Below are 54275 nucleotides of genomic sequence, written 5' to 3' on the forward strand. Positions count from 1 at the left end.
CGCTCGGCGTGAAGGAGGGCAACATGGTGCTCGAGCTGATCCGCCGGGTGCGCGACAAGGGCCTGCCGGTGGTGCTGATCAGCCACAACATGCCCCACGTCTTCGAGATCGCCGACCGCATCCACGTCGCCCGCCTGGGCAAGCGCGGCGCCGTGCTGAACCCCAAGAAGATCAGCATGAGCGACACCGTCGCGGTCATGACCGGCGCGCTGCCGCCCGAGCAACTGCCCGCCGAATGCCTGGCATGAGCGCCGCGCCGGGCCGACCCAGGCAAGCTCGCACCGCCGTGCGCAGCACGGAGGTATCCCGATGGCCGGGGTGCTGCATGCGATGAGCCCGGCGCCCGAAGCGGCCGGCAGCGGCCCGCACGATGCGAATCACCGCCTGCGTCCGCGCGGCTCGAGCCAGGGCGGCCTGCGCCAGTACAACGAGCGGGTCGTGCTGCAGGCGATCCGCAACCACGGCCCGATGCCGGGCGCCGAACTGGCGCGGCTCACCAAGCTGACGCCGCAGACCATCTCGCTGATCACCAAGCGGCTGCTCGACGACGGCCTGCTGCTGCGCGGCGCCCTGCTGCGCGGCAAGGTGGGCCAGCCCTCGGTGCCGCTGGCGCTGAACCCGGACGGCGCTTTCTCGATCGGCATCAAGCTCGGGCGCCGCAGCCTCGACATGCTGCTGGTCGACTTCACCGGCGCCGTGCGCGTGCGGCGCAGCCTGAACTACGACTTCCCCACACCCGAGGCGGTGTTCGGCGAGATTGCACGGCGGCTGGCCGAATTCCATGCGCTGCTCGGCGCGGCCGAGCAGGAGCGGCTGCAGGGCATCGGCATCGCGGCGCCGCTGTCGCTGGGCGGCTGGCAGGCGCTTCTGGGCTTCGAGGCCGACCACGCGGCGGCCTGGAACCGCACCGACGTGCGGGCCCGGGTGGCGGCGCTGTCGACGCTGCCGGTCAGCTTCGTGAAGGACACTGCGGCCGCCTGCGTGGCCGAACTGGTGGCCGGGCGCGGGCGCAGCGTGCGCAGCTTCGTCTACATCTTCGTCGACACCTTCATCGGCGGCGGGCTGGTGATCGACAGCCATCTGCGCGGCGGACTCAACGGCAACGCCGGCGCGATCGGCTCGCTGGCGCTGCAGCGCGCGCAGCCGGGCGACGCCGGGCCGCCGCCGCAGCTGCTCAGCGTGGCGTCGCTGATCACGCTCGAGCGGCGCTACGAGGAAGCCGGGCTGGACCCGGCCGCGGTGGCCGACGCGCGCGCATTGCAGGCGCCCTGGCGGCCGATCACGCAAGGCTGGCTGGACGAGGCGGCGCCGGCGATCATGCTGGCGATCCACGACGCCGCCTGCCTGCTCGACCTCGAGGGCGTGATCATCGACGGCTCCTTCGACCGCGCGCTGCTCGACGCGCTGCTGGCGGCGGTGTCGGCGGCACGCGGCCGCTACAACTGGGAAGGCGTCGAATGCCCGCAGCTGCTGCCGGGCACCACCGGCTCGGATGCCCGCGCGCTCGGCGGCGCGCTGCTGCCGCTGCATGCCAACTTCGCACCCGACCGGGATCTGTTCCTGAAGCTGGACAAGGCGTCGGCCTGAGGCCCCGGCGCGGACTCAACCGGCCAGCGACTCGACCCGCAGTGTGGTGATCGCACCGGCCACCGCGGGGCTGGCCTGCAGCGCCTGCACGGCCAGGTCCAGCGCGCCCTGTGGCACCGCGTCGGTCAGCACCAGGCCATGCGGGCCCTGCCCCGCCCGCTCGGCCGCCAGCAGAAGCCGGTGCACCGGCAGCTGCCGCGCCGCGAGCGATGCCGCCACCGCCTCGATTTGCGGCGCGGCATGCAGCGGCACACGCAGGTAGTGCGCGCTGCACACGGCCGCGCGCGGCAGCACCGGCAAGGCATTCATCGCATGCGCATGGAAGCCCAGGTGCGGCACGCGCTGGCCCGCGTGGGTGCCGGCCATGCGCGCGACGTCGACCAGGTCGGCGATCACGGCCGAGGCGGTCTGCTCGGACCCCGCGCCAGCGCCGTAGTACATCGTGACGCCCGCCGCGTCGGCCTTGACCATGATGCCGTTCATCGCGCCATGGACCTGCGCCATGAGGTGCGCGGCGGGCACCAGCGCGGGCTGCACGCGCAGCTCCACGCCGTTCGCTTGCCGCCGGGCGATGCCCAGCAGCTTGACGCGAAAGCCCAGCTGTTCCGCACAGTCCACATCCAGCGCCTGCAGGGCCGCGATGCCTTCCACCTGCGCGTCCTCGAAGCGCATCGGCATGCCGAAGGCATTGGCGGCCAGCAGCGTGAGCTTGTGCGCGGCATCGATGCCCTCGACGTCGAAGGATGGATCGGCCTCGGCATAGCCCAGCGCCTGCGCCTGCGCGAGTGCGGCGGCGAAATCCAGCCCCTCGTCGCGCATCTTGGAGAGGATGAAGTTGGTGGTGCCGTTGATGATGCCCGCCACCCATTCGATGCGGTTGGCCGTCAGGCCCTCGCGCAGCGCCTTGATGATCGGGATGCTCACGGCCACCGCCGCCTCGTAGGCCACGGCCACGCCGTGCAGCCGGGCGGCGGCGAAGATTTCGCTGCCATGCACCGCCAGCAGCGCCTTGTTGGCCGTGACCACGTGCTTGCCGTGCGCGATGGCCGCCAGCACCCAGTCGCGCGCCGCGCCGGTGCCGCCCGCCACCTCCACCACCACGTCGACCTCGGGATGGGTGGCGACGCGAAAGGGATCGCTGGTCAGTTCGGCCTGGCCATCGAGGATGGCCGCCGCGCGGTCCAGGTTGCGCGCCGCCACGATCACCAGTTCGATCCCGCGCCCTGCCCGGCCCGCGATCTCGGCCTGGTTGCGAGCCAGCACGCGGAAGGTGCCCGACCCGACGGTGCCGATGCCGATCATGCCGACGCGCAGGGGGCGGGTGGCCGCAGGGAGGCGGCTCAGGGGCTCGAGGGACTGGACTGGATCGCGGTACATGAAGATCTCCGAACGAACGAACAAACAAGAAACCCAGCTGCCAGAGCTGGGTTGGATTCGTTCGAGGGAGAAGCGAGAAACACCAGGTGGCTGCCGGAACGGCCACCTGCGCGTGCTCAGGGGGCCGCGGTGCTAATGGTGCTAATCATTCGTGCGTCCAGCCTCGCGCGGCCCGGGAGGGCAGCGCCGAATGCAGCGAGGAAGGGATGGCACGACATGAACGCAGAGTGTACAGGAGCAGCGAACGACGCCGCGCTACGAATGGCAGATGCAAGCCTCCCCGTGCGCCGCCGACACCAGTTCGCTGAGGATCCCGCATTCCTTGGCCGCATGCGGCTGCGAACAGCGCCCGCGCAGCCCGGTCAGCTGCTTCTCCAGCGCCTCCAGGCTCTTCAGGCGGGCGCGCACCCGGTCGATCTGCTCGTCCACGAGTTGATTGATGTCGGCGCAGTCCTGTTGCGGGGCGGTGGTGAAATCCAGCAGCCGCTTGATATCGCTCAAGGGGATGTCCAGCGCCCGGCAATGGCGCACGAAGGACAGGCCTTCCAGGTGCGCCTGCCCGTAGGCGCGATAGCCGTTGGGCTGCCGTTCGGGCGCCGCCAGCAGGCCGGCCCGCTCGTAGTAGCGGATCGTGCCGACATCGACACCCGTGGCGCGGCTCAGATCGCCGATCTTCATCATGATGATGGCTGTTTCTTGCTGGTGGAAAAGCAGAATCGTAGCCGCTTGACCCTATAGCAGGTACAGGGTGTGAAATAGCCCCTGAAAGCGATCCCCATGGCCAGACACCTTCACGATCACACGCCCGCCGAATCCACCGGGTCCGAAGCATGCTGCGGGCCCAGTGCCTGCTGCGGCCCCGCGACGCTCGCGGTTGCCGAAGCCGCCGCGGCGCCGAACACCTTCCGCATCGCCACCATGGACTGCAGCGTGGAAGAGTCCGAGATCCGCCGGCTGGCGGAGCCGATCGCCGGGATTCGCGGCCTGCATTTCCGGCTGCCCCAGCGGACGCTGCGCATCGACGGAAGCGACGACGCGGTCCGGCAGGCGCTGGCCGCCATCCGCAAGGCCGGCTTCGCGCCCGAGCCGCTGGCGGCGGCGCCTGCGGCAGCTGCCGGCGCCAACCACGGGCACGCCGAAACCACCGGCACCCTGCGGCTGGCGGCGGCGCTGGGCTTTGCGGCGCTGGCCGAGGCGATTTCCTTCTTCGCCCCCGACAGCACGGCCTGGACCGTCGCCGGGATGGCGGTTGCGGCGGTCGCGATCTGGCTGGCCGGGCTCGAAACCTACGCCAAGGGCCTCGGCGCCCTGCGCCACGGCAAGCTCAACATCAACGCCCTGATGTCGGTCGCCGTCACCGGCGCCTTCGTCATCGGCCAGTGGCCCGAGGCGGCCATGGTGATGGCCCTCTATGCCATCGCGGAATTGATCGAGGCGCGCGCGGTCGACCGCGCCCGCAACGCGATCAAGGGCCTGGTCGACCTGGCGCCCGACGCCGCCGAGGTGGCGCAGCCGGACGGCAGCTGGCGCCGGGTCAAGGCCATCGATATCCCGCTGGACGCGATCGCGCGCGTGAAACCCGGCGAGCGCGTGGTGCTCGACGGCGTGGTCACGCGGGGCCACAGCAGCATCGACCAGTCGCCCGTCACCGGCGAGAGCATCCCGGCCGACAAGGAGCCCGGCAGCCCGGTCTTCGCCGGCACCATCAACCAGAACGGCGAGCTGGAATTCCGCGTGACGGCGGGCGCCAACGACTCGACCCTGGCCCGCATCATCCACGCCGTCGAGGAAGCCCAGGGCACGCGCGCCCCGACCCAGCGCTTCGTCGACCGCTTCGCCGCGGTCTACACGCCCACCGTGTTCGCACTCGCTCTGGCGGTGGCCGTGCTGCCGCCGCTGCTGCTGGGCTGGCCCTGGCTCGCCGCCATCTACAAGGCGCTGGTGCTGCTGGTGATCGCCTGCCCCTGCGCGCTGGTCATTTCCACGCCGGTCACGGTGGTCAGCGGCCTGGCGGCCGCCGCCCGCCGCGGCATCCTGATCAAGGGCGGCTCGCACCTCGAGCATGCCCGCCTGCTGAAGGCCGTGGCCTTCGACAAGACCGGGACCCTGACCGAAGGCAAGCCGAAGCTGGTGGCCTTCAAGGCCTGGCACGGCGCCGACGAGGCCCAGGTCCGGCGCTGGGCCAGGAGCCTCGCGCTGCGCTCCGACCACCCGGTATCGGCCTCGATCGCCCAGGGCCTCGAAGGCGACGCGATGGCGATCGACGGGTTCAGGGCCTTGCCGGGGCGCGGCATCGAAGGCGTCGTCGACGGCCGCCCGATGGTGCTGGGCAACCACCGCCTGATCTCCGAGCGCGAGCAGGCCGACCCGCCGCTCGAAGCCGAGCTGGCGGCCCATGAGGCGCGAGGGCGCACCGTCACCCTGCTGGCGGACGCGGACGGCGTGCTGGCACTGTTCGCGGTGGCCGACACGATCAGGCCGAGTTCCGTGCAAGCCATCGTTGCGCTGCGCCAACTGGGCGTCAGCCCCGTCATGCTGACCGGCGACAACCCGGCGACCGCCCGGGCGATCGGGCGCGAGGCCGGCATCGACGATGCGCGCGGCGGGCTGCTGCCGCAAGACAAGCTGTCGGCCATCCAGGACATGCGCCGGCGCTACGGCTCGACCGGCATGACCGGCGACGGCATCAACGACGCGCCGGCGCTGGCCCAGGCCGACATCGGCTTCGCCTTGGGCGGCGCCGGCACCGATACGGCCATGGAAGCGGCCGACGTGGTGATCATGAACGACGATCTCGGGCGCATCGCGGAGACGATCCGGCTGTCGCGGCGCACGCACGCGGTGCTGTGGCAGAACATCACGCTGGCACTGGGCATCAAGGTGGTGTTCTTCGTGCTGGCGGTGTTCGGCAGCGCCACCATGTGGATGGCCGTGTTCGCGGACATGGGCGCGAGCCTGCTGGTCGTCGCCAACGGGCTGCGGCTGTTGCGCGGCGCGCCCGCGCCTTTTCGTTCGCCTTGACATTCGAGGGCGCCGACGTGGTGGTGCCGAACGGCATGCTGCTCGCCGACAAGCTGGTCAACTGGACGCTCAGGAGCACCCGCCGGGGGGTGCGGCAATTTGAGCGCGCACAACGTGCCGGTGTCGACAAATCGCCGGTCCCGGCCCTATCGGGACGCGTCCGGCGCCTGCAGGACCTCGTCGAACAGCCAAAGGAGTTGCCGCGCGAACAGGTCCATGTTCAGCGCCCGGTCGCCTTCGCCGGTCTCGATGGTCTTCGTCCGCGTCTGTGCGCCGGCGACCGCGACGCACACATGACCCGGCGCATCGCCGTAGGGGCTGGCCGAGGGTCCGGCTGCGCCGCTCTCGGCAAGCCCCCAGGTCGCGCGCAATTGCGTGCGGATCCGGGTCGCGACGAGGGCGGCGTAAGGCTCGGTCTCCCCGCGCATCCCGGCGACGTCGGCGGCGGTCAGTCCCAGCAGCGCCTTGCCGGCACGCCGGGTGTAGACGACTGCGCCACCAAGGAAGAAGGCCGATGCGCCCGGAATCGCCAGCAGCGCGGCCGACACCAGGCCGCCGGCCGAGGATTCGGTGACCGCCACCGTCTGGCCGCGTTCGCGCAGGGTGGCGCCGATGCGGGCGGCAAGCGTGGCAAGCGATGGCAGGTCGGACATTCGGCGGCTTGTTGGATAACCTTCGCGCAGCAGCGCTTCGGTCATCATGGCGCGATCGCCCCGGCCGCGCGCACCGTGGCGGTCTTGCGCACGCGCTCGCTCATCGCCGGCTGCGACAGCCCGATGCGCTTGCCCAGCGCCGCCAGGCTCTGCCGTGCATCGGCCTGCAGCGCCTCGAGGATCAATCGATCCTTCTTGTCCAGTTGCATCCTTCGGCTCCATCCATGGGTGCGGTGCCCGACCGATGATCCATCGGTTTCGGGCCTCGATTTCCAATGCCTCGCGCTGGTGCACGGCGGCGGCCCTTCGTATCCTAAGGGCCCTCTTCAACTCCCGGTCCCCCCGATGCAACTTCTCGGAATGCTCGACTCCCCCTATGTGCGGCGTGTCGCGGTCTCGCTGCACCTGCTGGACATCCCCTTCACCCACCGGCCGATCTCGGTCTTCGGCGGCTTCGACGCCTTCAGCGCGCTGAATCCGGTGGTGAAGGCGCCCACGCTGGTCTGCGACGACGCAAGCACCTTGATGGATTCCAGCCTGATCCTGCAATTCGTCGAGCTGCAGGCGGCGCGCAGCCTGCTGCCGTCGGACCCGACCGAGCGCCAGCGCGCCTTTCGAATCATGGGACTGGCCCTGGCCGCCTGCGAGAAGACGGTGCAGATCGTCTACGAGCGCAACCTGCGTCCGCCCGAGAAGCAGCACGGGCCCTGGGTCGAGCGGGTCGCGGGCCAGCTGCACGCCGCCTACGCCTTGCTGGAGCGGGAGCTTGCGGCGGCGCCGCTGCCGGCGCAGGCAGCGACCATCACGCAGGCCGGCGTCAGCACGGCGGTCGCCTGGACCTTCACGCGCATGATCCTGCCGGACATGGTCGATGCGCCGGCGCATCCGGCGCTGACGGAATTCACGGCGGCCGCCGAGCAGCTGGCCGCGTTCAGGGCCGCACCGCCTTGAAGAAGGCCTTTCCCACCGCCGCAGAGCTCGCTAGACTCTGGCGCAAACCACGCTGACACCATGATCTTCGAGCAGATTGCCACCGGCGGATGCCAGTCCTACCTGGTGGGCTGCGACGAGACGCGCGCCGCTGCGCTCATCGATCCCGCGCTGAGCCAGATCGACCACTACCTCGCCCTCGCCGCCCAGAGCGGCGTGCGCATCCGCTACCTGATCGACACCCACACCCACGCCGACCATTTCTCGGCCACCAAGGAACTCGGGCGCCAGCTCGGCGTGCCGGTCGTGATGCAGCAGTCCAGCCCGGCGCCCTTCGTGGACATGCGGATCGGCGACGGCGAAATGATCGTGGTGGGCCACATGCGGCTGCAGGCGCTGCACACGCCGGGGCACACGAAGGACTCGATGTGCATCCTGGTGGAGGATCGGCTGTTCACCGGCGACACCCTGCTCATCGGCGGCACCGGCCGCACCGACCTCCCGACCGGCGACCCCGAGCAGCTCTACGACAGCCTGTTCCATCGCGTGCTGCGCCTGGACCCGTCGCTCAAGGTGTTCCCGGCGCACGACTACAAGGGCCGCAGCCATTCGACGATCGGCGAAGAACTGGCGTCGAACCCGCGTCTGCAGAAAACCGAGCGCGCCACCTTCGTCGAGATGATGCGCAGCCTCAACCTCACGATGCCGACCCACCTCACCGAGGCGCTGCGCACCAACATGAGCGGCGGCAAGACCGTGGCGCGGCTGCTGGAGGAAGCCACGGCGGCCGTGCCCTTCATGTCGCTGGCCGAACTCAGGGTGCGCGTGGAGGCCGCGGAGGACGACCTGATCGTGCTCGACGTGCGGGAGCGCGATGCCTACGAGACGGCCCACATCCCCGGCGCACGGCTGCTGCCGCGCGGCCAGCTCGAGCTGCGCGTCAACCAGGAACTGCCCGACCCGACCCGGCGCATCCTGACCTGCTGCGAGCTGGGCTACATCTCGACGCTGGCCGCCGCGACCCTGCGCGAGTTGGGGTTCACCCATGCGGTCGCGCTTGACGGCGGCATGAAGGCCTGGCGCGAAGCCGGCTATCCGCTCGAAGGCGCGCAGGGCACCGGGCGCCCCGCCTGACCCTCGTCCGGCCGCGGGCTTCGCCGTGCGGGCGCCATCAGCCGGTCAGTGAACCGACGACGGCCGCTGGGTGGCGAGCCATGTCGAGGAGTCGGCCGGCTCGCCCTGCCCCGGAATGCCGCCCCCGGCCAGCACCAGCGCGGCACGTGACACGAGCTCGCCGGCCAGTGCGGCACCCATCGCGCAGCGTCGAAGCGCGTTCTCGTGCGCGTCGGCGTTCGACGCGGCGTCGGCATTCAGCAGCAGGGCCGCGACATCCAGCGCCGCAGCGGCCGCGGCGAGGCACAAATGGGCGCCCGCATTCCCTCGCTGATCCAACTGCACCCGGTGCATCTCCTCGGTCGCCGCCGGCGAATCGGAGGCCCAGCCGACCAGGCGTGCATGTCCCTCGACCAGCGAGCCTGCAAACACCTCCGTGATGACCTCGACGACCGCCTTCTTCGCATCGTCGATCTTGCCGCCGGGCGCGCTGGACATGTGTTCTCTCCGTCGTGGAATGTCGTGGAATGGGGTGGCGGAAGGTCTGGACCTTCCGGCGAGCAAGCCGCTCGGCGTTGAATCTATCGCCCGATCGAGGAGAAATCCGGTCGGCCCCCGGGTGCGCATGGCCTCCCAGATCGCGTTCTAGCGGTCGATGCAGGGCCAGGCCCGGCCGCGCTTCGCGCCGCCGGCCTACCTGCGGCGCGCGGCCTTGAGCACATCCGCAACCAGGAAGGCCAGCTCCAGGCTCTGCGACCCATTCAGCCGAGGGTCGCAGGCGCTGCGATAGCGCGCCGAGAGTCCCTCGTCCGTCAGTGCCTGCGCGCCTCCGCGGCATTCGGTGACGTCCTGACCCGTCATCTCGAAATGCAGGCCGCCGGGATAGGTGCCTTCCTGCCCGTGCGCAGCAAAGAAGCCCTGCAGCTCCTGGAGGATGCGTTCGAAGTCGCGCGTCTTGTAGCCGCTGGAAGAGGTCACCGTATTGCCGTGCATGGGATCGCAGCACCAGACCGGCTTGCGTCCCGCGCGGCGCACGGCGCGCAGCAGGAGCGGCAGCCGGTCCGCGATCTTGTCGCTTCCCATGCGCGTGATGAGCACCAGCCGGCCAGGCTCGCTCTCCGGGTCGAGCACGTCCATCAGGCGAAGCACATCGTCCGGGCTGGCCGAGGGCCCCAGCTTGACGCCGATCGGGTTGCCGATGCCGCGCATGTACTCGACGTGTGCGCCAGCCAGCTGGCGGGTGCGCTCGCCCAGCCAGAGCATGTGGGCCGAGCCCCCGTACCAACGGCCGGTGCGCTCGCTGAAGCGGGTCAGCGCCTCCTCGTAGTGCAAGTGCAGGGCCTCGTGCGAGGTGTAGAACTCCACCGCGTGCAGCTGTGGGGCCCGGGTGGCGTCGAAGCCGCAAGCCTCCATGAACGCAAGCGACTGGGTGATGCGGTCCGCGAGTTCTTCGAAGCGCTCGCCCTGCGGGCTCGCGCGAACGAAGTCGGCTGTCCACCGATGCACCTCGTGCAGGTCGGCAAAGCCGCCCTGGGCGAGCGCGCGCAGCAGGTTCAGCGTGGTCGCGGAATGCGAGTAGGCGGTGAGCAGGCGCGAGGGGTCCGGCTGCCGCGCTTGCGCCGTGAACGCACTCCCGTTGATGATGTCGCCCCGGTAGGAGGGCAGCTCCGCGCCTTCCTGCCTCTCGACGTCGGAAGACCGCGGCTTTGCGAACTGGCCAGCGATCCGCCCCACCTTCACCACCGGGCAGGCGGCGGCGTAAGTCAGCACGACGGCCATCTGAAGGATCACGCGGAAGGTCGACTCCACCGGCTCCTGGCCGAATTCGTCGAAGCTTTCGGCGCAATCACCGCCCTGCAACAAGAAGGCCTCGCCGCGGGACACGGCCGCCAGGCGTTCGCGCAGTTGCGATACCTCGCCGGGAAAGATGAGGGACGGCAGGCCGCAGAGGTGCCGCTCGGTTTCCTGCAGCGCGTGCAGGTCGGGGTACGACGGCATCTGCAATGCCGCGTGATGTCGCCAGGAGGATGGGCGCCAGTGCAGGTGGGACATCGTTGAATCTCCAAGTCTGGCCCATTGGACCAGAGCTGTAGCCGAACCGTGCAGCAGCGCGGAGGTCGAGTGGCAGCACAAGCGACGGCAGAATCTCTACCTTCGCCGCGGATCCGGCTTCCGCAGGCGTAGCGCTGCCGAGGCCTGCAAGTGCGCCGCCAGCGCCTTCGCCGCCGGCGAAAGGCGCTGCTCGTCGTAGAAGCAGATCGCGAAGCTGCGCCGGGCCCATCGATCGGTCAGCGGCAGCACCTTGAGTCCATAGGTGGCCGCCACGGGCTCGGCGACTTCGCGCGGAACCACTGCGATTCCAAGGTTGGCGCGCACGCAGCGCAACGAAGCATCGAAGGTCGAGACCACGGCACGGTAGCTGATCGGCTTGCCGATGATGGCGGCGGCTCGCGCCAGCATGGTGTGCACCGCCGTCGACGCCGGCAGTCCCACATGGTCGTAGGCCAGCGTTTCCTCGAAAGCGCAGCGCTTCCTGCCCGCGATCGGATGGGAAGGATTCGCGACGATGGCCAGGTGGTCGTTGCGATAGGGCCTGGTCTGCAGACCCTCGAGGTCCGCGGCGTCCCAGCAGACCGCCAGCGGCGCCAGGCCTTCCCGCAGGCCGCTGACGACGTCGCGGCTGAGCGCTTCCTCGATGTCGATCCGGATCTCCCGATGTTCGGGGACGTGCAGGAAGGCAGCGATATCGTCCGGCAGGAACTCGGCGATCGAAGAGACCGTGGCGAGGACCCTCACCTGCCCCTTGATCCCCTTGCCATAGGCGGCCATGTCGCGCGAGACCCGGTCGGCGCCGGCGAGCATGGCGCGTGCATGCTCCAGCAGGATCTCGCCGGCGCCGGTGATCGCGACGCCTCGCCGGTTCCTTTCGACGAGGACATTGCCCAGGCTGCCCTCCAGCTGCGCAATGCGCTTGCTGACGGCCGAGGCGACGATGTGATGCTGTTGCGCGGCGCGCGCAATGTTGCGGGTCTCGCAGACGGCGACGAACAGCCGAAGGCTCGTGAGGTCGAGGTCGTGCATGGAATGAGCGCGATGTGACGTTCCGAAATGGAACGCTGCTCGTTCCAATCTACCGCTTTTCAGAGGAATATGGAATGTCTACAGTCTCCCTCACGACGCCACGACCGTGCGCCGAGAGCCTGGAGACAAGCACATGACACTCAGTTCCGCCCGCCTGCCGCGCAGCGCCGTGATCCGCGAGGTCGGCCTTCGCGATGGCCTGCAGAGCATCGCCACCATCCTGCCGACCGCGCAGAAGATCGAATGGATCCGCGCCGCCCACGGCGCCGGCCAGCGCGAGATCGAGGTCGGCTCCTTCGTGCCGGCACGGCTGCTGCCGCAGCTGGCCGACACCGCGGAACTGGTGGCGTTCGCCAAGACCCTGCCGGACCTGTTCACGTCCGTTCTGGTGCCCAATCTGCGCGGCGCGGAAAGCGCGATCGCGGCCAAGGCCGACCTGATGATCGTGCCGCTCTCGGCCAGCCATGCGCACAGCCTGGCCAACCTGCGCAAGACGCCCGACGAGGTGGTGGCCGAAGTGGCGAAGATCCGCGCGGCGCGCGACGCCGCGGGATCTCGAACCCTGATCGAGGGTGGTGTCGGCACGGCCTTCGGCTGCACGCTGCAGGGCCTGGTCGACAAGCGCGAGGTGCTGCGCCTGATGCAGGCGCTGCTCGACGCCGGCGCCGACCGCGTGAGCCTGGCCGACACGGTCGGCTATGCCGATCCGGGCATGGTGCGCGACCTGTTCGAGGACGCCGTCAAGACCGCCGGCGACCACTTCTGGTGCGGCCACTTCCACGACACCCGCGGGCTCGGCCTGGCCAACGTCTATGCGGCGCTGGAAGTCGGCGTGGCCCGCTTCGATGCCTGCCTGGCCGGCATCGGCGGCTGCCCCCACGCGCCGGGCGCCAGCGGCAACGTCTCGACCGAAGACCTGGCCTACATGCTCGGCAGCATGGGCATCGAGACCGGCATCGACATCGGCAGGCTGCTGGCGCTTCGTGCACAGGTCGCGCAGTGGCTCGCGGGCGAGACGCTTCACGGCGCGCTCTGGCAGGCCGGACTGCCGAAGACCTTCGGCCTCGCCGCCGAAGCCATTTCAGCCTGAACAAGCACAGAACCTTCAACCATGGCCACCGCCTCCGCTCCCCTGCCCCTCGCCGGCGTCCGCGTGCTCGAATTCACCCACATGGTGATGGGCCCGACCTGCGGCATGATCCTCGCCGACCTCGGCGCCGAAGTCATCAAGGTCGAGCCGCCGGGCGGCGACAAGACCCGCAAGCTGCCGGGCCTGGGCATCGGCTTCTTCCGCTCCTTCAACCGCAACAAGAAGAGCGTGGTGATCGACATCGGCACCGACGAGGGCCGGGCCACCGCGGCCGAGCTCGCGGGCCAGTGCGACGTCGTGCTGGAGAACTTCCGCCCGGGCCTGATGGCCAGCTTCGGGCTCGACCACGAGACCCTGTCGAAGAAATACCCGCGCCTGATCTATGTCACGCACAAGGGCTTCCTGCCCGGCCCGTACGAGAACCGGCTGGCGCTCGACGAAGTGGTGCAGATGATGGGCGGGCTGTCGTACATGACGGGCCCGGTCGGCCGGCCGCTGCGCGCCGGGACATCGGTCAACGACATCATGGGTGGCATGTTCGGCGCCATCGGCGTGCTGGCCGCGCTGCGCGAACGCGAGCTGACGGGCAAGGGGCAGGAGGTGCAGAGCGCGCTGTTCGAGAACTGCGTGTTGCTGTCGTCGCAGCACATGCAGCAGTTCGCGATGACCGGTGAGCCGCCGCCGCCGATGCCCTCGCGCGTGTCGGCCTGGAGCGTCTACGACGTCTTCACGCTGGCGGACGGCGAGCAGCTCTTCATCGGCGCGGTCAGCGACAAGCAGTTCCTGACGCTGTGCCGGGTGATCGAGGCCCCCGAGCTGGCGGCCGATCCGGCCCTGGCCAACAACGCGCTGCGCGTGGCGGTGCGCCCGGCGCTGCTGGCCAGGCTCGGCGACATCCTGAAGCACCATCGCGTCGCGGAACTTTCGCCGAAGCTCGAAGCGGCCGGCATTCCGTACGCGCCGATCATGCGGCCCGACCAGCTGGTCAACGACCCGCACCTGAAGGCCAGCGGCGGCCTGGTGCCGATGGAATGCGAGGACGGCGAAACCACCGACGTCGTGCTGCTGCCGCTGCTGATGGGCGGCCGCCGCCCCGGTGTGCGGCATGCGCTGCCGGGCATCGGCCAGCACACCGAGGAGATCCTCGCCGGCCTGCCGAGCCACGTTCCCGCCTGACACCAATCAACCAAGACCCACGGAGACAAACATGACCTTCACCCTTCAACGCCGCGGCATCACCGCATGGATCGCTGCCAGCTTTGCCTTGGGCGCAACGGGCAGTTTTGCCCAAGGCTCCGACAAACCGCTGCGCATGGTGCTGCCGGTCGGCGCCGGATCCGGCGTCGACACCATCATGCGGGCCGCCACGCCATCGCTCACCAAGGCGCTCGGCGGCCAGGCCGTCGTGATCGAGAACCTGCCCGGCGCCGGCGGCATCACGGGCACCAGCGTCGTGGTGCGCGCACCCGCCGACGGCCAGACGCTGGGCGTGGTGTCGAACAACCACGTGGTGAACCCCAGCGTCTTCAAGAAGATGCCTTTCGACGCCATCAACGACATCACGCCGATCTCGGTGATAGGCGCCACGCCCTTCGTGCTGGTGGTCCATCCGAAGCTGCCGGCCAGGAACGCCAAGGAACTGCAGGCGCTGCTGAAAGCCAAGCCGGATGGCTACAACTACGGATCGTCCGGAAACGGGACCATCATTCACCTGGGCGGCGCGATGTTCATGGACGCCGCCGGCGTCGAAGCGCGCCACATCCCCTACAAGGGCGTCGGCCCCATGGTGGCCGACATCATCGGCGGCCAGGTCGAGATGGGCGTGGTGGCGGTGCCGGCGATCCAGGGGCAGCTCAAGAGCGGCGCAGTGCGGGCCATCGGCGTGATGGGCAAGAGCCGGGTGCCTTCGCTGCCGGACGTGCCGACCATGGCCGAGCAGGGCTTCCCGGAGGTCGACATTTCCGGCTGGTTCGCCGTGATCGGCCCGGCCAAGCTGCCACCGGCCGAAGTCAAGCGCCTGCACGCCGCCATCGTGGCCGCGTTCAACACGCCCGAGACCCGGGACGCCATGGCCAAGCAGGAGAACATCATCCATCCGATGACGCCCGAGGCCTCGGCCCAGTTCTTCAAGACCGAGCAGGAGCGCTATGCAAAGCTGGTCAAGAAGGCGAATATCACCGCCGAGTGACCCACTCAGGGGCACGCACTCAAGGAAGCTCGCCATGTCCGATCTGTTCGAAAACCCGATGGGCCTGATGGGCTTCGAGTTCGTCGAGTTCGCCTCGCCGACGCCCAACACGCTCGAGCCCTTCTTCGAGAAGCTGGGCTTCCAGCTGGTGGCCAAGCATCGATCCAAGGATGTCGTGCTGTACCGGCAAGGCGACATCAACTTCATCGTCAACCGCGAACCCAACAGCCCGGCGGCGTACTTCGCCGCGGAGCACGGGCCGTCGGCCTGCGGCATGGCGTTCCGGGTCAAGGATTCGCACAAGGCCTATGCGCGGGCACTGGCGCTCGGCGCACAGCCGATCGAGATCGCCACCGGACCGATGGAACTGCGCCTGCCGGCCATCAAGGGCATCGGCGGCGCACCGCTCTACCTGATCGACCGCTTCGAGGACGGCAAGTCGATCTACGACATCGACTTCGAGTTCATCGAGGGCGTCGATCGGCATCCCGTCGGCCACGGCCTGAAGCTGATCGACCACCTGACCCACAACGTCTACCGTGGCCGCATGGCCTTCTGGGCCGACTTCTACGAGAAGCTGTTCAACTTCCGCGAGATCCGCTATTTCGACATCCAGGGCGAGTACACCGGCCTGAGCTCGAAGGCGCTGACCGCTCCCGACGGCAAGATCCGCATCCCGCTGAACGAAGAGTCTTCGAAAGGCTCGGGCCAGATCGAGGAGTACCTGATGAAGTTCAACGGCGAGGGGATCCAGCACATCGCGCTGCTCAGCGACAACCTGATCGACACCATCGACCAGCTCGGACTGGCCGGCGTGCCGTTGATGACCGCGCCCAACGACATCTACTACGAGATGCTCGAGACGCGATTGCCGGGCCACGGCCAGCCGGTCGCCGAGCTGCAGGCGCGCGGCATCCTGCTCGACGGAAGCACCGAAGGCGAAAACCCGCGGCTGCTGCTGCAGATCTTCTCGGAGACGGCGTTCGGTGGTCCGGTGTTCTTCGAGTTCATCCAGCGCAAGGGCGACGACGGCTTCGGCGAGGGCAACTTCAAGGCCCTGTTCCAGTCGATCGAGCGCGACCAGGTGCGCCGCGGCGTGCTGAAGACGGACTGAGGCGGACGCTCAAGCCATGCGCTTGACGGCTTCGATCCACTTGCCGAAGGCGCGCATCTGGTCGGTGACGAACTTGCGCGTGGTGTCGTCCGTGCATGTTCCGTCGGCATCGAACTTGGCGCCGGCGCCGCCGATGAACACCTCGGGCTTCACCAGTGGCGCAGCATTCACGAACAACAGGATCTTGCGCAGATCGTATTGAACGCGCGCACCGCCCAAGGGCCCCGGCGAGGCCGAGAGGATGGCCACCGGCTTGTGTGCGAAGGGCTGGTCGTCGCCACGGCTGAGCCAGTCGATCGCATTCTTCAGCATGCCCGGGACCGAGAAGTTGTACTCGGGGGTGGCGATCACCAGGCCGTCGGCGCGACGGACGCGGTCGCGCAGCGCCTCGACCACGGGCGGCAAGCCCTGGGCCAGCAGGTCGGCATCGAAGGGGGGAACGCCGCGCCACTCGACGACTTCCATGCCCATGCCCTGCGGCATCACCGACGCGGCCAGGTCCAAAGCCATCCTGTTGATCGACGCGGCACGCAGGCTGCCGCAGAGGCCGACGATATCCAATGTTCTCACCGTGTTCCGTCCTTCAATGAATCGTTCCGCCTGCCATGTGGAGCAGGCTCTCGGTGACGTTGCGCTCCGTTCCGGAAATGTGCTGTCTCAGCAAGCCCAGCGCCTTGTCCACGTCGCGCGCCAGCACCGCCGCCAGCAGGCGTTGATGCTCGGTCGTCTTGTTGCGCTCGACCTTGCGGTGCCGCGCGGAGTAATACCTGTAGCGCTCGGCGCTGTCGAACAGCGCCGACACGAGCTTCAGCATCAGGGGCGAAGTGGCTCCCGCGTAGATGGCCATGTGAAACGCGCGATGCCGCTGCGACCAGTCCTCCTGCAGGACCATCGGACCGGTGCCCAGTCGCTGCTCGATCAGCGCGAGGCTGTGCGCGGCGGCCACCAGCCCGGCCTCCCAGGCGTCCGACCCGTTGGCCATGGAGTCGCGAAGGGCCTCGCATTCCACCAGCAGGCGTACGCGCGTGAGGTCGGCGATGCCTTCCACCGTGAGCGGCGCCACGTGGAAGCCGCGGTTTTCGAAGGCCTGCACCAGGCCTTGCTCGGCCAGCCGGCTCAGTGCTTCGCGCAGGGGGCTGCTGCTGATCTCGTAGTGCCTGCTCAGTTCGTCGACCCGCAGGCGCTGCCCCGGCTCGACCTCGCACCGCACGATGGCCTGGCGCAGCCGCCGGTAGGCGAGTTCGGCCAGCGGGATGTCTGCATCCGCCGGGACATCGAGGGGTTTGACTGAAGTCTTCACGGCGGCGATCTTAACGCATCAGGCAGAGATCACTCAACCACGCATACACGTTTACCCTAGGCATATTTCTATTTTTTATGCATGAAAATACTTTCGTGCATTGAGAGACGCGACGTCTCGACGCGAAACCACACCCACCTTCAAGGAATCCACATGAAACTGATGTCATACCTGCGCGCCGGCCGCGAGACCTGGGGCGTCGTGATCGGCGATGGTGTCGCCGACCTGAGCCAGCGCACCGGCTGCGCCACCCTCGCCGACTTCATTGCGAGCCCGGCCTTCGCGCAGCGCGATGCGCTCATGGAGGGCCTGCAGGCCGACGCGAAACTGTCCGACGTGGTCTTCCTGCCGGTGATTCCGCGCCCCGAGAAGATCGTCTGCGCCGTGCGCAACTACATGGACCATCACCAGGAAGTGCTGGCCGCCGGCATGCAGCGAGAGCTGTCGGAGCAGCCGCCGATCTTCCTGCGCGTGTGGCGCTCGCAGACCGCGCACGGCGCGCCGATCATCCGGCCGAAGGTGTCGGACTCGCTCGACTGGGAAGGCGAGCTGGCGGTGATCATCGGCCAGGGCGGCCGCGACATCGCCGAGGCCGATGCATGGAAGCACGTGGCCGGCTACAGCTGCTACAACGACGCCAGCGTGCGCGAGTGGCAGTTCCACGCCAAGCAGATCGCCTCGGGCAAGAACTTCGAATCCACCGGTGCGTTCGGCCCGTGGATGGTGACGGCCGATGAAATCGCGCCGGGCCGGGAGCTCAAGCTCGAGACCCGGCTGAACGGCCAGGCGGTGCAGTCGAGCCACACCGGCCACATGATCTTCTCGATCCCGCGCCTCATCCAGTACGCCTCGACCATCTTCACGCTGGTGCCCGGCGACGTGATCGCGACCGGTACGCCCGCCGGTGTGGGCTGGAGCAAGAAGCCGCCGCAGTTCATGCAGGCCGGCGACACCGTCGAGGTGGAGATCGAGGGCATCGGCTTGCTGCGCAACCCGGTGGTGGCGCAGGCCTGAAGCCGCCCTCGCCCCAAGGAGACAAGTAACCATGAAAAGAAGACACCTTCTGGCAGCCTGCAGCGCCTGGGCCGCGTGCAGCGCGCTGCCCGCCGCGGCGCAGGGCTACCCCGACCGGGCCATCAAGATCTACCAGGGTTTTGCCCCAGGCGGCAACGCCGACGCGATTGCCCGCGCAGTCGGGGTGGAACTGGGCAAGACGCTCGGCCAGCCCGTGGTGGTGGAAGCGCAGGCCGGTGCCGGCGGCACCATTGCCGCCTCCACCGTGGCCCGTGCCAAGCCCGATGGCTATACGCTGCTGATGGCCACCGGCGGCCACGCGGTGGCCGGCGCGCTCTACAGCACGCTGCCCTACAAGACCGTGGCGGACTTCGAGATGGTGTCCACCGTCACCTACTTTCCGTTCCTGATCGTCGTCAACGCCAATTCGAAGTTCCAGAACTTCGGCGAACTGGTCGCCGCGGCCCGCGCCGCGCCGGGAACGCTGGCCTACGGGACGGCCGGCGTCGGCTCGACGCACCACCTGGCGGGCGAACTGCTGGTGAGCATGGCGCGCACGCCCATGCTGCACGTGCCCTATCGCGGCGACGCCGCCTCGCTCACGGCGCTGCTGTCGGGCGAAATTCCTTTCATCATCGCGCCGCCGACGGCGGTCATGTCGAACATCCAGGCCGGCAAGCTGCGCGCGCTGGCGACCACCGGGCCGCAACGCTGGCCCGGGCTGCCGGGCGTTCCCACGGTGGCCGAGCAGGGCGTGCCCGGTTACAGCGTGCGCTCGTGGGCCGGGCTGATGGCGCCGGCCGGCACGCCTCGCGCCGTGATCGACCGGCTCAACGCCGAGACGCTCGGCGCCCTGCGCACGCCGGCCGTACGCCAGCGCCTCGAAGACATGGGCGGCGAGGCCCGCGGCAGCACGCCGGAAGAGATGAAGACCCTGGTCGGCAGCGAACTCCAGAAGTGGACGCAAGTGGTGGCCGAAGCCAAGATTCCAAGACAATGACCATGACACTGATCCACATCCGAAAGCGCAGCCTGACCGTCGAGACGGTCTATCACGAAGGCGGCCCCGTCGCCGACACGCCCCTGCGGCTGGCCGCCGCCTGCGCGGTGGTTCGCAACCCCTATGCGGGCCGCTACGAACCCGACCTGCTGCCCTTCATGGCCGAGCTGCGCGGCCTCGGCCGGCTGCTGGCCGAGGAACTGGTGGCCACGCTGGGCAAGGGCCAGGTCCAGAGCTACGGCAAGGCCGCGATCGTCGGCGTCAACGGCGAGCTCGAGCACGGCGCCGTGTGGCACGAGGCCGGCGGCTGGGCCATGCGCGAAGCGCTCGGCGAGCCGAAGGCCATCGTGCCCTCGGCCAAGGCCGTGGCCCAAACCGGCTACCGCCTGATGGTGCCGCTGCACTACATCCATGCCGCCTACGTGCGCAGCCACTACAACAGCCTCGAAATCGGCATCCAGGACGCACCGCGGCCCGACGAGATCCTGTTCGCGCTGGTCATGGGCGACGGCGGCCGCATCCATGCGCGCCTGGGCGGCCTGAGCACGGACAAGGTCTGCGTGCATGACGGGCAGCGCTGAGCGATGACACGCACCACCATGAAAGCCATCCAGCTCCAGGCCCCGGGCGGACCCGAGGTGCTCTCGCTGGTCGACCTGCCGCTGCCCGAGCCCGGCCCCGGCGCCGTGCGGGTCCAGGCGCATGCCATCGGCGCCGGCGGGCCCGACGTGCTGATCCGCAACGGCACCTACAAGTGGATGCCGCCGATGCCCGCGATCCCGGGCAACGAGATGGCCGGCGTGGTCGATGCCGTCGGCCCCGGCGTCCAGGCCCTGCGGGTCGGCCAGCGCGTGCTGGTGAGCGCACGCGAGCTGCCGCAGCGCGGCAGCTGCTATGCCGAGTTCATCTGCGTGCCCGAAACGGCGCCCTTCGTCCTGCCTGACACCATCGCTTTCGACGACGCCGTGAGCCTGGGCAACTTCCAGCTTGCGTTGGCGCTGCTGGGCAGCAACGGGAACCTCCCGGCGCAATCGATCCTGGTGCCCGGCGCGGCGGGCGGCGTCGCGACGGCGCTGATCCAGGTGGCGCGCGCACGCGGACTGCGCACCATCGGCACCGCATCCACCGACATCAAGCGCGCCTTCGCGCTCGACAACGGCGCGGACGAGGTGATCGATGGCGATCCGCAGACCTTGACCGAACAGGTCATGCGCCTGACCGGCGGCCGGGGTGTGGATCTCGCCTTCGACCACATCGGCGGCCAGCTGTTCATCGCCTGCCTGCGTGCCTTGGCGCCGTTCGGCATGGTGGTGTCGTACAACATCGTCAGCGGTCCGCCGGACGGCGACGTGTTCGACGAACTGCGCAAGCTGCTGGGCAGGAGCCTGGCCATCCGCACCTTCTCGATCCACACCGTCGACGCCGACGCCGCGCAGCGCCGCGGCTTGATGGCGTCGGCCATCGCCCTCATGGCCGACGGCCGCGTGCGCGCGCCGCGTGCCACGCACTTCGCGCTGGCCGATGCGCGCCACGTGCACGAGCTGCTCGACAGGGGCGAGACCCTCGGCAAGATCGTGCTGCATCCCTGACCTCACGCCCGGAGCCCACCTTGAACCAGCCCTACGCCCCCAATCTTTCGCACTGCGGCATCTTCTGCCGGGACCTGGCGGTGATGAAAGCCTTCTACTGCGGCACCTTCGACATGCAGGAGACCGACCGCGGCGAAGGCTTCACCTTTCCCTTCACGATCGTGTTCCTGAGCGGACGCGGCGACCAGCATCATCAACTGGCGCTGGCCTCCAGCCGCGGCGCCGACTCGCCGAGCACCGTGATGCAGCTGTCCTTCAAGGTCCAGACGCTCGATCACCTGCGCGAGGCCCGCCGCCGCGCACTCTCGCTCGGCGCCACGAAGATGCGCGGCCTCAACCACGGCAACGCCATCTCGATCTACTGCATGGATCCGGAAGACAACACGGTCGAGGTCTACCTCGACACCCCGTGGTATGTGAGCCAGCCGCACGGCGATCCGCTCGACCTCGACCAGGACGACGACGCAATCTGGGCGGAAACCGAGCGCATCGTGCGCACCGACCCCAGCTTCATGCCGGTGTCGGAATGGACGGCGCGCTTCGTGCAGCGCAGTGAGGCACTGCGCAACGCAGGCCCCTGAAATGAAACACCCCCCGAAGCGCCTGCGGCGCCTCCCCCCTCAAGGGGGGCGATACCGGCGGCCCGGCAAAGCCGGTTCCGCGGTATCCCTGGCATTGGGGTGCGCCGGTTTCATGCGTCGCGGGTCACGCGATCACGTGGTGGAGCACTGAAATGAAACACCCCCCGAAGCGCCTGCGGCGCCTCCCCCCTCAAGGGGGGCGATACCGGCGGCCCGGCAAAGCCGGTTCCGCGGTATCCCTGGCATTGGGGTGCGCCGGTTTCATGCGTCGCGGGTCGCGCAACGCGCGGTGGAGCAACTGATGTGAAGCGGGACGAACGGGCCTCGCGTCAGTCGGCCAGGAGCTTTCCCGCGAACGCGGAGAATCGCGCCAGATAGGACGCCTTGCGCAGGCTGCCGATGAGGATGGCGGTCTTGATGCGCTTCACGGGGAGCTCCCGGGCCTCACGCAGCGCCGTGCGCCTCGCGCAGGACCTTCGCCGCCGAGACCATCGCGCGCAGCTTGGCCGTGGCGACGTCGCGCGCCAGGTACTTCATGCCGCAGTCGGGCGCCAGGATCACGTTCTCGGGCTTCACGTACGGCAGCGCACGGCGGATGCGCTCGACGATGGTCGCGACCGACTCGACCTCGGGCGTCGACAGGTCGATGCAGCCCACCATCACCCGCTTGCCGTCCAGCGCCTGCAGCGCCGCGCAGTCCAGGTGCGACTGCGCGGTTTCGACGGACACCTGCCTGCAGCTGCATTGCGCCAGTTCGGGCAGGAAGGAGTAGCCGCTGGGCCGCTCGTGGATGATCGCCGCGTAGCCGAAGCAGATGTGGACCGCGGTCGTTCCCGTGATGCCGTCGAGCGCGCGGTTCAGGGCCGCGAGCCCGTACTGCCGCGCCTTCTCGGGCCGCGCCTGCATGTAGGGCTCGTCGATCTGCACCACGTCGGCGCCGGCCGCGAACAGGTCGCGGATCTCGGCGTTGACGGCCTCGGCATAGTCCATGGCGGCTTCTTCCTCGCTGCCGTAGAAGTCGTTCTGCGCCTGCTGCAGCATCGTGAACGGACCGGGCACGGTGATCTTGACCTGCCGGTTGGTGTGGGCGCGCAGGAACTTCAGGTCATCGACCTCGACCGCATGCCGGCGGCGGATGCGGCCGACGATGCGCGGCACCGGGTTCGGATGGCCCGAGCGGTCCAGCGCCGTGCCGGGGTTGTCGAGGTCGATGCCGTCGAGCGCGGTCGCAAAGCGGTTCGAATAGCTCTCGCGCCGGATCTCGCCGTCGCTCACGATGTCCAGGCCCGCTTCTTCCTGGGCCCGGATCGCGATCAGCGTGGCGTCGTTCTGCGCCTCTTCGAGGTACTGCGGCGGAATGCGCCAGAGCTCGCGCGCCCGCACGCGCGGCGGGAAGCGGCCCGCGAGCTTGGCACGGTCGATCAGCCAGTCGGGTTGCGGGAAGCTGCCGACGATGGTGGTGGGAAACAGCATGCTGATCTCCAGGGTGTGGTGGAAAAAAAGAAGAGGCGTCAGACGCCCAGGTAGGCGCGCTGGATCTCGGGCCGGGACAGCAGCTCCTGCGGCGCGCCCTCGGCCACCACGCGGCCTTCCTCGAGCACGTAGGCGCGCTGCGAGATCTCCATCGCCATCACGACGTTCTGCTCGACCAGCAGCACCGACATGCCGCCCGCGTTGATGCGCCGGATGGCGGCGAACATGTCGTGCACGATGCGCGGCGACAGGCCGAGCGAGGGCTCGTCGAGCAGCAGCAGGCGCGGCCGCGCCATCAGCGCGCGGGCGATCGCGACCATCTGCTGCTGGCCGCCCGAGAGTTCGCCCGCCGGACTCGCGAGCTTCTCCCTGATCGCCGGGAACAGCTCGATGACCTGCGCCAGGGTCTCCCGCCGTTCGGACTTGGCCTTCGGCAGGTAGCTGCCGAGCTCGAGGTTCTCGAGCACGCTCATGCCGGTGAAGAGGCGCCGGCCCTCGGGCACCAGCGCGATGCCGGCGTCGCAGAAGCGGTGCGCCGGCAGCTGCGTGATGTCGCGGCCGTCGAGCGCGATGCGTCCGCTGCGCGCGTGCAGCATGCCGGCGATGGTGTTGATGAGCGTGGTCTTGCCGGCGCCGTTGGGCCCGACCACGCACAGCAGCTCGCCGTCGCGGACGTCGAGCGAGACCGACCACAGCGCCTGCGCGGCGCCATACGCCACCTGAAGATCGCGCACTTCAAGCATGGGCCTTCCCCAGGTAGGCGGTCATCACTTCGGGCCGCTGCATCACGTCGCCGACCGCGCCTTCGGCCAGCAGTTCGCCGTGGTTCAGGACGACGATCCGGTCGGTCAGCGCCATCACGGCGCGCATCACGTGCTCGACGAACACGATGGTCGAGCCCTGGTCGCGGATGCGCCGGATCAGCGCCACCGCGTCGTCGATCTCGCTCGGCGTCAGCCCGCACAGCACCTCGTCGAGCAGCACCAGCCGGGGCCGCGCGGCCAGCGCGCGGGCGAGCTCGAGGAACTTGCGCTGATGCAGGTTCAGGTCGTCGGGCCGCGCGCCGGCCTTGTCCTCCAGGCCGGTGAACTCGAGCCAGCGCATCGCTTGCCTGCAGGCTGCGGCCGGGTTGCGGCTCTCGCCGCCGAACATCGTCGCGACCGCCACGTTCTGCAGCACGCTCAGGTGCGCGAAGGGCCGTGGGATCTGGTAGGTGCGGGCGATGCCGCTGCCCGCGATGCGGTGCGCCGGCAGGCCGTTGAGGCAGCGGCCCTCGAACCAGATCGAGCCGCCGGTCGGCGCGAAATGGCCGCTGACGACATTGATGAAGGTCGACTTGCCGGAACCGTTGGGCCCCAGCAAGCCGAGGATCTCGCCGCGCCGCACCTCGACATCGACGCCGCCGAGCGCGCGCACGCCCTTGAACGACTTGGACAGGCCTTGCACGCGCAACAGCACGTCGCCCCGCGCGCCCGCGGTCGCTGCGGCCCGCACCGGCGCCTCGGACACCGGGGTCGGGCCGCTCGGCACGGCCGGCGCGCGCTTCCAGACGCGGCGAAGGCGCTCGAGGATGCCGTCGGGCATGAACAGGATCGCCGCGATCAGGATGGCGCCGATCATCGCCTTGCCGGCCACGGCGTGGTCGGCCGCCGTGAAGCTGTAGAGCAGCCCGGTGATGACCACCGCGCCGATCGCCGGCCCGGCCCAATGGCGCGTGCCGCCGAGCACGCTCATCAGCACCACCGTCAGCGGCACCGTGATCGTGAAGACGTCGCCGGCAGTCACGTAGGACAGGAACAGCGCGTGGATGCCGCCGGCCACGCCGGCCAGCGCGCACGAGACCGCCAGCGCGAACAGCTTGTAGCGGTAGGTGGGCACGCCCAGCACCTCGGCGGCGTCCTCGTCGTCGTGGATCGCGAACAGGCCGGCGCCGAACTTCGACACCTGGATGGCCCAGGCGATCAGCAGCGTGGCCACGGCCGCGGCGAGCGCCAGCAGGTAGAAGGTGGCCGAGGGCGTGGGCCCGATCTTCGGCACCGGCACCGCGGCCAGCGAGACGCCGTTGCCGCCGTCCAGGGGCGTGTTGACCACGATGGTGCCGATCACGAAGGTGATCGCCAGCGTGAGCAGCGCGAACAGCTCGCCGCGCACGCCCTTGACGCGGAACACCACGGCCCCCAGCGCCACGCCGAGCAGCGCGGCGACGCCCGCGGCCACCGGCAGGGTCCAGAGAAAGGGCCAGTCGTAGCGCGCCATCAGGTTGGCGCTGGTGTAGATGCCGGCGCCGAAGAAGGCGCCGTGGCCGAAGGAGAAGTAGCCCGAGTAGCCGGACAGGATGTTCCACGAGGTCGCCAGCACCACCCAGTGCAGCATCAGGTAGAGCAGCGAGTCGTAGAAGGCCGGCAGGCCCAGCTGCGGCACGAAAGCCAGGGCCGCGCCGGCCAGCAGGATGACCATCGGGGTTCGTTGGAAGCTCATGCGGTCTTTCCGGGTCGCAGAACGAGGATCACGATCAGCAGCGTGAACGAAACGATCGGCGCCCACGAGGGCGCGGTCACCGCCATGGTGATCGCCTCGCTGATGCCGATCAGGGTGCCCGCGACCAGCGGCCCCAGCGCGCTGCCCAGGCCGCCCAGCATGACGGCCGCGAACACGACGCCGATCCAGGCGTACATCTGCGACGGTGCCAGCGTGAAGCTCAGCGCCAGGCAGACGCCGGCGACGCTGGCGAGCGCGGCGCAGGTGCCGGCCAGCGCCAGGCCGAGCGCCTTCTGGTTGACGCCGAAGGCCGCGGCCACCGGTGCGTCCTGCGCGGCGGCACGCATCGCCCGCCCCAGGTCGGTGTAGCGCAGCACCGCCCAGACCGCGAAGCTGAGGCTCACCGCGAGCAGCAGCGTGATGAGTTCGGGCACCGGCACGAACAGCCCGCCGAGCTTGAACTTCTGCTCGGCATAGCTCGATTCGAGCTTGCGGAAGTCGGCGGTCCAGATCGACTGGATCACGCTCTCCGCGATGCCGGTGAGGCCGAAGGTCAGCAGCAGAGAATTGAAGGGCGACACCTGGAAGCGGACCATCACCCAGTGCAGGCCGGCGCCGAGCGCGAAGAAGGCCGGCACGATGACCAGCAGCGTCAGCAGCGGGTCCATGCCCATCGTCGAGAGCTGGTAGCAGAGGTAGGCCGCCAGGAAGGCGAACGCGAAGTGCGCCAGGTTGATCAGCCGCAGCAGGCCCCAGCTCAGGCTGAGGCCCAGGCCCATCAGGCCGTACAGCGCGCCGACGAAGATGCCCGACAGGATGGACTGGGACAGCAGCGAAAGGCTGGGCAGCGTGAAGTTCACGGCGTCAGCAGCTTCGCGCCACCCGAGGTGACTTCCTTCGGCCACACCACGACCCACTTGCCGTCCTGGATCTGCTTGATGCGCATCAGGTCGTCGCCGAAGTTGCCGGTGCCGTCGAAGCGCAGCTTGCCCTGCAGGGTGTCGACCTTGTGGGTCTTGAGGTAGGTGCCGATCGCCTTGTCGTCCAGGCTCTGGGTGCCGACCACGCCGGCCTCGAGGATCTGCCAGGCGGTGTAGGAGGCCGCGGCCTGGGTCTCGACCGAGGTGTCGGTGAAGCCGGCCTTGGCCGCGCGCTCGCTGTAGATCTTCACGAACTCGGCGGCGCCGAAGTTGGAGGTGAAAGGCGGCTGCGCCTCGAAGATCGTGGCCGAGAGCGCGTTCTTCGCGTCCGGCGACGCCAGCAGCGGCCCGGGCGCGGGGTAGAGATAGAAGTGCAGCGGCGGCGAATAGTCGATCTTCTTCATTGCGTCGAGCAGCAGGTTGCCCTCCAGCCCGATGGCGCCGACCCAGACGAAGTCGGGCTTGGCATCCTTCACGCGATTGGCGATCGGGCCGAAGTCGCGGTTGCCGAAATCCCATTCGAGGAAGAGCACCTCGGTCAGGCCGCGCTTCTTGAGCACTTCGCGCGCGCCCGCGCTCATGAACTGGATCGACGGGAACTTGCTGGTCACCACGGCCACCGTCTTCGGCGGCTTGGGCGACGCCGCCAGCGCGTCGAACAACGTGTTCGGCACCGTGGTCGCCGGGTCCGAGCCGATCGACCAGGCCGGGAACTGCATGTCGTACTTGGCCAGCGACGGGATGCCCAGCGTGTGGTGCACCAGCACCTTGTTGTAGCGCTGCGCCACGCCCATGGCCGACAGGATCGCGCCGGTCGCGTACGGCCCCATCAGGAGGTCGACCTTGTCGGCCGTGACCAGCTGCTCGTACAGCGTGCGCGCGAGGTCGGGCTTCGACTGGTCGTCCTTCACCACCCACTCGACCGGCCGGCCGAGCAGGCCACCGCGCTTGTTGAGCTGCTCGACGTAGATCTCGCCCACCAGCTTGTGGATCTGCGCGGTGGCCGACAGCGGGCCGGTCAGCGCCAGCGTGCTGCCGATGCGGATCGGCGGGCCCGAAGGCTGCTGCGCGAAGGCGAAGCCGCTCGCCGCGAAGGCAATGGCGGCCACGGCCGCGCGCCGGTCGATGCCTGGAAGTTTTCCGGTCTTCATGGTGCTGTCTCCTGTAGGTTCTTATGAGCGAAGCGAACAAAAATGCGAGCGATGAGCGTGGAGGCATCTCATGTCAGTGCTCCACTACGCGATCGCGTGACCCGCGACGCATGAAACCGGCGCAGCCAAATGCCAGGGATACCGCGGAACCGGCTTTGCCGGGCCGCTGGTATCGCCCCCTCGAGGGGCTGAGGTCCGCGGCTCCAAGCCTGCCTGCGCAGGCTTGGACGGAACCGAAGAGCCGCTGCCTCTGGCAGCGACTCGAGGCGCCGTAGGCGCTTCGGGGGTGTTTCATGCTAGTCGACCTGCGCGCCGGAGCGCTTGACCAGGCCCGCCCACTTGACCAGTTCCTTCTGGTTGAAGGGCTGCAGGTCCTCGGCGCGCATCCGGCCCGGCTCGACGCCCTGCTCGCGCAGCCGCGTCATCACCTCGGGCTGGGCGAGCACGGCGGCGCCGGCCGAGCGCAACTGCGCCAGGGTGGCCGCGGGGGTGGCCGCCGGCGCGTAGAGCATGAACCAGGCGACCAGGTCGAAGTCCGCGATGCCCTGCTCCATCAGCGTCGGCACCTGGCTCGCCGCGGCGCTGCGCTCCGCGCCGCTGGCACCCAGCGCACGCAGCTTGCCGGCCTTGATCTGCGGCATCACGGCGGCCGGGTGATAGAACATGAAGTCGACCTGCGACGACATCACGCTGGTCAGCGCCATCCCGCCCTCCTTGTAGGGCACGTGGAGCATCTTGCCGCCCAGCCGCTGGGCCAGCAGTTCACCGGCCAGGTGGCCGGAGGTGCCGTTGCCGGCCGAGGCGAAGGTCAGGCCGGCCGGCCGGGCCGCGGCCTGCGCCAGGTCCTTGAGCGACTTGAGCGGCGAATCGGCCGCCACCACCAGCAGGGTCGGCGTGTAGCCGATGAAGGCGACGGGGGCGAAGTCGCGCGCCGGGTCGTAGGGCAGCTTGCTGAACAGCGCCGCGTTGATCGCATGCGTGCCCACGGTCCCCATCACCAGCGTGCGGCCATCGGGCGGCGACTTGGCGACCAGGTCGGTGCCGGTCGATCCGCCCGCGCCTGCGCGGTTGTCGACGACCAGGGTCTGCTGCAGGTTCCTCGCCAGCGCGTCGCCGACGATGCGTCCCACGGTGTCGGTGGTGGTGCCGGCGCCGAAGGGCACGACCATCCGGATCGGCCCCTTGTTGTCCTGCGCCTTCGCGAGCCCGCCCAGCAGCAGCAGCGCGCTTGCAGCGAGCGCCGCCGCGCCGAGCCATCGAATCGTCGTCCTGAAAGCCATGTCTTGTCTCCGTCGTCGTTGTTCTATTTGCGCTTGAGCGCGGCGCGGATCTCGTCGCTGTGCTCGCCGAGCATCGGCGGCGGGCGCACCTCGAGCGCGCGCTCGCCGTCGAAGCTGACCGGCGAACGCACCGTGCGGAACAGCCCCATCACCGGGTGCTCGGCCGAGGTCATCAGCTGCAGATGCTTCGCCTGCGGGTCCTCGAGCGCCTCGCTGGTGTCGTACATCGGCGCGTTCGGCACGTCCTCGCGCTGCAGGCGGCGGCACCATTCGTCGCGTGGCTGCGTGCGGAAGCGCTCGCCCAGCAGCCGGATCAGCGTCTCCTGGTTCTCGATGCGGGCGTCGCGGGTGGCAAAGCGCGCGTCCTCGAAGATGTCCGGCTGCTCGATCGCGAGCGCGAGTCCGCGCCAGAACTTCTCGGGCGACGACATGTGCAGCGCAATCCACTTGCCGTCCGCGCAGCGCAGCACGTAGGACTGCGACACGCTGGGCCGGCTGTAGGGGCCCATCACTTCGTCGACCTGGAAGAAGTGCGTGAAGGCATCGAGGTTGAAATGCGCCATGGCCTCGAGCATCGACACCTCGACCTTGCGCCCGACGCCGGTCCGGCTGCGCTCGAACAGCGCGCCCAGCGCACCGTAGGCGGCATAGAAGCCGGTCAGCGAATCGGCGATGGCCGGGCCCACCACGCGCGGGTTCTCCGGGTTCACGAGCAGGTGGAGGAAGCCGCTCGCGGCCTGGGCCACGGTGTCGTAGGCCGGCCGGTTGGCAGCCGGTCCGGTGGCGCCGAAGCCGCTGATCGCGACATAGATCAGCTTCGGATTCAGCGCCTGCAGGCGCTCGGCGCCGACGCCGAGTTTTTCCGCCACGCCGGGGCGAAAGTTCTGGATGTAGACGTCGGCATCGGCGATGAGCGCGTCGAGCACCTCACGGTCGGCGCCGTCCTTGGTGTCGAGCGTGATGCTGCGCTTGTTGCGGTTGTAGGTCTGGTAGTGCGGGCTGTAGAGACCGTTCTTGAAGGCGCGGAACGGGTCGCCCGTGACCGGCTGCTCGACCTTGATCACGTCGGCGCCCAGGTCGCCGAGCAGCATGCCGGCCGCCGGACCGGTGATGAAGGTGCCTTGCTCGACCACCTTCAGTCCCTTCAGCACCGGGATCATGCGGGCCGCCCACCGAAGCCCTCGGGCAGCTCGCCGTCGTATTGCGCTTCGCGCGTCGCCTGGTAGGACAGCGCGAAGCCGATCGGCTGGCGGATCTCCTCGACCATGTGGGCGATCAGGCCCGCGGTGCGCGCGAGCATCGGCACGCCCTTGAGCCCTTCGACCGGGAAGCCGGCGCCGAGCAGCACGGCCGGGATCGCGCCCGAGACGTTGAGCTTGAGCGGCTTGCCCAGCACCTCGGGCAGCAGGGCTTCGGCGGCCTCGGCGATGGCGACGAAGCGCAGGTCGGTGCCGGCCGCGCGCGCCGCGTCGAACAGCGCGCCGACGCGCTCGTCGCGCTCCTTGTGCAGCGGATGGCCGTAGCCCGGAAGGGACCGCCCCGCCGCGCGCCAGGCCTTCATCACCTCGCGCGCGGCGGCGTCGATCGCCATGCCTGCCTGCACCTTGGCATCGATCTCGCCGAACATGCGGCCGGCCGTCTCGGACGAGCCGAGCACCACCGAACCGCAGCCGAGGATGCCTGCCGCCACCGCGCCCTGCATCGCATCGGGGGCCGCGGCGAAGGTCATGCGCGCGGCCTGCACGCTCGGGACCAGGCCATGCTCGGCGATCGCCACCAGCGTGGCGTTGAGCACGGCGGCCTGTCCTTCGGTGGGCCAATGGCCGGTGAGCAGCAGGAAGAAGTGGTCGACGAACGACACCTTGCCGATCAGCTCCTTCGACAGGTCGTAGCCGCGGATGACGATGCTGTGGGCGTCCGAGGTGCTGATGGACGAACGGGGCACGGTGGCCTTGCCGATCTTCATGGGAATCCTTGTTCGATAGTGGGTGGGGGCCGCGTTCAGGCCGGCACGGGCGCGAGGCGGACGTCGAAGCTGGCCGAGTGGTAGGGCACGCGCATCTCGCGGCCATCCACCGCCTTGCCGGGGGGATGGGTCTCGAAGTCGACCACCAGGCTGTCGCGCTTGCCGAAGACGGCGTCGGCGTCGATGTACGGGCTGCCGCCGACGAACAGCTGCGTCGTCAGCATCACATGGCCCGGCGCCGACACCTGCAGGTGGATGTGGCCGGGGCGGAAGATGCTGCGATCGGTGGCGCGCATCATCTCGCCCACCGGGCCGTCGTCCGGGATCGGGTAGTAGGCCGGGCGGATCGACCAGAACCAGTAGCGTCCCTGGGCGTCGGTGTGGAAGCGCCCGCGCGCTCCCATCGTGGGCTCGCTGCTGAGCTGCACGTCGTACTTGCCGTTGCCGTCGCCCGACCAGACGTCGAGCAGCGCGCCGGCCAGCGGCTCGCCGCGCACGTCGGTCACGCGGCCCATGTAGAGGGTCGGCTCGCCCAGCACGCCCTTGCCGATGTCGGCGCCCAGCGCAAGCTCGGGCGCGCCGGCCCAGTAGAACGGACCTTCGACCGTGGCCTCGGTGGCCTCGGTCGCGCCCTTCGATTCGCCGCTGGCGCGCGCCTGCGCCAGCGCCACCACCATCATCGACAGGCCGATCGTGTCCGACAGCAGGATGAACTCGGGCCGCTTGTCGGTCGAGATCTTCCCTGTCGCTTCGAGAAACTTCAAGCCGGCGAGCCATTCCTCGGGCTGGAGATCGACCTCGCGCGCAAAGGCGTGGATGTGCTTGACCAGCGCGCTCATGAGCTGGCGCAGGCGCGGGTCGGGCGTCTTGCCGAAGGCTTCGAGCACGTCCTGCGTGATGTTGTCCTGGTTGTAGTCCGCCATGGTGTTGTCTCCTGATGGGGCGGACGATAGGCCTTGGCCGATGCGCCGACAAATGATTACTTTCCATCGATATCATCGATGGCATCGATCATTAGCAGGGGTTTCCATGGAGATGAGGCATCTACGCTACTTCGTCGCGCTGGCCGATTGCCTGAGCTTCACGCGGGCGGCGGAGCGCGTGCACGTCACCCAGTCGACGCTCTCGCACCAGATCAAGCAGCTCGAGGACCAAGTGGGCCAGCCGCTGTTCGAGCGCATCGGCAAGAAGGTGGTGACGACCGAGGCCGGGGAGCTGTTTCGGGGCTTCGCCTCGCGCGCGCTGCGGGAGGTCGACCAGGGCGTGGCGCTGCTCAAGCCGGGCGCCGGCAACCTGACGGGCAAGGTACGCATCGGCGCGACGCACACCTTCAACATCGGGCTGATCCCGGAATGCGTGGCGCTGTTCCTGGCGCGCCATCCGACGGTGCGCATCAGCGTCGAGGAGCTGGCCGCCGAGGTGATCGTCGCCCGGCTGGCGGCCGGCGAACTGGACCTGGGCATCGCCTACCGGCCCGAGGATCCGAGCGACCTGTGGTTCGAGCCGCTCTACAACGAGGAGATGGTGCTGGTCGTGTCGCCGGCCCATCCGCTGGCGGGGCGCAAGCGCATCCGCATGGTGGAACTGCACCGGCAGGACCTCGTGCTGGTGTCGGCGGCCTTCTCGACCCGCACCATGCTCGACGAGTGCTTCCGGGCCTGCGGCGCCGAGCCGACGGTGGTGGCCGAGATGTCGACGGTGGCGCCGATGCTGGCGCTGGTCGCGCGCACCTTGATCGGCTCGATCGTCGCCATCAACGCGGTGCCGGAGGGCATGCCGGGCCTGAAGGTGATCCCGCTCGAGAGCCCGACGCCGATCCGCACGCCGGGCATCCTGTGGCGGCTAGGCGAGAGCAAGCCAGCGGCGGTGCAGTCCTTCGCGGTGATTCTGCGCAAGACCGCGTTGGGGATCAGTCTGCGGCGCGAAGGGCCGGGTTGAGGGTCGCGGACCCCGTCGCTGCGCAGCGCCAGGCCGAGCGGCTTCATCAAGCCGGCACCGCGGCTTTGAAGAAGCCGCGCAGCGCGTTGGCCATCTCGGCCCGGACGCGCTCGCCCGATACCACCACGTCGACCATCGTCAGCGACGTGTGGGTGTGGCCGCGTGCGGTGATCCAGCGCGCCGGCGTCCCGGCCGCGGCCAGCGCCTGGGCGTAAGCAACGCCCTGATCGCGAAGCGGATCGAACTGGCAGGTGACGACGAACGCGGGCGGCAGATTCGACAGATCGTAGGCGCGCAGCGGCGACGCCTTTGGATGGGGGCGTTCGTCAAGGTCGGCATAGTGGTCCCAGAACCACTTCACCAGTGGCGCGGTCAGCACGTAGCCTTCGGCGTTTTCCACGCAAGACGGGCTGGTCATGCTGCAGTCGGTCATCGGCGTCAGCAACAGCTGCCCCGAGATCGACGGGCCCCCGCCATCTCGCGCCTGCTGGCAGGTCACGGCCGCAACGTTGGCACCGGCACTCCATCCGGCCACCGCCAGCGCGCCAGGAACACCGCCCCACTCGAGCGCGTGGTCGGCGACCCAGCGAACCGCAGCCAGGCCGTCGTCGGCGGCGGCCGGGAAGCGCGCCTCCGGCGCGTGCCGGTAGTTCACCGACACGATCAGCGCCTCGGAACGTCGGCACAGGTCCCGGCACAAGGGGTCGTCGGAATCGTGGCTTCCCAGCACCCAGCCGCCACCATGGAAGTAGACAAGCACTGGATGCGGCCCCGGGCTGTCCGGCCGGTACAGACGGTACCCCAGCGCGCCAGCCGCCCCTGGCCACGTGCCATCGATGGTCTCGCCCACCGCCGGGCCCGGCGGGCGCGCCGCCGACAGTTGCTGCAGGAGGGCGCGCGCCTGGTCGACAGGCAAGGAATCGAAGGTTGGCAAGTTCATTGCCGCCATCATCTGCAGCACCATCGCCACGTCGGGCTGCAGGCGCCGGACCACGCCGTCCGTGCACCGCGAGCCCTGCGCACCGCTGCGCCTGAAGCCCAGGTAGTCGCAAGCCGCCACCTCGTCGCAGGCGCCGCGGTAGGCATCGACGCCGCCGACATAAGGCAGGAACCCCCGCGCTTTGCCCGGAACGTTGGCCCCCATGTACCAGGAATCGGCCGTCGGGTAGAGCGTGATGTCGGCGCAGTCGTTGACGTGCGTCACCCAGCCGGACTCGGCGGTCTCGGTGGGCTCGATGGTGGTCATGCCCTCCGCGCGCAGCCGGACCAGACAGTCGGCAACCCAATCGACATGCTGCTCGATCGACACCATCATGTTCGACAACACCGACGGGCTGCCCGGCCCGGTGATGGTGAACAAATTGGGGAAGCCCGCCGTCATCAGCCCGAGGTAGGTGATCGGCCCGTGCGCCCACTTCTGCTTCAGCGTGCTGCCGTCGCGCCCGGTGATGTCCACCGACACGATGGCGCCGGTCATCGCGTCGAAGCCGGTGGCGTAGACGATCGCATCGAACGCCATCGATTGGTCGGCGAGTGCGATCCCGGTCTCGGTCATGGTCTCGATCGGATGACGGCGCAAGTCGACCAGCCGCACATGGGGCAGGTTGAAGGTGGCGTAGTAGCCGGTGTCCAGGCACGGGCGCTTGGTGCCGAAAGGGTGGTCCTTCGGACACAGCAACTCGGCGATCCGCGGGTCTCGGACGATGTCGCGGATCTTCTCGTGCACCATGCCGGCCACGATGGCATTGGCATCGCGGAACAGGATCTGATCGGCGAACACCCCCAGCATGGGGATCAACTCCCCCGCTTGCCAGGCCGCTTCGAAGCGTTCGCGGTGCACCTCAGGCGTGCTGTAGCGGCCATAGATCCGGGTCCGCTCACCCGGCACGCCGGCGCGCGACCACTTCGCCGTCTGGCGATAGGCTTCACGATCGGCTTCGAGGGCTGCGCGCCGTTCGGGCCGCACCGGGCCGTTGCCGGCCGGGATCGAAAAGTTCGGCGTCCGCTGGAACACCGTCAGCTGGCTGGCCTGGCGGGCGATGAGGGGGATCGCCTGGATGCCCGAAGAGCCCGTGCCGATCACCGCCACCCGCTTGCCGGTGAAGTCCACCTCCTCCTGCGGCCAGCGGCTGGTGAAGTAAACCTCCCCCTTGAAACGCTCGGCGCCCGCGATGTCGGGTGTCTTGGGCAGTGACAGGCAGCCGCTCGCCATCACGTAGTGATTGCAGCGGATGTCTTGACCGGTGTCGGTGCGCAAGCGCCAGCAGGCGGCATCGGCGTCCCAGCGGGCGGCCACCACCCGGGTGTTGAAGTCGATATCGCGCCGCAGGTCGTAGCGCTCGGCCACGAACTGGGCATAGCGCAGGATCTCCGGCTGGGTGGCGTACTTTTCCGACCAGGTCCAGGCCTTCTCCAGTTCGGGGTCGAAGCTGTAGGTGTAGTCGGTGGTCGGGATGTCGCAGCGCGCGCCCGGGTAGCGGTTCCAGTACCAGGTGCCGCCCACGTCGCCGGCCAGCTCGAGCACGCGGGTGGAGAAGCCCAGCTGCCGCAACCTGTACAGCAGGTACAGGCCCGAAAAGCCGGCCCCCACCACCACCACGTCGAAGTCGGCGGCCTCAGGCGTCGTGTCGTTGGTCATTTGCTCCACCATGCAGGTACCCCCAGGTTGATGCGCTTGCCGGCGACGGCCGAACGGTCTCAGGTTACAGCGTGCGGGTGCTGCGCGCCATTCACTTCTCGACACCCCTTGCGCAATTCGCGTTCCGGATGTCGACCTCCACGCGGTCCTCCTCCCGAGAGGCCCTGTGCGTGCTCGGCCTTCTGCTGGCGGCGGCGTGGGTCGCACTGCGGCGCGCCTATCCACCGGAGCGGCTGGCGGCGATGCTCGCGGACAGCATCACCGCGGCGACGGGCCGCGCCTTCCGCATCGACGGCGAGCTCCGGCTGCGCGTGCTGCCCAGCCTGACGATCGCCGCGATCGCGGTGGAAACGCGGCAGATCGCGGTATCCGCCAGCGGCGAGATCAACCTCGCCCAGCACGAGCAGGCGCAGGCCAAGCCCGCCGCCGCCAGCCCGCAGGCGGAGAAGAAAGCGCCACGGCACCGGCTGCTGCCCTGGCCGAAGGCGCGCTGAAGCCGGCGGCCCGGGCTCGGCGCCCGGATTCCAGGTTCGGCTCGCCGTCGAACGGCAGTTCGCCTAACATCGGCGCATGGACGAACTACTGCAGCGCAGCGCCGGCCTGCCTGAAATCAGGTTGGCCCCCGGCGACACGGTGGTGCGCGAAGGCGAGTCGGGCGAGGGTCTGTGGATCCTGGTGTCGGGGACCCTGCAGATCAGCAAGGCCGGCATCGCGATCAATACGATCAACCGCCCGGGCGCCGCGATCGGCGAGATCTCGCTGCTGCTGGATTCACCCTACAGCGCCACGGTCGTGGCGGGCGAACCGAGCATCGTTCGCTACGCGGCCGATGGCCGCGCCTTTCTGATGAGCGACCCGGCCATCACGCGATTGATCGCAGTGGGGCTGGCCGAGCGCCTGAACTTCGTCACGACCTACCTCGCCGACCTGAAGAACCAGTACGGCGATTCGCCTGGCCTGGCGATGGTCTCGGAGGTGCTGGGCCAGTTGGCACACCGCCAGGGCCGGCCGGCGCGCCCTGGCTCGGCCAGGGAGCCGAACCCCGACTACTGAACTCAGAAAACCGATCGCGCAGGCGCGCGTTCGGCGTCGAGCGCCAGCACTTCCTCACCCATCATCGAGCGCCACGATGCGCTGCCCGCGGCCAGGTCGATCACGATGTGAGCGGGCACCGGACCGATCTGCCGGCCGGCGTTGAAGACCCAGGTGGCACCCAGGCGGTCCGCCCAGGCTCCCGCAGGCTTGAACGGCGGCTCGTGCACGTGGCCGGTCAGCACGAACTCAGGCTGGTAGCCTGCGATCCAGGCCGCGACATCGGCGTCGCCATACGCCCGCTTGCCGGTCCAGCAGGTGGGCGAACCCGTCGGCGGCCAGTGATAGATCCAGACCCAGCGGGCAGGACGCCGTCGTGCGTCCGCCGCCAGTTGCCGTTCGAGCGCGGCCCGGCCGGCCGGGCCGTCCCACCAGGGGCAGATCGTGATCAGGGTGTCGCCGATCGTCAACGAATCGCCGTCCGTCGAGACGCCGGTGCGACGACTCTCCGGCAGCCACAACGCCGCCCGCTCGCCGTGCCGATCCGGCCCCGTCAGGTCGTGGTTGCCGGAGGCCAGCACCAGCGACGTGCCTGGATTCATCAGCGAGAAGTAGCGCAGCAGGACCACCGACTGCGCGTCCAGCGAGACCGGCGAGCTCACATCCAGGTGGTCGCCCGCGAGCACCACGAGATCGTAGGATGGCGCCGACCGCACCACCCAGTCGAGCTGGGGCAAGGTGTAGTGAAGATCGGAAACAAGCAGGATGCGCACGACATTGACTGCAGCGACGGAGCTTCGCATTGTGGGGGCTGGAATGCCCTGGCGAAACGCCTTTTCGCACCTGGGGCCCCGCCGAGGTTAAGGTTGGCGGTGCAGACCATCGGAGAAACGGGACATGAACACCGACGCACAACCCACCACCCTCACGCTCGGCGGCGCCGAGACCGTCTCGGGCCTGGTGCGATCGCCGCCCGCGCCGCGGGCCTGCTACGTCTTCGGCCACGGCGCCGGCGCCGGCATGGCGCATCCGTTCATGGCCGAGGTGGCCGATGGCCTGGCGCAGCGGGGCATCGCGACGCTGCGCTACCAGTTTCCCTACATGGAGCGGGGCTCGAAACGCACCGACTCGCCGGCGGTCGCGCAGGCCACGGTGCGCGCCGCCGTGGCGCACGCCGCGGGCCTTTTCCCCTCGCTGCCGCTGTTCGCGGGCGGCAAGTCCTTCGGGGGACGCATGAGCTCGCAGGCCCAGGCGCAGTCGCCTCTGCCGGGGGTCGCCGGGCTGGTGTTCGTGGGTTTTCCGCTGCACGCGGCGGGTGCGCCGTCGAGCGACCGGGCGCGCCATCTGTTCGACATCCGCACGCCGATGCTGTTCATCCAGGGCACCCGCGACAAGCTCGCGGAATTCGACCGGGTCGAGAAGCTGATGGCCGAACTCGGTCCCGTGGCGACACTGCTTCGGATCGACGAGGCGGACCATTCCTTCCACGTGCTGGTGCGCTCGGGCCGCAACGACCAGGAAGTGATGCAGCAGGTCCTCGACGGCGCCGCGGCCTGGATGCATTCGATTGTGTGACTTCCTTCGGGTGAAAGAGGAAAACCGCTGTCGTGCGCTGCACGGAAACAAGGCCCAAGTCCGCTAAAGTGACGATGCGACAGAAGAGGGGTCGTCGTCGGCATCCGAGGGGATGAGCGGATCGACCTCGCATCCGGCCGCATGCGTCCCACATGACCTTCACCCACATTCGAATCACCGGGCCACACGGTGCCTTCTATCGACTCGGCGACCCCCTGCAGGTCCATGAGGGCAAGGCCCTTCTCGCGACCTTGGACCCCGTGCTCGTCCTGAACTACGGCACACGGATCCACATCGAGACGTTCACTGCGTCGCCGGCTCTGCTGAACGAGCGCAGGCACATCGGGCGGCTGATCTTCTTCGAGATCTGTGCTTTCATCTCGGAGCACTTCCCGCAGGTGCAGGCCGTCAGCTTCGCCTTCGTGCGCCCGATCGAAAGCCTGGGCGGCCCCGCGCAACAGGCCGGCTCACGCGCCGCCATGCTGGAGCGGGTCGGCGTCGAAGACGTCCGGATCACGCCCGTCACCTCGGGCGCGCACGTGGTCTCCGGCACCTGGGTCTACAGCGACAAGAACCTCGAAGCGCTGCAAGTCGCGCTGGCCGAGCAGCGGGTGATCTTCGGCGCCGATCCGATCGCGGGCGGCACCCGCGACACCGCGGGCGTCGCGGCGGCGATTCGCCGACTGATCACGCGGCGGCGGCCCAAGGCCTAGGGCCGTCCGGCCAGCTTGCGCCGGTTCACGCTCAAGTGCTACTGTCGCCCTCCAACCGGCGCCGGGCCGGACTCGAGGAGATCCATCGTGCAGATCGGCGTACAGAGCTTCGCATCCCGGGCACCCCCGCGCTTCGACAGCAGGGAAGCGGAGCGCACCCACTTGCTGCAACGGCTCGCCGCCGCGTGTCGCATCTTCGGCCGGCGCGGATTCTCGGAGGGCCTGCTGGGCCACGTCACGGTGCGCGACCCCGAGCTGCCTGATCACTTCTGGGTCAATCCGGTCGGCGTCGCCATGAACCAGGTCAAGGTGTCGCACCTGGTCCAGGTCAACCCTCAGGGACAGGTGGTTCGCGGCAGCGGCATGGTCAATCCCGTGGGGCTCCTGTTGCACACCGCCATCCATCGAGCGCGTCCGGAGGTCGCGGCTGTCTGCCATGCGCACGCCTTGCATGCGTCGACCTGGTCTTCGTTCGAGCGGCTGCTCGACCCGATCACTCAGGACGCCTGCATCTTCTTCGAGCAGCAGGCGCTCATCCTGGAACCGCGAGTGGTGCGCGAAGCGGCATCCGCAGCCCGCTTCGCCGCTGCTTTCGGTGACAAGCGCGTCGCGGTCCACGGCGGGCACGGCATCTTCACGACGGGTCAGAGCATCGATGAAGCCGCGTGGTGGTTCGTCCTCATGAACCGGTGCTGCGAATCGCAGCTCATGGCCGAGGCGGCAGGCACACCCACCCATTGGCAGGCGGAGGATGCCCGCTGGCTGGCGTCGGTCCTCGGCTCGCCCTCCTTCGGCTGGCTTTCGTTCCAAACGCTGTGGGACGACATCATCGTGAGCGACCCGGATCTCGTGGACTGAATCGAGGCCCGTCAGATCGGCGCCAGGCCCGGTCCATGGCGATCCAGAGGAACGCGATCCGGAGACTTCTCAGAGGGAAAGTGCCTTTAGCGGCCCAAGTCTCTTACCCCGCGATAGTTCGGAAACGGACCCCTTCAGCACTTGCATTGCGGGCGCACAGCAGCCAATAGAGTCTAGAAAGTTGCATGCCGAGAAACAACTTGGTCTGCGCTTCGTCGGCTTGATTTGTCGACGCCTCGGAATGCCGCGGCGCTGCGACTCGGCCGCATCTCGCGATTCGACGCAGGAGCGCCTTCAAACTCGCATCACAATCCGCGGTCTCTCGCGCTGTGGTCCGCCTCGGTGGTTCGCTTGCGCTGGACGATGTTGTTGCGCGCTGCGTCCTCGGCATGCGCAAACGTGACGGCACCGTTCTTCACGGTGCCGACCACCAGCATGTTCTGCGTCAAGGCCTCTCGGTCCTCGCTGCTGAATGGCTTGTCGTAGGTGGTCACGACGCCGTAGTACGCGCGCTTGGGATGTTCCAGCGCGTATCTGATGTCGGGGCCCGTCAGCCTTTCGCTCGGCAGGCTCAGGACGGCGTGGGCCAGCAGGTAGGTCGCGTCGTAGGCCTGGGCTGCCGCCATAGGCACCGGAATGCGGGTCGTATTGAACTTGCGCGCATAGCCGGCCAGGAAGCTCGCCCGCCGATCGTTGGTGGGCTCGGCCACGAAACTCAGCGTCATCAGCGAATCTTCGGCCGCCTCCTTCGCGCTGTCGATGAAGAGCGGGAAAGAAAGCCCCCACGCGCCCACCTGCGGCACCTTCCAGCCCAGCGCCTGCCGGCCATTGGCGATGACCGCGTTCTCGGGCGCGATGGTGTAGATGAAGATCACGTTGGCGCCGGCCTTGTGTGCCTCCTTCAACTGCTCTGTCACGTCCTTGACGCCGAGGTCGAAGCGCCCGACATAGCAAGTTGCCCCGAGCCCGCTGTTCGCCAAGGGTCGGTAGAGCCGACGCGAGGCGCCGCCGTCCGCAGCTCAACCTCTCAGTCGATGCTCTGACTCGTGGGCCACATGGACTCTGACGGACAGTCGGGCGCGGTACTGACCAGGTGATTCCCCGAACCAGCGCTTGCAGGCTCGGTACAGGTTGCTCTGATCTTCAAATCCGAGCAGCTCGGCCACAAGCTTCAATGGAATGTTCGGCTTCCTCAAATACTGCTGCGCCAGCTCTCGACGTGTTTCATCGAGTAGCCGCTGGAATGAGGTCGCTTCTGTCTGAAGCCTGCGCTGCAACGTCCGATCGCTCATGCTCAGGGCGGCAGCGATTTGCTCGCGACGAGGCTCGGGCTGCAACACCCCGGCCTTCAAGATCCTGCGCACCTGGTGACTTGTACGGAATCCTTCGAGTCGCTCGAGTTCATCTTCGACCAGCTGATCATGCAACACAAGCATGGCACTGTCGCGAGCCGAAAGGGGCAGTGCCAGGTCGGCTTTCCGCAAGAGAGCGCGGTTCGCGGGTTGGCTGAAAAGAACCGGGCATCCGAATGCCGCTCGGTGCGGCCGCGGATCGGCAGGCTCAGGATAGACGAACTCGACCACCTCTGCGACCAGCTCGCGGCCGGTGAACCAACTGCAAGATGTCAGAACCGTGAGCATGCCGAACTCGACTCGCTGCCTTGGAACAGGTCGCTCCCCGCCTTGATGGCCGAGCTCGAACCAATAGCCACCGGCGCCCTCAGTCAACGAGAACGTCGCTGCATTGCTGACGACGTTCATGTATCGAACGAGCCGTTCGAGCGCTGCGAGCAGAGTCGGGCAAGCCATCATTGCGTAGCGCACGAGGCCAAAGTTGCCATAGGTGATAGCAAGCGCTCTCGACAGCCCAAGCGTGGTCTTGCCGGATCGCGCCACCGCCATGTCCCACAGCGCACTCACATCGTCGATCGAGAAGCGCCCGCCCGGATCGTCCAGAACGGCGATGTCGAGCGCCGCATCGCGAAACAGGGCTTGTACATCCAACCCTTCCTCGCGGAACATGTCGACAACGCCCCTGACCCACGAGGTGGAACTGGTTCGCAGAATCATCGTCTCCTCCCCGTACGCGCTCCAACGGTGAGCCTCGATGCGGGCCCACGGCGCGTGGGTCGCAGTGGCCCGCAAAGTCAGCAAACTGGCGGCCTTGGGACAGTGCTTTGCCGCTCCTTCGTGCCTAGCATAGCGCAAAGCAAATCCACGCCGGCCGCGCCGCTACCTTGGGATTCGGTGTTCGCTGGCGGGCTCATTCGGAGACAAACCATGGAATTCACTGAACGCGCCGGACTCGGCGCTCTTGTCCTGGCCTGTATTGCCTTGACGGCATGCGGGGGTGGCGGCGGCTCCACTCTCACGGCGTTCGGGGGCGGCGGCGAGGCCGCTCCGACGACACTGACATCGTTCGGCCTGGTCGTGGGCACGAACGACTCCGCCACGTCGGGGACCTTCGCCTGGAAAGGCGTTCCGTTCGCCAAAGCGCCGACCGGCGCGCTTCGCTGGAAGGCACCCATCGACCCGGATCCATGGTTGTCTCCAAAGACAACGCAGCGGTTCGCCAATGCGTGTGTGCAGTACGGACGCATCTACGGCCCCGGCGCCAACAACACCTACGACGCGACGATAGCAACCACGCTCAATCAGGCGGTTGGCAGCGAGGACTGTCTCTACCTGAACATCTGGCGCCCTGCCACGAGCGACACGAATCTCCCCGTGATCATGTTCATCCACGGGGGCAGCAATGTCTCCGGGTACACCGCCGATCCGGTCTATGACGGTGCGACGCTGTCCAAGACCGCCAACGCGGTGGTCGTCACGGCGAACTATCGTTTGGGCATCTTCGGCTGGCTGAACCTGCCGCAGTTGAAGGACGGATCGAGCACCAGCAACGACTCGGGCAACTTTGCCTCGCTCGACAACATCAAGGCACTTCAGTTCATCAACAAGAACATTGCGAACTTTGGTGGCGACCCTGGCAACGTCACAGTGATGGGTCAGTCGGCCGGCGCCATCAATGTCTACGCGCTGCTGACCTCCCCGCTGATCGTGAGTGCCAACCCGAAGCTGATTCACAAGGTCGTGCCGATGAGCGGGGGCATCTCGCTCGCCACCGATCTGCCCGCCGGCAGCATTGCCACTCTGTCGCCCGCCTCGGCCGCCTTGGCTCAAGGCAACGCGCTGCTGAGCAATCTCCTGATCGCGGACGGCAAGGCCACCGATACGGCTTCGGCCCAGGCGTACATTGCGACCCAGACCCCGGCACAGATCGCGGACTACCTGCGCAGCAAGGATCCCGCTACCTTGCTCTCCACGCTGCTCACCAAGCTCGCGCCCCTCGGCCTGGCGGGCTCCGGGCCCATTCCCGATGGAGCGGTGGTACCGACCGATCCGATCGCCTCCATCAAAGCGGGCAACTACCTGAAGGTGCCCGTGTTGGCGGGCAACACGCGTGAAGAGGCCAAGCTGTTCCCGACCTTCCTCGCGCTGTCGCCGGCGCTCGGCGGCACCAGCGGTCGCCTCGTGAACGACGCCACGCTCTTCACGACGCAATTCAACTACAAGCCTGATGCGGCACCGACGATCACGATCGACCAGTGGATCCCGGCCAAGTACCTGCCGGTCACCACCGCCGGGACCGGCTTCAATGCCGAGACCGATCTTCTGAACAAGATCTTCTTCATCGCGAGCCGCGACAACGTCCTCAATGCGTTGAAGGCCCAGCAGGCCAGCGTCTGGTACTACCAGTTCGCCTGGCATCAGGAGCCCGCGCCATGGAACGACATCTACGGCGCGGCCCACGCCTTCGACCTCCCATTCGTGTTCGGCAACTTCGGCCCGTCGCTGTTCGCCAACGTCGCCAACAGCAGCGCCAACAAGCCGGGAAGGATCGACCTGTCCGCGGCGATGATGGGCAGCGTGGCCGCGTTCGCCAGGAATGGCGACCCGAACAACGCCGCTCTGGGGGTCACTTGGCCTGCCTGGCCAAACACGTTGGTTTTCGACGCGACGCCAACTGCAAAGAGCATTGCGGTTCAGTAGGGCTGGCTGAAACAAACATCTAGGAGAAGACCACTTATGAGCATGACCAACTTGGAGGGAAAGCGCGCGCTGGTGACCGGCTCGGTTCAGGGCATCGGCCTGGCGATCGCAAGAGCGCTGGCGCGCCAGGGTGCGACGGTGGTGTTGCACGGCCTGCCCGACGCCCGAGCGCACGATATGGCACGTCAGGCCATGGCCAAGATCGCGCCTGCCCCGGTCTTGATCCTCAGCCATGACCTTGGCGACCCGTCTTGCGTGCAGGAAATGATGGACGAAGTCCTGAGCGGGGGACCGCTGGACATCCTCGTCAACAACGCCGGCATTCAGCACACGGCGCCACTGGCGGAGATGCCTCGCGCCAAGTGGGACACGATCCTGGCGATCAACCTGTCGGCGGCCTTCGACACAATGCGTCTGGCGTTGCCGAGCATGCAGGCCCGCGGCTACGGGCGCATCATCAACATCGCCTCCGTCCATGGGCTGGTGGCCTCGGTGAACAAGGCTCCGTATGTGGCCGCGAAGTTCGGCCTCGTCGGCTTGACCCGCGTCGCGGCGTTGGAAGCCGCACAGGCCGGCACCCGCAGCAGCGGAGGCGTCACGGCAAACTGCATCTGCCCTGGATGGACGGAGACGGCGATCATCGAACCGCAGATCCAGTCGCGCGCTGCACAGTTCGGCGGTGACCGCGATGCCGGTATTCGCGATCTCCTGCGCGAGAAGCAACCCAGTGGACGCACGTCGACCCCCGATGAGATTGCGCAAACCGTAGTTTGGCTCTGCGACCCCGCGGCGCATAACCTGACCGGTGCGTCGATTCCCATCGACGGTGGATGGACGGCACAGTGAGGACCGCGTGAGATGAGCGACATCATTCTCCAGACACGACAGCTCGCCAAGGAATTCAAGGGCTTCACTGCGGTCAGCAAGGTCAATCTGTCGGTCGTTCGCGGATCGATCCATGCGCTGATCGGCCCCTGTCGGACGTGCACTGGAGTGCTTCAGGCCAGGTCATCCTGATGACGCTGGTTGGTGGCCTCGGCACGCTTTCAGGCCCGCTGGTCGGCTCGGGCGTGGTGGTCCTGCTCGAAAACAAGATCGGCGAGTTCGGCCATCTGCTGGCGCGCATCACGACGGTGGATTGGTTCAACACGCTGGGTGAATCGGTCACCATGGTCACCGGCCTGATCTTCGTGATCTGCGTGCTGGCATTCCGGCGCGGGATCATGGGCGAGATCATCGCTTTCATCGATCGCCGGCGGGAACCAACGAAGCCGTAAGCAGTTCAGGGCGATCGCGTGCCCGGACCAGTAGCGCACGCCGCGTGTACCTGCGAGGGCGAAGAGGTGCCTTTGCGAGCGTGACGCCTCAGTCAAGCGGACACCGCCTGCCGCATCGTCTCGCGGAGCCAAACCTGGGCCGGATCGGCATGCGCTCGCGGATGCCATCCCATGGAGACAGAAAAACCCTGTACCTCCAGCGGCACGGAAACCACAGCCAGCCGTCCGGCCCAGTGCCGCGCCAGCCGCGCAGGAACGGTGGCGATCAGATCTGTGCCCTCGACCAAGCTGGGCACCAACAGGAAGCTGTTCACCGAGATCTGTACCCGGCGGCTGCGGCCCCGCGTCTGAAGGGCCTCATCCACGGCGCCGATAAAACCGCCACCGCTGGGCGAAACCAGCGCATGCGCAAAACTGCAAAACGTGTCGAGATCCATCGGCTGGGCAGCGGCTGGATGGCCTTCCCGCATCACGCACAGAAAGGTTTCGTCGTAGAGCTTGCGCGCATGCAGCATGGCGGGCATAGCTTGTGGGGTGAGCAGCGCCAGATCCAGCTCTCCGCTGGCCATCTGCTCGGGCAGGTTCTGCAGATCGGCGCGCTGCATGGCCAGCTGGCACTGCGGCGCGAGCGTAGCCAGGCAGGCAGCCAGCGGCGTCGTGACGATGCTGTGGATAGCGTCGGTGGCGGCAATGCGGAACACTCGCTGCGTCGTCATCGGATCGAAGGCTTGGCCCGAACTGATCAGGCCGTGAAACCCCGCCAGCAATTCGCGCAAGGGCGCCTTCAGGGCCAGTGCGCGCGAGGTGGGCGTCATGCCCTTGGGGCCGGGTACCAGCAGCGGGTCGCCGAAAGCTGCGCGCAATTGCCGCAACTGTGCCGACAAGGCCGGCTGCGACAGACCCAGGCGGGAGGCTGCGCGGGTGACATGGCACTCAGCCAACAGCACGTCCAACGAAACGAGCAGGTTGAGGTCCAGGCGTGGAATCGGGGTCATAACGGATTTGGATGATGTGCATAACCACAATCCATTTTACGGATTGAAAGGCGCCACATACAGTTCCCTCCATCGATTGAACCAAGCTTTGGAGAACTGAAAAATGCCTATCACCAACCAACGTATCCTGATCATCGGAGGCAGCAGCGGCATGGGCCTGGCCAGCGCCGACCGTCTCGTCCAAGCCGGCGCGGATGTCTTCATCACCGGCCGGGACGTTGCCAAGCTTGACGCCGCCGTCGCGTCCCTGGGCGGCAAGGCCAGCGGTATCGCTGCCGACTTCACCGACCCGGCCTCGCTGCAAGCCCTGATGAGCCGCATCGGCCGTCTGGACCACTTGGTGCTGGCCGCCGCGGGCGCCGCTGCCTGGGGTCCCTTCGCCCAATTGCCGGTGGAAGCCGTACGCACCGCGCTGAACACCAAGCTGCTCGGCTACTGGCAGAGCCTGCAAGCCGCCCTGCCCATCCTGCGCAAGGATGGCTCGGTGGTCTTCTTGACCGGCGCGGCCTCGCGCGTGGCGATGACTGGCACCGCCGGCCTGGCCGCCGTGAACGGCGGCATCACCCAGATGGCGCAGACCCTGGCCAAGGAACTCGCGCCGCTGCGCGTGAACGTGGTCTCACCGGGCCTCGTGGACACGCCGGCCTATGACGGCATGCCCGCAGAAGCCAAGGCCGGCATGTTCGCCGGTGCGGCCAAGAGCCTGCCGGTAGGCCGCACCGGCGTGCCAGATGACATCGCCCAATGCGTGGAAATGCTGGTGAGCAACACCTTCGCCACGGGCGTGCTGCTGGACATCGACGGCGGCGCCCGCACCCCGCTGTGAGCACCCGCATGAACGTCCTGCTCGTCCTGGCCCACCCCGAACGCCGCAGCTTCAACGGTGCGATGTTCGACACGGCGCAGACCGCCTTGCAAGCAGCAGGCCACATGGTCGTCACCAGCGATCTCTACCGCATGGGCTTCGACCCGCTCTCCAGTCGGCGCAACTTCGTCAGCGTCAAGGACGCGGACTACCTCAAGCTGCAAGCCGAGGAGATGTGGGCCAGCGAGATCGGTGGCTTCGCGCCGGATGTTAAGGCCGAGATCGAAAAGATCGAGGCCGCGGATCTGATGATCTGGCAGTTCCCGCTGTGGTGGTTCGGCATGCCGGCCATCCTCAAGGGCTGGGTGGACCGCGGGTTCGCCATGGGCCGCACCTACGGCAATGGCCATATCTACGAAACCGGCAAGTTCAAGGGAAAGCGCGCCCTGCTCTCGCTCACTACCGGCGGTCCTGAGGCTGCTTACCTGAAAGACGGCTTCAATGGCGACCTGAACGCCATGCTCAAGCCCATGCAGCGCGGCATGCTGAACTTCTTAGGCTTCTCGGTGCTGCGGCCGCAGGTGGTCTATGGGCCAGTGCGGGTGGACGATTCGCAGCGGCAGGCCTGGCTGGCGCAGTGGGCGCAGCGTCTGCGTGTCATCGAAAGCGAACAAGTTATCGAAGTCGGCCGGTACTGAGCCTTATGGAAGTTCCTCTTCATCGGCCCAGGCTGGCCCACAGCGCCGGCTCCAGCGAAGCGGCGGCGAGCAAGCCGCCCATGAAGGCGCCGGGCACGCCAGGGCTGACCACGTCCTGCCCGGCCAGCAACAAGCCCGGCAGCGGCGTGCGCACATGCAAGGCCGGGCTGGTCAGGCGCTCGGCGCTCATCTCGATGCCATACATGGCGCCGTCCGGCGAACGCACGTACCGCCGCTGCGTGAGCGGGGTCGACAACTCATGGAAGCGAAGCATCGGCCCGAGAGCCGGGAAATGGCGCAGGAACTGCGCCAGCAGCCTGCGCTCGATACGGGCCTTCAGTGCGAGGTAGTCCTCCGGCCGCTCGCTGTCCGGCTGCGCCAGCCAGGGCGCGAACACGCGCGGATCGACCATGGCCACCACTTCGGCCGTCGGCTTGCCCTGGCTTTCCGGGTCCTTGAGCGATGGGAAGGCCACGAAAATGCCCGGCGCGTCCTCGTCGGCCGGCCGCTGCCAAGGGCTGCCGATGTCGTCGCTCTCGAAGATCCAATGGTTGGCGCTGCTCGCACCGGCCGCTGCCAGATCGCCCTCCAGCCCGACGAACAGCGAGACACAGGACAGCCCCGGGGTCAGCGCATGAATGGTCTGTTGCCAGTCAGCGGCCAAATCGGGCGGGAGGCAGGCCGCGGTGTTGCCCACGCCCATGGCGGAAATCAGTCGCGGGCTCGACTCGACATGTTGCTCGCCGTCCAGCGCATAGGCCACGCCAATGACGCGCCCGCCCTCGGTGAGGATGCGCTGCACAACGCAGCCCAGCCGCAACTCCCCGCCGGCGGCCTCGATCACCGGCAGCAGGCATTGGGCGAAACGGGCCGGACCACCCACCGGATAGTAGGCCCCGCCGTTGTAGGCGCCGGTGACCAGGGCATGCATCGCGAAGGGCGCCAGCGCCGGTGGTGCGCCGTAGTCGGGCCAGCGCCCGCCCAGCACTGCCTGCAGCGCCGGGTCGGAAATCAGCGCAAGCTCGTCGGCCAGCGTACGCCGCGTCCAGTGCTCGGCATCGGCTCCGCGCGAAAGGCTCAGGGCCCACGCCATCCAGTGCGGCATCGCGTGCGAGGCGAACAGTGCCATGGCGCTGCGACGCGCCGCGTCGCAGGATTCGAACCAATGTCCGATGGCGCTCTCTTGCTGCGGGAAGCGCGCAATGAGCGCATCGTGGTAGGCCGATTCCGGGTGCGGGATGCCGAATTCGAAGCCGGGCAAACGGACGATGTCGTACGGGTTGGCGCAGGGCGTGAAGCGCAGCGTGTTGTTGGTCAGCCAGGCGAGCAAGCGACCGAATTGGCCATCTGGCCCAGGCATGGGGCCGACGCCGCCGATGTAGTGCACGCCGGGCGAGAAGGTCCAATCCTGGCGCCGGAAGTTCTGAGTCAGGCCGCCGGCCACGCTGTGCTGTTCCAGCACCAGCACCTTGCGCTGTCGCTTGGCCAGCGCCGCAGCGGCGGCCAAGCCGCCGATGCCCGAACCGATCACGATGGCGTCCCACATAGGGCCTCCCGCTGCCACTGGGGTGGCACAGGCACACAGCATTGCGCGGCCGCGCGACAAGCGTTTGACCCACCGCAAAGCAGGTGCTCAGGCGTTGATCGCAATCAAGGCCGCGCGGCCGCACCATCCCAGAATATCCGTTTTGAACGCTCCTCTCTTGACGCTCGTGGAGGTGATACATGGACGACGAAATCAGACGGAAAATCCTGGCGCTGTTGGATCAACATCGAATCATGACAGTCGCGACGCTGCGTCCGGATGGCTGGCCGCAGGCAACGACCGTCGGCTATGTGAACGAAGGCCTGACCCTGTACTTTCTCTGCGGGTTGGACAGTCAGAAGGCAAGAAACCTGGCGCGAGATGACCGACTCTCGCTGACGATCGATCACGACACGGCGGATTTGATGGCGATCACCGGCGTGTCGATGGCCGCTCGTGCGCGAGCGGTGGATGATCGGGCAGAAGCGGAGAAAGTCCTGCGCATGCTGCCGCTGAAATACCCCGACGCTGGGCCTCTGCCGATGAAGATGCCGGGCCCGGACGAGGTCCGCCTGTTCCGCGTTACACCCACGGTCATTTCCGTTCTCGATTACTCGAAGGGCTTCGGACACACGGATCTCGTCGTTTGTTGATTGTGGCATGTCGGCCAAGAAGTGCGACGCAAGAGCTAATTGGTCATTCGCAAGGAAGCTCGGAGGTTGATGCCTCGTTCCAGGTCAGAGCACGACGGCGTTTTCGTAGGACTCATCATCAACGTGGGGGAAGGATTTATTGTCCAGTTCCCAACTCCATTGGCGCGGACCAGCGCGATCGACGGCCAGGTCATCGATACCGCGGGCAACGTGGTCTCGTCGACCTGCGTCACGACCTGCTGCGCCGTCGCGGACCCTCCCAGGTGATTCTGACGCTGGGAAGCCAGGGCGCTCTCGTGGCAGGCGCCGATGCTTGCCGCCACTTCCCGGCACTGTCCGTGCGGGCAGTCGACACCACCGCCGCGGGAGACACCTTCATCGGCGCGCTCTGCGCCGCCCTTGCCAAAGGCGAAGCCCTCGACGCCGGCGTAGCGCTCGGCATCCAGGCCGCCGCGGTCTGCGTGACAAGAGCGGGAGCGCAGATCTCCATGCCCCATCGAGAGGATCTTGCCGCAATGCCGCCGGTGCGGTTCGCACCCCTCCACGCAGCTGTCCCCCCATGAACGCATCCGGATTTCGCAACGCACCCGAGCTTCAACCCTCGTCCGGACAGCCTACCTCTTTCGTCCAGGCCGCAAGCGCGGCAAGCCCGATTGAAGTAAAAAGCGATTTCCTCGAAGGCTTCCAATGGAAGGAGGGTCTGATGTTCAGCATTTTTCAGCCCAGTCGAAACGGCCACCTGCGGCGCGTCATGACATTGCTCGAAGAGGCGCATATGGCGCGCATCGAGCACCAGGCCGCCGCCGAGCACCATGGCGCGCTGGCCCGCATGTACGCGGAGCGCGCGAAGAGACTCGAACGGGAGGTCTACGGCACGTCGGCCTTGCCTTCGGGAGAAAACGGCGCGCATCAGAAGTCGGCGGATGACAAGCAGGTCGTCTATGCGCTCGACGCCAACCGCCGGCTCGACGGCCAGGCAAAGACCTCCTAGGAAGTCGTCGCCGGGGCGATGCCCATTTGCCCTGTCGACGGGGGTCGAACGCGGCCCACGCCTTGCGCTGGATCAGGGCCTCACCGGACCCCGTTGGGTTGAATGAGGCCGCAGGGGAGTTCGTTCGCTCAGCGAGGAGTCCACCACCATGAGCTTGCCGGACCCGCCGGCACTGCGCCTCGACGTGATCGCCGGCATCACCGCGGCCGCGGTGGTCCTGCCCAAGGCCATGGCCTACGCGACGGTGGCCGGACTGCCGGTCGCCGTGGGTCTCTATACGGCCTTCATTCCGATGGCGGTCTACGCACTGCTCGGCTCGTCGCGCGTGCTGAGCGTCAGCTCCACGGCCACCCTGGGGATCCTGACCGCGACGCAGCTCGGTCTGGTGGTGCCGGACGGCGACCCCGCGAAGCTCCTGACGGCCACTGCCACCTTGACCGCGCTGGTCGGCGTGATGCTGATCCTGGCGCGGCTGATGCGGCTCGGGTTCGTCGCCAATTTCATCTCCACGCCGGTTCTCACGGGCTTCAAGGCAGGGGTCGGACTCGTGATCGTGCTGGACCAGGTGCCGAAACTCCTTGGCATCCACATCACCAAGCAAGGATTCTTCGCCGATGTCCTGAGCGTCTTGCACCATGTTCCCGAAACTTCGCTCCTCACCGTTGCATTGGCCGTGGCGACATTCGCAGTGCTGATCGGCATGGAGCGGCTGTGGCCTCATTCACCGGCCCCGCTGGTCGCGGTCGGCGGCGGCATTGCCGCGTCGTGGTTCTTCGGCCTGAAGGCGCTCGGGGTCTCGACGGTCGGCCTGATCCCGCAGGGATTCCCTTCCCTGACGCTGCCGGACATCGCCCTGGTCGAGCAATTGCTGCCGGGCGCTCTCGGCATCGCGCTGATGAGCTTCACCGAAACGATCGCGGCAGGCCGCGCCTTTGCCCACCCGGACGAACCTCCGATCGATGCGAACCGCGAGTTGGTCGCCACCGGGGCGGCCAACCTGCTCGGCGCCCTGTTCGGTTCGATGCCGGCTGGAGGCGGCACCTCGCAGACGGCGGTCGTGCGCGCCGTGGGCGGGCGGTCGCAGAAGGCCTCGCTGGTCACCGCGGGCGCGGCCTTGGCGACGATGCTGCTGCTGGCGCCCCTGCTCGGCCTGATGCCGTATGCAACGCTGGCAGCGGTCGTCATCACCTACTCGATCGGGTTGATCGACCCGGCGGAGTTCCGGGCCATTCGCAATGTCCGGAACATGGAGTTTCGCTGGGCGCTGATCGCCTGTGCCGGCGTTCTCGTGTTCGGCACGCTGAAAGGCATCGTGGTGGCCATCATCGTGTCGCTCATCGGGCTCGGCGTCCAGACCGCCCACCCGCGCGTGTCGGTCATCGGGCGCAAGCGGGGCACCAACGTGCTCCGGCCACTGTCGCCCGAGCACCCCGACGACGAGACCTTCGAGGGCCTGCTGATACTGCGGCCCGAGGGGCGCCTGTACTTCCTCAATGCCCAGTACGTGGCGGACCAGGTCCACGCATTGGTCGAACAGCACCGGCCGCGCGTGCTGGCGCTGGACCTGAGCCGCGTGACCGACATCGAGTATTCGGCGCTGCAAGCGCTGACGGCGAGCGGCGAGCAGGCAATGGCACGCAACGCCGAGGTCTGGCTGGTGGGCCTGAACCCCGGCGTCCTCGACATCGTGCGCCGCGGCGGATTGGACCAGCAACTCGGCCGTGAGCGCCTGCTGATCGACGCCGGCGTGGCGATCGAGCGCCACCAGGCGTTGCAGTGATCGGAGGGGCGTGCCCTGTGGGACCTCCTGGGGCGTGAACGGTCCGCCCGTGGCGGTCGCCATGTCCCAAGACCTGACCCGCGTCGGCATCGAGAGCTCCATCGTCGTGCGCGCCAGCGCCTGTGCCACGTCGGCGATGCGACGGCCCTCAGAAGAGGGACGGCTGCGGCGGATCCGACTTGGCACGGGCCGGCTTGGGCTTCGGCTCTTTCGCCGGGGGCGGTTCCGGCGCCATGACCAGGCGATCGGCCGGATACGGGTTCATGAAGTCCATGGACCGCTCTGGCGGCGAATCGAGCCACTCTTCGTACCGCGCCTCGGGCAGGATCACCACCATGCGCTTGTCCTGCTGCTCGGGCGGGCGCTTCGAGTCCGGCCGATGCATGAGCTTGAACAGCGGGTGCTCGTCGGCATTGATCGTGAGCATCGTGAAGCTCAGCGCCCACTCCCCCGTTTCGGGGTTCTTCCAGGGCGACCACAGGCCGGCCACTCCGAGCGTCTCGTCGTTCGCCGCGGTGAACCGCGTGGGAACGCAGCTGCCCGTGCGCCAGTCCGGTTCATAGATGGCTTCGCAGGGCACGATGCAGTGCCGCGCCTTGGCCCAGGCGCTCTTGAAGCTGGCCAGCTCGCGGACGGTCTCGGTGCGCGCGTTGTAGGTCTGGAGGCCATACCTGACCGCCTTGGCGAAGCCGGGGAGCAGGCCGAAATGCCCTTCGACGAGTTCGAAGCCCGGCACGGCCTCGTCGCCCGACTCGCGCTCCGGCGGCCGGCGAATGATCGGCGCCCTCTGCGTCGGGTAGATGTGCAATCCGCCCGGTGGCGGTTCCCAGCCGGGCGGCAGCTTGATGCCGAAGTGCTTTTCGATCTGCTTGCGACGCTTCTCGGCTTGGTAGTGGCTGCACATCGGCGTATTGTGCTGGAGATCAGCCCGGCGGAATCCGCAGTGGCCCGGCATGGACGCTCCCTGAAGCCGGACGCCGACAGCCGCCGCGGCCCTACTGAACTCTTCCATCCATGGAGGTCGCAAATGGCACAGCATGCAATTACCGCTGTTCACTACAGCGGCGGCACGATTGATCTCGTGGCCATTCATCCGGTTGCCGAAAAGGAGTTCGGTTCGAAGGAGTTGACGCTCGGCGCGGCGCAACGCATCAGCATCGGCGAATGCACCAGCCTCATTGCTGCCGGCGAGGAGGTCTGTCTTGCGCGGCGCACCGAAAGCCATGCCTGGGAGGTCATCTGCGACGTCGAGCTCTTGCCGGACGGGAAAGGCATCACCGGCGTCGACATTGTCGACCGGCCGAACGATGCCTTGCGGAGCCTTCCCGTGTGGGACTAGCGCCCGGCGCATTGACGAGGTCCGGGTGATGCCGCATCCATGGAAGCGTCGTTTCATCCTGTTCGTCCGGCGCTTCTGGCAGCCGACCAGCGCCTGCATGACCTGCATGCCCGGAAGCCTCGGGAACATCCTGAGCATCCCGCACTGGGCGCTCGCGTTGCAGACCGGCCTGTTCACCGGCATTCTCGCGGTGCTCCTGACCTTCACGCCGGCCGCGAAGCTCTACGCGAATCGCTATGGCAACGCGCTGGTCGTCGGCATCCTGACGATGGTCGGCGACTCCTTCTCGCATCCGGGTCACTACGGCATCCCTCGCCTGGAGGCCGTGGTGACGGGAATCGTCTCCGGCATGCTCACGCTTGCCGGCTCGTTTCTGTTCGAAGACCGCGCCCGGAGGCTGCGAGCGCTATGGGCGCGGCTGCGCGGGCGCGGACAGCAAGCTCGCTGAGCGACCGGCGAGCTTTCCGCCGCGTCGTTCTCGCCGCCCTATGGCGCGCCCG

54 protein-coding genes and 4 pseudogenes (1 of these 58 running past the window's edge) are annotated in these 54275 nt (G+C 68.1%); 32 read left to right on the top strand and 26 right to left on the bottom strand.

Features of this window, described 5'->3' with window-relative positions:
• A pseudogene (locus tag AC1DYD_RS25600) lies at positions 1-248 on the top strand (sugar ABC transporter ATP-binding protein); the annotation flags it as partial.
• A 61-nt stretch (positions 249-309) separates the two neighbouring features.
• Positions 310-1587, top strand: coding sequence for an ROK family protein (locus tag AC1DYD_RS25605; protein ID WP_478175572.1), 1278 nt, complete (start codon positions 310-312; stop codon positions 1585-1587).
• A gap of 15 nt (positions 1588-1602) precedes the next feature.
• Here AC1DYD_RS25605 and AC1DYD_RS25610 read toward each other — a convergent pair whose 3' ends face one another.
• Both AC1DYD_RS25610 and AC1DYD_RS25615 read right to left on the bottom strand, forming a co-directional pair.
• Positions 1603-2964 (bottom strand): homoserine dehydrogenase, encoded by a 1362-nt coding sequence (locus AC1DYD_RS25610; protein ID WP_478175573.1) that lies wholly within the window; start codon positions 2962-2964, stop codon positions 1603-1605.
• A gap of 255 nt (positions 2965-3219) precedes the next feature.
• Positions 3220-3642, bottom strand: a complete 423-nt coding sequence (locus AC1DYD_RS25615) for a Cd(II)/Pb(II)-responsive transcriptional regulator (RefSeq protein ID WP_478175648.1) — start codon at positions 3640-3642, stop codon at positions 3220-3222.
• A 99-nt stretch (positions 3643-3741) separates the two neighbouring features.
• Here AC1DYD_RS25615 and AC1DYD_RS25620 point away from each other — a divergent pair, with 99 nt between their 5' ends.
• Complete coding sequence (locus AC1DYD_RS25620) at positions 3742-5985, top strand: heavy metal translocating P-type ATPase (protein ID WP_478175574.1); 2244 nt, start codon at positions 3742-3744, stop codon at positions 5983-5985.
• A gap of 146 nt (positions 5986-6131) precedes the next feature.
• Here the strand turns inward: AC1DYD_RS25620 and AC1DYD_RS25625 are convergent, their stop codons facing one another.
• Together AC1DYD_RS25625 and AC1DYD_RS25630 are read right to left on the bottom strand one after the other, a co-directional pair.
• Positions 6132-6638 carry a CinA family protein gene (locus AC1DYD_RS25625; RefSeq protein ID WP_478175575.1) on the bottom strand — a complete coding sequence of 169 codons (507 nt, stop codon included), beginning with the start codon at positions 6636-6638 and terminating at the stop codon, positions 6132-6134.
• A gap of 83 nt (positions 6639-6721) precedes the next feature.
• Positions 6722-6847: pseudogene (locus tag AC1DYD_RS25630) on the bottom strand (Lrp/AsnC family transcriptional regulator); the annotation flags it as partial.
• Positions 6848-6983: 136 nt separating this feature from the next.
• Between AC1DYD_RS25630 and AC1DYD_RS25635 the strand changes: the two are divergent.
• Complete coding sequence (locus AC1DYD_RS25635) at positions 6984-7589, top strand: glutathione S-transferase (RefSeq protein ID WP_478175576.1); 606 nt, start codon at positions 6984-6986, stop codon at positions 7587-7589.
• Between the two features lie 60 nt (positions 7590-7649).
• The gene (locus AC1DYD_RS25640; RefSeq protein WP_478175577.1) at positions 7650-8702 is read left to right on the top strand and encodes an MBL fold metallo-hydrolase; all 1053 of its coding nucleotides are present in this window, start codon (positions 7650-7652) and stop codon (positions 8700-8702) included.
• Between the two features lie 45 nt (positions 8703-8747).
• Here the strand turns inward: AC1DYD_RS25640 and AC1DYD_RS25645 are convergent, their stop codons facing one another.
• The 3 genes from AC1DYD_RS25645 to AC1DYD_RS25655 all read right to left on the bottom strand — a co-directional run bounded on the left by AC1DYD_RS25645 (position 8748) and on the right by AC1DYD_RS25655 (position 11762).
• The gene (locus tag AC1DYD_RS25645; RefSeq protein ID WP_478175578.1) at positions 8748-9179 is read right to left on the bottom strand and encodes a hypothetical protein; all 432 of its coding nucleotides are present in this window, start codon (positions 9177-9179) and stop codon (positions 8748-8750) included.
• Positions 9180-9374: 195 nt separating this feature from the next.
• On the bottom strand, positions 9375-10733 hold the full coding sequence (locus AC1DYD_RS25650) for a class II 3-deoxy-7-phosphoheptulonate synthase (RefSeq protein WP_478175579.1): 1359 nt from the start codon (positions 10731-10733) through the stop codon (positions 9375-9377).
• A 96-nt stretch (positions 10734-10829) separates the two neighbouring features.
• Positions 10830-11762 (bottom strand): LysR family transcriptional regulator, encoded by a 933-nt coding sequence (locus AC1DYD_RS25655; protein WP_478175580.1) that lies wholly within the window; start codon positions 11760-11762, stop codon positions 10830-10832.
• A 133-nt stretch (positions 11763-11895) separates the two neighbouring features.
• On the opposite strand from AC1DYD_RS25655, the gene AC1DYD_RS25660 reads away from it, so the two are divergent.
• The 4 genes from AC1DYD_RS25660 to hppD are packed head-to-tail and all read left to right on the top strand — an operon-like array spanning position 11896 to position 16154.
• Entirely contained in the window at positions 11896-12852 is a 957-nt protein-coding gene (locus tag AC1DYD_RS25660; protein ID WP_478175581.1) for a hydroxymethylglutaryl-CoA lyase, read from the top strand.
• A gap of 21 nt (positions 12853-12873) precedes the next feature.
• The gene (locus AC1DYD_RS25665; RefSeq protein ID WP_478175582.1) at positions 12874-14028 is read left to right on the top strand and encodes a CaiB/BaiF CoA transferase family protein; all 1155 of its coding nucleotides are present in this window, start codon (positions 12874-12876) and stop codon (positions 14026-14028) included.
• A gap of 31 nt (positions 14029-14059) precedes the next feature.
• A complete protein-coding gene (locus AC1DYD_RS25670; RefSeq protein ID WP_478175583.1) occupies positions 14060-15040 on the top strand; it encodes a Bug family tripartite tricarboxylate transporter substrate binding protein in 981 nt (326 codons plus the stop codon).
• 34 nt (positions 15041-15074) lie between these two features.
• Positions 15075-16154: a 4-hydroxyphenylpyruvate dioxygenase gene (gene hppD / locus AC1DYD_RS25675; protein WP_478175584.1), complete on the top strand. Its 1080-nt coding sequence runs from the start codon at positions 15075-15077 to the stop codon at positions 16152-16154.
• A 9-nt stretch (positions 16155-16163) separates the two neighbouring features.
• Here the strand turns inward: hppD and AC1DYD_RS25680 are convergent, their stop codons facing one another.
• Positions 16164-16724, bottom strand: a complete 561-nt coding sequence (locus AC1DYD_RS25680) for an NADPH-dependent FMN reductase (protein WP_478175585.1) — start codon at positions 16722-16724, stop codon at positions 16164-16166.
• A 13-nt stretch (positions 16725-16737) separates the two neighbouring features.
• Positions 16738-17454 (bottom strand): GntR family transcriptional regulator, encoded by a 717-nt coding sequence (locus AC1DYD_RS25685; protein ID WP_478175586.1) that lies wholly within the window; start codon positions 17452-17454, stop codon positions 16738-16740.
• Positions 17455-17607: 153 nt separating this feature from the next.
• Between AC1DYD_RS25685 and AC1DYD_RS25690 the strand changes: the two genes are divergently transcribed.
• The 5 genes from AC1DYD_RS25690 to AC1DYD_RS25710 are packed head-to-tail and all read left to right on the top strand — an operon-like array spanning position 17608 to position 21638.
• Complete coding sequence (locus AC1DYD_RS25690) at positions 17608-18468, top strand: fumarylacetoacetate hydrolase family protein (protein ID WP_478175587.1); 861 nt, start codon at positions 17608-17610, stop codon at positions 18466-18468.
• A gap of 31 nt (positions 18469-18499) precedes the next feature.
• Positions 18500-19468 carry a tripartite tricarboxylate transporter substrate binding protein gene (locus AC1DYD_RS25695; protein WP_478175588.1) on the top strand — a complete coding sequence of 323 codons (969 nt, stop codon included), beginning with the start codon at positions 18500-18502 and terminating at the stop codon, positions 19466-19468.
• A 2-nt stretch (positions 19469-19470) separates the two neighbouring features.
• Positions 19471-20049 carry an amino acid synthesis family protein gene (locus AC1DYD_RS25700; protein ID WP_478175589.1) on the top strand — a complete coding sequence of 193 codons (579 nt, stop codon included), beginning with the start codon at positions 19471-19473 and terminating at the stop codon, positions 20047-20049.
• 3 nt (positions 20050-20052) lie between these two features.
• Positions 20053-21057 carry a zinc-dependent alcohol dehydrogenase family protein gene (locus tag AC1DYD_RS25705; RefSeq protein ID WP_478175590.1) on the top strand — a complete coding sequence of 335 codons (1005 nt, stop codon included), beginning with the start codon at positions 20053-20055 and terminating at the stop codon, positions 21055-21057.
• Between the two features lie 20 nt (positions 21058-21077).
• A complete protein-coding gene (locus AC1DYD_RS25710; protein WP_478175591.1) occupies positions 21078-21638 on the top strand; it encodes a VOC family protein in 561 nt (186 codons plus the stop codon).
• 444 nt (positions 21639-22082) lie between these two features.
• Here the strand turns inward: AC1DYD_RS25710 and AC1DYD_RS25715 are convergent, their stop codons facing one another.
• The 9 genes from AC1DYD_RS25715 to AC1DYD_RS25755 all read right to left on the bottom strand — a co-directional run bounded on the left by AC1DYD_RS25715 (position 22083) and on the right by AC1DYD_RS25755 (position 31829).
• Positions 22083-23111 (bottom strand): uroporphyrinogen decarboxylase family protein, encoded by a 1029-nt coding sequence (locus tag AC1DYD_RS25715; RefSeq protein WP_478175592.1) that lies wholly within the window; start codon positions 23109-23111, stop codon positions 22083-22085.
• A gap of 38 nt (positions 23112-23149) precedes the next feature.
• A complete protein-coding gene (locus AC1DYD_RS25720; RefSeq protein ID WP_478175593.1) occupies positions 23150-23854 on the bottom strand; it encodes an ABC transporter ATP-binding protein in 705 nt (234 codons plus the stop codon).
• Positions 23847-25589 carry a branched-chain amino acid ABC transporter ATP-binding protein/permease gene (locus AC1DYD_RS25725; protein WP_478175594.1) on the bottom strand — a complete coding sequence of 581 codons (1743 nt, stop codon included), beginning with the start codon at positions 25587-25589 and terminating at the stop codon, positions 23847-23849. The genes AC1DYD_RS25720 and AC1DYD_RS25725 overlap by 8 nt, the downstream gene beginning before the upstream one ends.
• Positions 25586-26449 (bottom strand): branched-chain amino acid ABC transporter permease, encoded by an 864-nt coding sequence (locus AC1DYD_RS25730; RefSeq protein ID WP_478175595.1) that lies wholly within the window; start codon positions 26447-26449, stop codon positions 25586-25588. Before AC1DYD_RS25730 ends, AC1DYD_RS25725 begins: the two co-directional genes overlap by 4 nt.
• Positions 26446-27660 (bottom strand): amino acid ABC transporter substrate-binding protein, encoded by a 1215-nt coding sequence (locus AC1DYD_RS25735; protein WP_478175596.1) that lies wholly within the window; start codon positions 27658-27660, stop codon positions 26446-26448. Before AC1DYD_RS25735 ends, AC1DYD_RS25730 begins: the two co-directional genes overlap by 4 nt.
• A gap of 296 nt (positions 27661-27956) precedes the next feature.
• Positions 27957-28940, bottom strand: a complete 984-nt coding sequence (locus AC1DYD_RS25740) for a Bug family tripartite tricarboxylate transporter substrate binding protein (RefSeq protein WP_478175597.1) — start codon at positions 28938-28940, stop codon at positions 27957-27959.
• Positions 28941-28963: 23 nt separating this feature from the next.
• Entirely contained in the window at positions 28964-30100 is a 1137-nt protein-coding gene (locus tag AC1DYD_RS25745; RefSeq protein WP_478175598.1) for a CaiB/BaiF CoA transferase family protein, read from the bottom strand.
• Positions 30097-30906 (bottom strand): citryl-CoA lyase, encoded by an 810-nt coding sequence (locus tag AC1DYD_RS25750; RefSeq protein ID WP_478175599.1) that lies wholly within the window; start codon positions 30904-30906, stop codon positions 30097-30099. The genes AC1DYD_RS25745 and AC1DYD_RS25750 overlap by 4 nt, the downstream gene beginning before the upstream one ends.
• A gap of 35 nt (positions 30907-30941) precedes the next feature.
• Complete coding sequence (locus tag AC1DYD_RS25755; RefSeq protein WP_478175600.1) at positions 30942-31829, bottom strand: dioxygenase family protein; 888 nt, start codon at positions 31827-31829, stop codon at positions 30942-30944.
• A gap of 106 nt (positions 31830-31935) precedes the next feature.
• Here AC1DYD_RS25755 and AC1DYD_RS25760 point away from each other — a divergent pair, with 106 nt between their 5' ends.
• Positions 31936-32844 (top strand): LysR substrate-binding domain-containing protein, encoded by a 909-nt coding sequence (locus AC1DYD_RS25760; protein ID WP_478175601.1) that lies wholly within the window; start codon positions 31936-31938, stop codon positions 32842-32844.
• Positions 32845-32890: 46 nt separating this feature from the next.
• Here AC1DYD_RS25760 and AC1DYD_RS25765 read toward each other — a convergent pair whose 3' ends face one another.
• The gene (locus AC1DYD_RS25765; protein ID WP_478175602.1) at positions 32891-35482 is read right to left on the bottom strand and encodes a flavin-containing monooxygenase; all 2592 of its coding nucleotides are present in this window, start codon (positions 35480-35482) and stop codon (positions 32891-32893) included.
• 128 nt (positions 35483-35610) lie between these two features.
• Between AC1DYD_RS25765 and AC1DYD_RS25770 the strand changes: the two genes are divergently transcribed.
• Entirely contained in the window at positions 35611-35976 is a 366-nt protein-coding gene (locus tag AC1DYD_RS25770) for a hypothetical protein (protein WP_478175603.1), read from the top strand.
• Between the two features lie 76 nt (positions 35977-36052).
• Entirely contained in the window at positions 36053-36535 is a 483-nt protein-coding gene (locus AC1DYD_RS25775) for a cyclic nucleotide-binding domain-containing protein (RefSeq protein WP_478175604.1), read from the top strand.
• Positions 36536-36537: 2 nt separating this feature from the next.
• Here AC1DYD_RS25775 and AC1DYD_RS25780 read toward each other — a convergent pair whose 3' ends face one another.
• The gene (locus AC1DYD_RS25780) at positions 36538-37317 is read right to left on the bottom strand and encodes a metallophosphoesterase family protein (RefSeq protein ID WP_478175605.1); all 780 of its coding nucleotides are present in this window, start codon (positions 37315-37317) and stop codon (positions 36538-36540) included.
• Between the two features lie 94 nt (positions 37318-37411).
• On the opposite strand from AC1DYD_RS25780, the gene AC1DYD_RS25785 reads away from it, so the two are divergent.
• From AC1DYD_RS25785 to AC1DYD_RS25795, 3 genes are all read left to right on the top strand, one after another.
• Positions 37412-38089, top strand: a complete 678-nt coding sequence (locus AC1DYD_RS25785) for an alpha/beta hydrolase family protein (RefSeq protein ID WP_478175606.1) — start codon at positions 37412-37414, stop codon at positions 38087-38089.
• A gap of 152 nt (positions 38090-38241) precedes the next feature.
• Entirely contained in the window at positions 38242-38802 is a 561-nt protein-coding gene (locus tag AC1DYD_RS25790) for a hypothetical protein (protein ID WP_478175607.1), read from the top strand.
• A gap of 87 nt (positions 38803-38889) precedes the next feature.
• Positions 38890-39660: a class II aldolase/adducin family protein gene (locus AC1DYD_RS25795; protein WP_478175608.1), complete on the top strand. Its 771-nt coding sequence runs from the start codon at positions 38890-38892 to the stop codon at positions 39658-39660.
• Positions 39661-39965: 305 nt separating this feature from the next.
• Here AC1DYD_RS25795 and AC1DYD_RS25800 read toward each other — a convergent pair whose 3' ends face one another.
• Together AC1DYD_RS25800 and AC1DYD_RS25805 are read right to left on the bottom strand one after the other, a co-directional pair.
• Positions 39966-40577, bottom strand: a complete 612-nt coding sequence (locus AC1DYD_RS25800) for an ABC transporter substrate-binding protein (protein ID WP_478175609.1) — start codon at positions 40575-40577, stop codon at positions 39966-39968.
• 102 nt (positions 40578-40679) lie between these two features.
• The gene (locus AC1DYD_RS25805) at positions 40680-41729 is read right to left on the bottom strand and encodes an AraC family transcriptional regulator (RefSeq protein ID WP_478175610.1); all 1050 of its coding nucleotides are present in this window, start codon (positions 41727-41729) and stop codon (positions 40680-40682) included.
• Between the two features lie 210 nt (positions 41730-41939).
• Here AC1DYD_RS25805 and AC1DYD_RS25810 point away from each other — a divergent pair, with 210 nt between their 5' ends.
• From AC1DYD_RS25810 to AC1DYD_RS25825, 4 genes and pseudogenes are all read left to right on the top strand, one after another.
• Positions 41940-43712, top strand: coding sequence for a carboxylesterase/lipase family protein (locus AC1DYD_RS25810; RefSeq protein WP_478175649.1), 1773 nt, complete (start codon positions 41940-41942; stop codon positions 43710-43712).
• 36 nt (positions 43713-43748) lie between these two features.
• Positions 43749-44558 carry a 3-hydroxybutyrate dehydrogenase gene (locus AC1DYD_RS25815; RefSeq protein WP_478175611.1) on the top strand — a complete coding sequence of 270 codons (810 nt, stop codon included), beginning with the start codon at positions 43749-43751 and terminating at the stop codon, positions 44556-44558.
• A gap of 12 nt (positions 44559-44570) precedes the next feature.
• Positions 44571-44687 (top strand): annotated as a pseudogene (locus AC1DYD_RS25820) (ABC transporter ATP-binding protein); the annotation flags it as partial.
• Positions 44687-44989, top strand: a pseudogene (locus AC1DYD_RS25825) (branched-chain amino acid ABC transporter permease); the annotation flags it as partial. The pseudogenes AC1DYD_RS25820 and AC1DYD_RS25825, both read left to right, overlap by 1 nt.
• Positions 44990-45081: 92 nt before the next feature.
• On the opposite strand, the gene AC1DYD_RS25830 reads toward AC1DYD_RS25825, so the two are convergent.
• Positions 45082-45984, bottom strand: a complete 903-nt coding sequence (locus AC1DYD_RS25830; RefSeq protein WP_478175612.1) for a LysR family transcriptional regulator — start codon at positions 45982-45984, stop codon at positions 45082-45084.
• Positions 45985-46087: 103 nt separating this feature from the next.
• Between AC1DYD_RS25830 and AC1DYD_RS25835 the strand changes: the two genes are divergently transcribed.
• Positions 46088-46810 (top strand): SDR family oxidoreductase, encoded by a 723-nt coding sequence (locus tag AC1DYD_RS25835; protein ID WP_478175613.1) that lies wholly within the window; start codon positions 46088-46090, stop codon positions 46808-46810.
• Between the two features lie 8 nt (positions 46811-46818).
• The gene (locus AC1DYD_RS25840; RefSeq protein WP_478175614.1) at positions 46819-47487 is read left to right on the top strand and encodes an NAD(P)H-dependent oxidoreductase; all 669 of its coding nucleotides are present in this window, start codon (positions 46819-46821) and stop codon (positions 47485-47487) included.
• Between the two features lie 19 nt (positions 47488-47506).
• Here the strand turns inward: AC1DYD_RS25840 and AC1DYD_RS25845 are convergent, their stop codons facing one another.
• Positions 47507-49033, bottom strand: coding sequence for a phytoene desaturase family protein (locus AC1DYD_RS25845; RefSeq protein ID WP_478175615.1), 1527 nt, complete (start codon positions 49031-49033; stop codon positions 47507-47509).
• A 179-nt stretch (positions 49034-49212) separates the two neighbouring features.
• Between AC1DYD_RS25845 and AC1DYD_RS25850 the strand changes: the two genes are divergently transcribed.
• The 4 genes from AC1DYD_RS25850 to AC1DYD_RS25865 all read left to right on the top strand — a co-directional run bounded on the left by AC1DYD_RS25850 (position 49213) and on the right by AC1DYD_RS25865 (position 52436).
• Complete coding sequence (locus tag AC1DYD_RS25850; protein WP_478175616.1) at positions 49213-49665, top strand: pyridoxamine 5'-phosphate oxidase family protein; 453 nt, start codon at positions 49213-49215, stop codon at positions 49663-49665.
• Positions 49666-49961: 296 nt separating this feature from the next.
• Positions 49962-50228, top strand: coding sequence for a PfkB family carbohydrate kinase (locus AC1DYD_RS25855; RefSeq protein ID WP_478175650.1), 267 nt, complete (start codon positions 49962-49964; stop codon positions 50226-50228).
• Entirely contained in the window at positions 50225-50656 is a 432-nt protein-coding gene (locus tag AC1DYD_RS25860; protein ID WP_478175617.1) for a hypothetical protein, read from the top strand. The genes AC1DYD_RS25855 and AC1DYD_RS25860 overlap by 4 nt, the downstream gene beginning before the upstream one ends.
• A gap of 148 nt (positions 50657-50804) precedes the next feature.
• Entirely contained in the window at positions 50805-52436 is a 1632-nt protein-coding gene (locus AC1DYD_RS25865; RefSeq protein ID WP_478175618.1) for a SulP family inorganic anion transporter, read from the top strand.
• 148 nt (positions 52437-52584) lie between these two features.
• On the opposite strand, the gene AC1DYD_RS25870 is transcribed toward AC1DYD_RS25865, so the two are convergent.
• Positions 52585-53340 (bottom strand): SOS response-associated peptidase, encoded by a 756-nt coding sequence (locus AC1DYD_RS25870; RefSeq protein WP_478175619.1) that lies wholly within the window; start codon positions 53338-53340, stop codon positions 52585-52587.
• A gap of 123 nt (positions 53341-53463) precedes the next feature.
• Here AC1DYD_RS25870 and AC1DYD_RS25875 point away from each other — a divergent pair, with 123 nt between their 5' ends.
• Positions 53464-53775: a hypothetical protein gene (locus AC1DYD_RS25875; RefSeq protein WP_478175620.1), complete on the top strand. Its 312-nt coding sequence runs from the start codon at positions 53464-53466 to the stop codon at positions 53773-53775.
• Between the two features lie 28 nt (positions 53776-53803).
• Positions 53804-54223: a hypothetical protein gene (locus AC1DYD_RS25880; RefSeq protein ID WP_478175621.1), complete on the top strand. Its 420-nt coding sequence runs from the start codon at positions 53804-53806 to the stop codon at positions 54221-54223.
• A 38-nt stretch (positions 54224-54261) separates the two neighbouring features.
• Here the strand turns inward: AC1DYD_RS25880 and AC1DYD_RS25885 are convergent, their stop codons facing one another.
• On the bottom strand, positions 54262-54275 hold the final stretch of the coding sequence (locus AC1DYD_RS25885; protein ID WP_478175622.1) for a patatin-like phospholipase family protein. The gene runs 1465 nt beyond the window's last position; only the last 14 of its 1479 coding nucleotides appear in the window; its start codon lies beyond the right edge, outside the window; it ends in the stop codon at positions 54262-54264.

This window comes from Variovorax sp. P4_B11 (genome assembly GCF_056402355.1).

What these genes read in the sequence shown, in the direction of transcription:
- AC1DYD_RS25615 (WP_478175648.1), bottom strand. Translation starts at nt 3,642, where the DNA reads ATGAAGATCGGCGATCTGAGCCGCGCCACGGGTGTCGATGTCGGCACG.
- AC1DYD_RS25765 (WP_478175602.1), bottom strand. Translation starts at nt 35,482, where the DNA reads ATGACCAACGACACGACGCCTGAGGCCGCCGACTTCGACGTGGTGGTG.
- AC1DYD_RS25770 (WP_478175603.1), top strand. Translation starts at nt 35,611, where the DNA reads ATGTCGACCTCCACGCGGTCCTCCTCCCGAGAGGCCCTGTGCGTGCTC.
- AC1DYD_RS25815 (WP_478175611.1), top strand. Translation starts at nt 43,749, where the DNA reads ATGAGCATGACCAACTTGGAGGGAAAGCGCGCGCTGGTGACCGGCTCG.
- AC1DYD_RS25875 (WP_478175620.1), top strand. Translation starts at nt 53,464, where the DNA reads ATGGCACAGCATGCAATTACCGCTGTTCACTACAGCGGCGGCACGATT.
- AC1DYD_RS25840 (WP_478175614.1), top strand. Translation starts at nt 46,819, where the DNA reads ATGAACGTCCTGCTCGTCCTGGCCCACCCCGAACGCCGCAGCTTCAAC.
- AC1DYD_RS25880 (WP_478175621.1), top strand. Translation starts at nt 53,804, where the DNA reads ATGCCGCATCCATGGAAGCGTCGTTTCATCCTGTTCGTCCGGCGCTTC.
- AC1DYD_RS25785 (WP_478175606.1), top strand. Translation starts at nt 37,412, where the DNA reads ATGAACACCGACGCACAACCCACCACCCTCACGCTCGGCGGCGCCGAG.
- AC1DYD_RS25745 (WP_478175598.1), bottom strand. Translation starts at nt 30,100, where the DNA reads ATGATCCCGGTGCTGAAGGGACTGAAGGTGGTCGAGCAAGGCACCTTC.
- AC1DYD_RS25790 (WP_478175607.1), top strand. Translation starts at nt 38,242, where the DNA reads ATGACCTTCACCCACATTCGAATCACCGGGCCACACGGTGCCTTCTAT.
- AC1DYD_RS25620 (WP_478175574.1), top strand. Translation starts at nt 3,742, where the DNA reads ATGGCCAGACACCTTCACGATCACACGCCCGCCGAATCCACCGGGTCC.
- AC1DYD_RS25605 (WP_478175572.1), top strand. Translation starts at nt 310, where the DNA reads ATGGCCGGGGTGCTGCATGCGATGAGCCCGGCGCCCGAAGCGGCCGGC.
- AC1DYD_RS25725 (WP_478175594.1), bottom strand. Translation starts at nt 25,589, where the DNA reads ATGAGCTTCCAACGAACCCCGATGGTCATCCTGCTGGCCGGCGCGGCC.
- AC1DYD_RS25755 (WP_478175600.1), bottom strand. Translation starts at nt 31,829, where the DNA reads ATGGCGGACTACAACCAGGACAACATCACGCAGGACGTGCTCGAAGCC.
- AC1DYD_RS25645 (WP_478175578.1), bottom strand. Translation starts at nt 9,179, where the DNA reads ATGTCCAGCGCGCCCGGCGGCAAGATCGACGATGCGAAGAAGGCGGTC.
- AC1DYD_RS25695 (WP_478175588.1), top strand. Translation starts at nt 18,500, where the DNA reads ATGAAAAGAAGACACCTTCTGGCAGCCTGCAGCGCCTGGGCCGCGTGC.
- AC1DYD_RS25665 (WP_478175582.1), top strand. Translation starts at nt 12,874, where the DNA reads ATGGCCACCGCCTCCGCTCCCCTGCCCCTCGCCGGCGTCCGCGTGCTC.
- AC1DYD_RS25810 (WP_478175649.1), top strand. Translation starts at nt 41,940, where the DNA reads ATGGAATTCACTGAACGCGCCGGACTCGGCGCTCTTGTCCTGGCCTGT.
- AC1DYD_RS25845 (WP_478175615.1), bottom strand. Translation starts at nt 49,033, where the DNA reads ATGTGGGACGCCATCGTGATCGGTTCGGGCATCGGCGGCTTGGCCGCC.
- AC1DYD_RS25640 (WP_478175577.1), top strand. Translation starts at nt 7,650, where the DNA reads ATGATCTTCGAGCAGATTGCCACCGGCGGATGCCAGTCCTACCTGGTG.
- hppD (WP_478175584.1), top strand. Translation starts at nt 15,075, where the DNA reads ATGTCCGATCTGTTCGAAAACCCGATGGGCCTGATGGGCTTCGAGTTC.
- AC1DYD_RS25670 (WP_478175583.1), top strand. Translation starts at nt 14,060, where the DNA reads ATGACCTTCACCCTTCAACGCCGCGGCATCACCGCATGGATCGCTGCC.
- AC1DYD_RS25740 (WP_478175597.1), bottom strand. Translation starts at nt 28,940, where the DNA reads ATGGCTTTCAGGACGACGATTCGATGGCTCGGCGCGGCGGCGCTCGCT.
- AC1DYD_RS25760 (WP_478175601.1), top strand. Translation starts at nt 31,936, where the DNA reads ATGGAGATGAGGCATCTACGCTACTTCGTCGCGCTGGCCGATTGCCTG.
- AC1DYD_RS25805 (WP_478175610.1), bottom strand. Translation starts at nt 41,729, where the DNA reads ATGATTCTGCGAACCAGTTCCACCTCGTGGGTCAGGGGCGTTGTCGAC.
- AC1DYD_RS25775 (WP_478175604.1), top strand. Translation starts at nt 36,053, where the DNA reads ATGGACGAACTACTGCAGCGCAGCGCCGGCCTGCCTGAAATCAGGTTG.
- AC1DYD_RS25720 (WP_478175593.1), bottom strand. Translation starts at nt 23,854, where the DNA reads ATGCTTGAAGTGCGCGATCTTCAGGTGGCGTATGGCGCCGCGCAGGCG.
- AC1DYD_RS25780 (WP_478175605.1), bottom strand. Translation starts at nt 37,317, where the DNA reads ATGCGAAGCTCCGTCGCTGCAGTCAATGTCGTGCGCATCCTGCTTGTT.
- AC1DYD_RS25655 (WP_478175580.1), bottom strand. Translation starts at nt 11,762, where the DNA reads ATGCACGACCTCGACCTCACGAGCCTTCGGCTGTTCGTCGCCGTCTGC.
- AC1DYD_RS25635 (WP_478175576.1), top strand. Translation starts at nt 6,984, where the DNA reads ATGCAACTTCTCGGAATGCTCGACTCCCCCTATGTGCGGCGTGTCGCG.
- AC1DYD_RS25835 (WP_478175613.1), top strand. Translation starts at nt 46,088, where the DNA reads ATGCCTATCACCAACCAACGTATCCTGATCATCGGAGGCAGCAGCGGC.
- AC1DYD_RS25715 (WP_478175592.1), bottom strand. Translation starts at nt 23,111, where the DNA reads ATGCTGTTTCCCACCACCATCGTCGGCAGCTTCCCGCAACCCGACTGG.
- AC1DYD_RS25750 (WP_478175599.1), bottom strand. Translation starts at nt 30,906, where the DNA reads ATGAAGATCGGCAAGGCCACCGTGCCCCGTTCGTCCATCAGCACCTCG.
- AC1DYD_RS25625 (WP_478175575.1), bottom strand. Translation starts at nt 6,638, where the DNA reads ATGTCCGACCTGCCATCGCTTGCCACGCTTGCCGCCCGCATCGGCGCC.
- AC1DYD_RS25650 (WP_478175579.1), bottom strand. Translation starts at nt 10,733, where the DNA reads ATGTCCCACCTGCACTGGCGCCCATCCTCCTGGCGACATCACGCGGCA.
- AC1DYD_RS25735 (WP_478175596.1), bottom strand. Translation starts at nt 27,660, where the DNA reads ATGAAGACCGGAAAACTTCCAGGCATCGACCGGCGCGCGGCCGTGGCC.
- AC1DYD_RS25690 (WP_478175587.1), top strand. Translation starts at nt 17,608, where the DNA reads ATGAAACTGATGTCATACCTGCGCGCCGGCCGCGAGACCTGGGGCGTC.
- AC1DYD_RS25870 (WP_478175619.1), bottom strand. Translation starts at nt 53,340, where the DNA reads ATGTGCAGCCACTACCAAGCCGAGAAGCGTCGCAAGCAGATCGAAAAG.
- AC1DYD_RS25865 (WP_478175618.1), top strand. Translation starts at nt 50,805, where the DNA reads ATGAGCTTGCCGGACCCGCCGGCACTGCGCCTCGACGTGATCGCCGGC.
- AC1DYD_RS25610 (WP_478175573.1), bottom strand. Translation starts at nt 2,964, where the DNA reads ATGTACCGCGATCCAGTCCAGTCCCTCGAGCCCCTGAGCCGCCTCCCT.
- AC1DYD_RS25705 (WP_478175590.1), top strand. Translation starts at nt 20,053, where the DNA reads ATGACACGCACCACCATGAAAGCCATCCAGCTCCAGGCCCCGGGCGGA.
- AC1DYD_RS25700 (WP_478175589.1), top strand. Translation starts at nt 19,471, where the DNA reads ATGACACTGATCCACATCCGAAAGCGCAGCCTGACCGTCGAGACGGTC.
- AC1DYD_RS25830 (WP_478175612.1), bottom strand. Translation starts at nt 45,984, where the DNA reads ATGACCCCGATTCCACGCCTGGACCTCAACCTGCTCGTTTCGTTGGAC.
- AC1DYD_RS25660 (WP_478175581.1), top strand. Translation starts at nt 11,896, where the DNA reads ATGACACTCAGTTCCGCCCGCCTGCCGCGCAGCGCCGTGATCCGCGAG.
- AC1DYD_RS25850 (WP_478175616.1), top strand. Translation starts at nt 49,213, where the DNA reads ATGGACGACGAAATCAGACGGAAAATCCTGGCGCTGTTGGATCAACAT.
- AC1DYD_RS25860 (WP_478175617.1), top strand. Translation starts at nt 50,225, where the DNA reads ATGAACGCATCCGGATTTCGCAACGCACCCGAGCTTCAACCCTCGTCC.